Annotated in this window: 53 protein-coding genes, 2 tRNA genes, 1 rRNA gene and 1 other annotated feature (1 of these 57 running past the window's edge); of the genes, 51 read left to right on the top strand and 5 right to left on the bottom strand. The window is 52.2% G+C overall.

Features of this window, described 5'->3' with window-relative positions; genetic code table 11:
- Positions 1-52: the 3' end of an XTP/dITP diphosphatase gene (locus ACH6EH_RS13660; RefSeq protein ID WP_397332715.1), read on the top strand. Its footprint begins 581 nt before the window's first position; the window shows 52 of its 633 coding nt (coding positions 582-633); its start codon lies off the left edge, out of view; it ends in the stop codon at positions 50-52.
- Between the two features lie 75 nt (positions 53-127).
- Here the strand turns inward: ACH6EH_RS13660 and asnB are convergent, their stop codons facing one another.
- A complete protein-coding gene (gene asnB, locus ACH6EH_RS13655) occupies positions 128-1,972 on the bottom strand; it encodes an asparagine synthase (glutamine-hydrolyzing) (RefSeq protein WP_397332791.1) in 1,845 nt (614 codons plus the stop codon).
- 157 nt (positions 1,973-2,129) lie between these two features.
- Here asnB and ACH6EH_RS13650 point away from each other — a divergent pair, with 157 nt between their 5' ends.
- Both ACH6EH_RS13650 and ACH6EH_RS13645 read left to right on the top strand, forming a co-directional pair.
- Positions 2,130-2,459 (top strand): hypothetical protein, encoded by a 330-nt coding sequence (locus ACH6EH_RS13650; protein ID WP_138225040.1) that lies wholly within the window; start codon positions 2,130-2,132, stop codon positions 2,457-2,459.
- 65 nt (positions 2,460-2,524) lie between these two features.
- Positions 2,525-2,890, top strand: coding sequence for a hypothetical protein (locus tag ACH6EH_RS13645; RefSeq protein ID WP_397332714.1), 366 nt, complete (start codon positions 2,525-2,527; stop codon positions 2,888-2,890).
- Positions 2,891-2,993: 103 nt separating this feature from the next.
- Here ACH6EH_RS13645 and ACH6EH_RS13640 read toward each other — a convergent pair whose 3' ends face one another.
- Positions 2,994-3,281: a magnetosome magnetite crystal formation protein family gene (locus ACH6EH_RS13640; RefSeq protein ID WP_397332713.1), complete on the bottom strand. Its 288-nt coding sequence runs from the start codon at positions 3,279-3,281 to the stop codon at positions 2,994-2,996.
- Positions 3,282-3,456: 175 nt separating this feature from the next.
- Between ACH6EH_RS13640 and ACH6EH_RS13635 the strand changes: the two genes are divergently transcribed.
- Together ACH6EH_RS13635 and ACH6EH_RS13630 are read left to right on the top strand one after the other, a co-directional pair.
- Positions 3,457-3,530 (top strand) — tRNA-Arg (locus ACH6EH_RS13635).
- Positions 3,531-3,591: 61 nt separating this feature from the next.
- Positions 3,592-4,047, top strand: a complete 456-nt coding sequence (locus ACH6EH_RS13630) for a hypothetical protein (RefSeq protein WP_397332712.1) — start codon at positions 3,592-3,594, stop codon at positions 4,045-4,047.
- A 50-nt stretch (positions 4,048-4,097) separates the two neighbouring features.
- Here the strand turns inward: ACH6EH_RS13630 and ACH6EH_RS13625 are convergent, their stop codons facing one another.
- From ACH6EH_RS13625 to ACH6EH_RS13615, 3 genes are all read right to left on the bottom strand, one after another.
- Positions 4,098-5,987, bottom strand: a complete 1,890-nt coding sequence (locus ACH6EH_RS13625) for an arginine--tRNA ligase (protein ID WP_397332711.1) — start codon at positions 5,985-5,987, stop codon at positions 4,098-4,100.
- A 43-nt stretch (positions 5,988-6,030) separates the two neighbouring features.
- Positions 6,031-6,248 (bottom strand) — a binding site (T-box leader).
- 49 nt (positions 6,249-6,297) lie between these two features.
- Entirely contained in the window at positions 6,298-7,068 is a 771-nt protein-coding gene (locus ACH6EH_RS13620; RefSeq protein WP_397332710.1) for a class I SAM-dependent methyltransferase, read from the bottom strand.
- A 930-nt stretch (positions 7,069-7,998) separates the two neighbouring features.
- Positions 7,999-8,072: transfer RNA gene (locus ACH6EH_RS13615), tRNA-Arg, on the bottom strand.
- Between the two features lie 310 nt (positions 8,073-8,382).
- Between ACH6EH_RS13615 and ACH6EH_RS13610 the strand changes: the two genes are divergently transcribed.
- The 46 genes from ACH6EH_RS13610 to ACH6EH_RS13385 all read left to right on the top strand — a co-directional run.
- Positions 8,383-9,210 (top strand): hypothetical protein, encoded by an 828-nt coding sequence (locus ACH6EH_RS13610; RefSeq protein WP_397332789.1) that lies wholly within the window; start codon positions 8,383-8,385, stop codon positions 9,208-9,210.
- A gap of 140 nt (positions 9,211-9,350) precedes the next feature.
- Positions 9,351-10,676 (top strand): trigger factor, encoded by a 1,326-nt coding sequence (tig, locus tag ACH6EH_RS13605; RefSeq protein WP_397332709.1) that lies wholly within the window; start codon positions 9,351-9,353, stop codon positions 10,674-10,676.
- A gap of 282 nt (positions 10,677-10,958) precedes the next feature.
- The gene (clpP, locus tag ACH6EH_RS13600) at positions 10,959-11,549 is read left to right on the top strand and encodes an ATP-dependent Clp endopeptidase proteolytic subunit ClpP (protein WP_397332708.1); all 591 of its coding nucleotides are present in this window, start codon (positions 10,959-10,961) and stop codon (positions 11,547-11,549) included.
- 14 nt (positions 11,550-11,563) lie between these two features.
- On the top strand, positions 11,564-12,823 hold the full coding sequence (clpX, locus tag ACH6EH_RS13595) for an ATP-dependent protease ATP-binding subunit ClpX (RefSeq protein ID WP_138225048.1): 1,260 nt from the start codon (positions 11,564-11,566) through the stop codon (positions 12,821-12,823).
- 120 nt (positions 12,824-12,943) lie between these two features.
- Positions 12,944-14,053, top strand: a complete 1,110-nt coding sequence (ispG, locus tag ACH6EH_RS13590; RefSeq protein ID WP_138225049.1) for a flavodoxin-dependent (E)-4-hydroxy-3-methylbut-2-enyl-diphosphate synthase — start codon at positions 12,944-12,946, stop codon at positions 14,051-14,053.
- Between the two features lie 160 nt (positions 14,054-14,213).
- Positions 14,214-15,941 (top strand): ATP-dependent protease LonB, encoded by a 1,728-nt coding sequence (lonB, locus tag ACH6EH_RS13585; protein WP_397332707.1) that lies wholly within the window; start codon positions 14,214-14,216, stop codon positions 15,939-15,941.
- A gap of 84 nt (positions 15,942-16,025) precedes the next feature.
- Positions 16,026-18,362, top strand: coding sequence for an endopeptidase La (gene lon, locus ACH6EH_RS13580; RefSeq protein WP_138225051.1), 2,337 nt, complete (start codon positions 16,026-16,028; stop codon positions 18,360-18,362).
- Between the two features lie 17 nt (positions 18,363-18,379).
- The gene (yihA, locus tag ACH6EH_RS13575; RefSeq protein WP_138225052.1) at positions 18,380-18,967 is read left to right on the top strand and encodes a ribosome biogenesis GTP-binding protein YihA/YsxC; all 588 of its coding nucleotides are present in this window, start codon (positions 18,380-18,382) and stop codon (positions 18,965-18,967) included.
- Positions 18,968-19,149: 182 nt separating this feature from the next.
- The gene (locus tag ACH6EH_RS13570; RefSeq protein WP_397332706.1) at positions 19,150-19,737 is read left to right on the top strand and encodes a non-ribosomal peptide synthetase module; all 588 of its coding nucleotides are present in this window, start codon (positions 19,150-19,152) and stop codon (positions 19,735-19,737) included.
- Between the two features lie 345 nt (positions 19,738-20,082).
- Positions 20,083-20,481: an adenosylmethionine decarboxylase gene (speD, locus tag ACH6EH_RS13565; RefSeq protein ID WP_138225054.1), complete on the top strand. Its 399-nt coding sequence runs from the start codon at positions 20,083-20,085 to the stop codon at positions 20,479-20,481.
- A 281-nt stretch (positions 20,482-20,762) separates the two neighbouring features.
- Positions 20,763-22,172 carry a glutamyl-tRNA reductase gene (gene hemA / locus ACH6EH_RS13560; protein WP_208203351.1) on the top strand — a complete coding sequence of 470 codons (1,410 nt, stop codon included), beginning with the start codon at positions 20,763-20,765 and terminating at the stop codon, positions 22,170-22,172.
- A 14-nt stretch (positions 22,173-22,186) separates the two neighbouring features.
- Complete coding sequence (gene ccsA / locus ACH6EH_RS13555) at positions 22,187-23,020, top strand: cytochrome c biogenesis protein CcsA (RefSeq protein ID WP_397332705.1); 834 nt, start codon at positions 22,187-22,189, stop codon at positions 23,018-23,020.
- Between the two features lie 27 nt (positions 23,021-23,047).
- Complete coding sequence (locus ACH6EH_RS13550) at positions 23,048-23,677, top strand: precorrin-2 dehydrogenase/sirohydrochlorin ferrochelatase family protein (RefSeq protein WP_397332704.1); 630 nt, start codon at positions 23,048-23,050, stop codon at positions 23,675-23,677.
- A complete protein-coding gene (hemC, locus tag ACH6EH_RS13545; RefSeq protein WP_397332788.1) occupies positions 23,677-24,633 on the top strand; it encodes a hydroxymethylbilane synthase in 957 nt (318 codons plus the stop codon). Before ACH6EH_RS13550 ends, hemC begins: the two co-directional genes overlap by 1 nt.
- Positions 24,634-24,639: 6 nt before the next feature.
- Positions 24,640-26,193, top strand: a complete 1,554-nt coding sequence (gene cobA, locus ACH6EH_RS13540; protein WP_397332703.1) for a uroporphyrinogen-III C-methyltransferase — start codon at positions 24,640-24,642, stop codon at positions 26,191-26,193.
- Between the two features lie 24 nt (positions 26,194-26,217).
- The gene (hemB, locus tag ACH6EH_RS13535; protein ID WP_138225058.1) at positions 26,218-27,219 is read left to right on the top strand and encodes a porphobilinogen synthase; all 1,002 of its coding nucleotides are present in this window, start codon (positions 26,218-26,220) and stop codon (positions 27,217-27,219) included.
- 55 nt (positions 27,220-27,274) lie between these two features.
- On the top strand, positions 27,275-28,570 hold the full coding sequence (hemL, locus tag ACH6EH_RS13530) for a glutamate-1-semialdehyde 2,1-aminomutase (protein ID WP_208203348.1): 1,296 nt from the start codon (positions 27,275-27,277) through the stop codon (positions 28,568-28,570).
- Positions 28,567-29,475, top strand: a complete 909-nt coding sequence (locus ACH6EH_RS13525; protein ID WP_397332702.1) for an RluA family pseudouridine synthase — start codon at positions 28,567-28,569, stop codon at positions 29,473-29,475. Before hemL ends, ACH6EH_RS13525 begins: the two co-directional genes overlap by 4 nt.
- 168 nt (positions 29,476-29,643) lie before the next feature.
- Positions 29,644-30,879: a LysM peptidoglycan-binding domain-containing protein gene (locus ACH6EH_RS13520; RefSeq protein ID WP_397332701.1), complete on the top strand. Its 1,236-nt coding sequence runs from the start codon at positions 29,644-29,646 to the stop codon at positions 30,877-30,879.
- Positions 30,880-31,515: 636 nt separating this feature from the next.
- Positions 31,516-34,182, top strand: a complete 2,667-nt coding sequence (locus tag ACH6EH_RS13515) for a valine--tRNA ligase (protein ID WP_397332700.1) — start codon at positions 31,516-31,518, stop codon at positions 34,180-34,182.
- A gap of 31 nt (positions 34,183-34,213) precedes the next feature.
- Positions 34,214-35,581 carry a bifunctional folylpolyglutamate synthase/dihydrofolate synthase gene (locus ACH6EH_RS13510; protein WP_397332699.1) on the top strand — a complete coding sequence of 456 codons (1,368 nt, stop codon included), beginning with the start codon at positions 34,214-34,216 and terminating at the stop codon, positions 35,579-35,581.
- 6 nt (positions 35,582-35,587) lie between these two features.
- Complete coding sequence (gene murC / locus ACH6EH_RS13505; RefSeq protein WP_138225064.1) at positions 35,588-36,961, top strand: UDP-N-acetylmuramate--L-alanine ligase; 1,374 nt, start codon at positions 35,588-35,590, stop codon at positions 36,959-36,961.
- A gap of 151 nt (positions 36,962-37,112) precedes the next feature.
- The gene (locus tag ACH6EH_RS13500) at positions 37,113-38,075 is read left to right on the top strand and encodes an SPOR domain-containing protein (protein ID WP_397332698.1); all 963 of its coding nucleotides are present in this window, start codon (positions 37,113-37,115) and stop codon (positions 38,073-38,075) included.
- A gap of 138 nt (positions 38,076-38,213) precedes the next feature.
- Positions 38,214-38,456 carry a DUF4321 domain-containing protein gene (locus ACH6EH_RS13495; RefSeq protein WP_138225066.1) on the top strand — a complete coding sequence of 81 codons (243 nt, stop codon included), beginning with the start codon at positions 38,214-38,216 and terminating at the stop codon, positions 38,454-38,456.
- Positions 38,457-38,472: 16 nt separating this feature from the next.
- Positions 38,473-39,081, top strand: coding sequence for a Maf family protein (locus ACH6EH_RS13490; protein WP_397332697.1), 609 nt, complete (start codon positions 38,473-38,475; stop codon positions 39,079-39,081).
- Positions 39,082-39,149: 68 nt separating this feature from the next.
- Positions 39,150-39,839: a RadC family protein gene (gene radC, locus ACH6EH_RS13485; protein WP_138225068.1), complete on the top strand. Its 690-nt coding sequence runs from the start codon at positions 39,150-39,152 to the stop codon at positions 39,837-39,839.
- Positions 39,840-39,878: 39 nt separating this feature from the next.
- Entirely contained in the window at positions 39,879-40,913 is a 1,035-nt protein-coding gene (locus ACH6EH_RS13480) for a rod shape-determining protein (RefSeq protein ID WP_138225069.1), read from the top strand.
- A gap of 105 nt (positions 40,914-41,018) precedes the next feature.
- Positions 41,019-41,846 carry a rod shape-determining protein MreC gene (mreC, locus tag ACH6EH_RS13475; RefSeq protein ID WP_138225070.1) on the top strand — a complete coding sequence of 276 codons (828 nt, stop codon included), beginning with the start codon at positions 41,019-41,021 and terminating at the stop codon, positions 41,844-41,846.
- Positions 41,843-42,370 carry a rod shape-determining protein MreD gene (gene mreD, locus ACH6EH_RS13470; protein ID WP_208203341.1) on the top strand — a complete coding sequence of 176 codons (528 nt, stop codon included), beginning with the start codon at positions 41,843-41,845 and terminating at the stop codon, positions 42,368-42,370. Before mreC ends, mreD begins: the two co-directional genes overlap by 4 nt.
- 84 nt (positions 42,371-42,454) lie before the next feature.
- Positions 42,455-43,117, top strand: a complete 663-nt coding sequence (gene minC / locus ACH6EH_RS13465) for a septum site-determining protein MinC (protein ID WP_138225072.1) — start codon at positions 42,455-42,457, stop codon at positions 43,115-43,117.
- A 3-nt stretch (positions 43,118-43,120) separates the two neighbouring features.
- Positions 43,121-43,915 (top strand): septum site-determining protein MinD, encoded by a 795-nt coding sequence (gene minD, locus ACH6EH_RS13460; RefSeq protein WP_138225073.1) that lies wholly within the window; start codon positions 43,121-43,123, stop codon positions 43,913-43,915.
- Between the two features lie 170 nt (positions 43,916-44,085).
- Complete coding sequence (locus ACH6EH_RS13455) at positions 44,086-44,964, top strand: peptidoglycan DD-metalloendopeptidase family protein (RefSeq protein WP_397332696.1); 879 nt, start codon at positions 44,086-44,088, stop codon at positions 44,962-44,964.
- Positions 44,961-45,815, top strand: coding sequence for a M50 family metallopeptidase (locus tag ACH6EH_RS13450; protein WP_397332695.1), 855 nt, complete (start codon positions 44,961-44,963; stop codon positions 45,813-45,815). The genes ACH6EH_RS13455 and ACH6EH_RS13450 overlap by 4 nt, the downstream gene beginning before the upstream one ends.
- 105 nt (positions 45,816-45,920) lie before the next feature.
- Positions 45,921-47,150 (top strand): Rne/Rng family ribonuclease, encoded by a 1,230-nt coding sequence (locus ACH6EH_RS13445; protein ID WP_397332694.1) that lies wholly within the window; start codon positions 45,921-45,923, stop codon positions 47,148-47,150.
- Positions 47,151-47,316: 166 nt separating this feature from the next.
- On the top strand, positions 47,317-47,628 hold the full coding sequence (rplU, locus tag ACH6EH_RS13440) for a 50S ribosomal protein L21 (protein WP_138225077.1): 312 nt from the start codon (positions 47,317-47,319) through the stop codon (positions 47,626-47,628).
- 13 nt (positions 47,629-47,641) lie between these two features.
- Positions 47,642-47,986 (top strand): ribosomal-processing cysteine protease Prp, encoded by a 345-nt coding sequence (locus ACH6EH_RS13435; protein ID WP_208203337.1) that lies wholly within the window; start codon positions 47,642-47,644, stop codon positions 47,984-47,986.
- 6 nt (positions 47,987-47,992) lie between these two features.
- Positions 47,993-48,304, top strand: coding sequence for a 50S ribosomal protein L27 (rpmA, locus tag ACH6EH_RS13430; RefSeq protein WP_138225079.1), 312 nt, complete (start codon positions 47,993-47,995; stop codon positions 48,302-48,304).
- Positions 48,305-48,473: 169 nt separating this feature from the next.
- Positions 48,474-49,229: a Spo0B domain-containing protein gene (locus ACH6EH_RS13425; protein ID WP_138225080.1), complete on the top strand. Its 756-nt coding sequence runs from the start codon at positions 48,474-48,476 to the stop codon at positions 49,227-49,229.
- An 18-nt stretch (positions 49,230-49,247) separates the two neighbouring features.
- A complete protein-coding gene (obgE, locus tag ACH6EH_RS13420) occupies positions 49,248-50,558 on the top strand; it encodes a GTPase ObgE (RefSeq protein ID WP_138225081.1) in 1,311 nt (436 codons plus the stop codon).
- Between the two features lie 223 nt (positions 50,559-50,781).
- Complete coding sequence (locus tag ACH6EH_RS13415; RefSeq protein ID WP_138225082.1) at positions 50,782-51,219, top strand: ACT domain-containing protein; 438 nt, start codon at positions 50,782-50,784, stop codon at positions 51,217-51,219.
- 62 nt (positions 51,220-51,281) lie between these two features.
- Positions 51,282-52,568: a homoserine dehydrogenase gene (locus tag ACH6EH_RS13410; RefSeq protein WP_208203335.1), complete on the top strand. Its 1,287-nt coding sequence runs from the start codon at positions 51,282-51,284 to the stop codon at positions 52,566-52,568.
- Between the two features lie 73 nt (positions 52,569-52,641).
- Positions 52,642-53,715, top strand: coding sequence for a threonine synthase (thrC, locus tag ACH6EH_RS13405; RefSeq protein ID WP_397332692.1), 1,074 nt, complete (start codon positions 52,642-52,644; stop codon positions 53,713-53,715).
- The gene (gene thrB, locus ACH6EH_RS13400) at positions 53,712-54,680 is read left to right on the top strand and encodes a homoserine kinase (RefSeq protein WP_397332691.1); all 969 of its coding nucleotides are present in this window, start codon (positions 53,712-53,714) and stop codon (positions 54,678-54,680) included. The genes thrC and thrB overlap by 4 nt, the downstream gene beginning before the upstream one ends.
- Complete coding sequence (gene pheA, locus ACH6EH_RS13395; protein WP_397332690.1) at positions 54,677-55,567, top strand: prephenate dehydratase; 891 nt, start codon at positions 54,677-54,679, stop codon at positions 55,565-55,567. Before thrB ends, pheA begins: the two co-directional genes overlap by 4 nt.
- 146 nt (positions 55,568-55,713) lie before the next feature.
- Entirely contained in the window at positions 55,714-57,171 is a 1,458-nt protein-coding gene (locus ACH6EH_RS13390) for a LysM peptidoglycan-binding domain-containing protein (protein WP_397332689.1), read from the top strand.
- 383 nt (positions 57,172-57,554) lie between these two features.
- Positions 57,555-57,671, top strand: a 16S ribosomal RNA gene (locus ACH6EH_RS13385); the annotation flags it as partial.

Below are 57,671 nucleotides of genomic sequence, written 5' to 3'. Positions count from 1 at the left end.
GGGTCACGCCCTGCGGGCGTTGACGGACAGACTTCGGGAATTTCAGTCATAAGCATGAGGGCCCGCGCCCCGGGATCGAGATCCTCCGGGGCGCGGGCTTTTTATGATACCTAGGGCTGCAGACTTCTTATTTAATAGAAATTTTGTAGGCTTTGAGCCAATGATTCACTTGAGTTAAGTAGGCAAACAGCTGAGGGCCGGACATCAGCTGGCCAAACCAGGGGAGATTAGACGAGGCTTCTGACGAAGCGGCGAGCTCCCTTATTTTAGCGGCATCAATGAGCGGAAGAATCGGCGAAGAAGAATCCTCCAGCACATGGAGCATGCGCTGCCTGACAGCGGAGAGATAATTCGGATTATGGGTCTTCGGATAGGGGCTTTTCTTGCGGTACAGGACATCCTGGGGCAGCACGCCTTCCAGCGCCTTGCGGAGAATACCCTTTTCCCGTCCGCCTGCGGTCTTGATGCTCCACGGAATATTAAACACGTAATCGATCAGGCGATGATCCGTGTACGGTACGCGGACCTCCAGCCCCGCCCCCATGCTCATACGGTCCTTCCGGTCCAGCAGAGTAGGCATGAAGCGCGTAATGTTCAGATACGACATGACGCGCATTCTGGCCTGCCCGGCATCCTCGCCTTCCAGCAGCGGCACCTCCGCCACCGCATCGCTGTACCGGTCAGCAAGATATTCAAGCGGTGAGATCCATTCCCGGATTTCCGGAGATAGCAGCTCACTGCGCAGCTGGGGAGCAACAGACCAGGGGAACGTTCCGGATTGAAGAGCCTCCTCGCGGTGGAACCAAGGGTAGCCGCCAAAAATTTCATCTGCGGCCTCGCCAGAAATCGCAACCGTTGCGCCCTTCTTGATTTCCTGGCAGAAGAGCAGCAGAGAAGCATCCACATCCGCCATTCCCGGCAAATCCCGTTTCTCGGTTGACAGCTCCAGTGTATTGACAAGCTCCGGTGTGTCAAATTCAATCCAGTGATGCTTGGATTTGAGCTCTTCCTGCATTCGCTGAATCCAGGGCGCATCGGCACCCGGCTGAAAGGCGTGGGATTTGAAATGCTTGTCGTTATCGACATAATCGACAGAATACGTATGGACCTGCCCTTGTCCTGTGCGGGTATAGTACTGCACCGCCAGGGCGGACAGGGCACTGGAATCCAGACCACCGGAGAGCAGGGAGCACACCGGGACGTCCGAAACAAGCTGACGCTCGACCGTATCCTGAATCAGCTCTCTCAAATAAGCCGCTGTCTGGGCTTCGTCATCCTCGTGAGGCCGGCTTTCAAGCTTCCAGTATGTGTAGGTGCGCAGCCCTTCCCGGTTGAAGATCATGGCGCGTCCGGGACGAAGCTCGGCCAGATCGCGGAATACACCGTGGCCCGGTGTTCGTGCGGGGCCTACGATGAAGACCTCGGCCAAGCCTTCCGGACCTACGACAGGCTCCACTTTAGGATGCTGCAAAATCGCTTTCGGCTCGGAGCCGAACACAAGCGTCCCATCCACATAGCTGTAGAATAGCGGCTTTACCCCGACGCGATCCCGCGCAAGAAATACCTGCTCCTGAACGCTGTCCCAGATCGCAAAGGCAAAGATGCCGTTAAGCCGCTCCAGACAGTCCGGCCCCCATTCCATGTAGGACACCAGCAGCACCTCTGTATCGCATGTGGTCCTGAAGGAGTGACCGCGGCTGGACAGCTCTTTTTTTAATTCGCCTGCATTATATAGTTCTCCGTTATACACAATGGCATAAACCTCTTCTTCCCGATGAATAATCATCGGCTGCGCTCCGTTCTCGGGATCGATGACACTGAGGCGCCGATGTCCAAAGGCACAAGGGCCGGATATCCAGGTTCCCGAGCCGTCAGGTCCGCGATGCGCTAAAGTTTCTGTCATTTTGACCAGCAGTCTGGAATCCTGGGTCAGGTCGCCATTCCATTGTATAAAGCCGGTTATTCCGCACATGTAGTTCATCCTCTCTTTGTATGTGATCTCCGCTGACCTTCTCCATGGGACTAAAATCGCCAAAGTGATAAAGATATATGCCGAAGGGAGGCATAAAATGTCTGTCCTTAAACGAAAACTACAAGAGGAGCAGGCCAGCGAAGGAGTGGGATGACTGTTGAATAAATCCACATACTATGTGTCCGTTCACGGCCGCTCGGTCCTGAATGAACAGGGTGCGAGCGCCTATGAGTGGGAGATTCAAGCGACTTCAGAGGAAGCAGAGCAGCTAAGAATGCAGCTGGAGCTGCTGCAGGAGCAGGAAGAGGAGGACTTTACCGGCTTCGTCTTCCCCTGGCCGGATACGCCGGAAGCAGAGACTAATGCTCGCTTTCAGGGCACTTTGGATGAAGTATACCGGAGTATTCACCGGTTGGGATCAGCACAGACACGAGCCCTGATTGAAGAATACAGGCTCATGCCCCGGAGCGGGAATAGGGATGACTAGGAAGACCGTGATGATAAAACAGCCTTGCCTATGGTGGATCTATAAAGAAGAAGGAGAGATGGATTATGTATCAGATCAAGGATGCCAAGATTCGCAGAATGACAGAGGTCAACGGAGCTCCTTGCGCGGAGATTGAAGTGTACCCTGCGAGCAGCGGAGACGTTACGGTGCTGGCGTACCTGTCTCCATCTGCACCCGTTGGAGGCTACGAGCTGGTCAAGCTCGTCCGCAGCGACGCCTCATTAGAGTATGACTGGTACGACAACAGCTTTCACGAAGCGTTTGTGGATGCGACAGATACGGCTTTTGAAAGCAGCCTGATGGCGACGGCGGAGGAGGAGCGCGACAGCTTCAGGCAGCAACTGCTGTCCACAGGCTCGCTTCAGCAGCAGCTGAATAAGCGGTTTTTTGGCGGTGGCAATAGGATGTAGGCCAGGGAGCGAAGCAGCGGTTATGAACACCAAGTTTATCTTTTCGAAAGTGAGTAAGTGCAGCAAAAAAAAAAGCCGGCTGCGTGAGCAGTCCGGCTTTTCCTCAATCCCTGAGAACCTGGATGCCTTGAATGATGTTGTACACGAAGGTGCCGAAGTAAATGATCGCGAACAAAATGACATATCCTATGACTGCGCCGAAGGACCCGGCACTAAAGGCCATAATCAGCAGCAGAATGCCTGCGGCTACAGGAAACAGATGCGAGAGGAGTGCTCTTTTGGCATGCTCCCTTACAAAGCGGTCCCCGGCGAGAATCCAGACGGCAATCGGTAACAGAAATGGAGCAAAAAAAATGCTGAAATACGATAGCGAAGACAACAGCTGGCGCATGCAAATCCCTCCCATGTGGATGATATGGTGCAGTTTACTCTTATATTACCCTTGTTTCAGGTGCATTGCTATGGAGAGCATGAGGCTAACGCAAAAAAATACTTTGAAAAAGAATAAACTTACGCTATAATAGTCTTCGTCACTGTTTTGATGGATATACCATTACATAGCTCATGTCCCAGTAGCTCAGCTGGATAGAGCAACGGCCTTCTAAGCCGTCGGTCAGGGGTTCGAATCCCTTCTGGGACGTATTAGTAAAGATGAAACCGCCGATTTGGCGGTTTTTTTATAACCCAAAGGGGGTTCCAAGATGTCCGTATCTATTCCAAAAATATCCCAGCATTCCGCCATTCTTCTGGAGCGTGCCCGTCGCTGCGGCCTGTCTGCCGAAGAGCTGCTGCAGGGGGTAAGAGAGCAGTCACTCCAGGTGTTTGCACCGGCTCAGCATGAGCATTACCGCTACGAAGAATGGATCAGCTATGCCGAAGAGCATGGAGAGGATCTGCAAAAAGCCATTCAAGAGGGCTACCGGATCACCTTCAATACTCGCAACGGTCTCAAAATATGGCTGGAGCAGACGTTCGGCCTGAATTCCGAAACCGACTTTACGGTTGGCGAAGGAATGATCGAGGGGCTGACCCTGTCAGAGTCTCAGCTAAAGCTGCTGGAGCAGCGCCTGGCCGTCAACTGGATGATTGCAGACGTTAAGCATGAGGGCACCGCTGTAATCGTCCGGCTCATGCTCCGCGGCCTTCAGTCGTCCTAAGCTTTGGCGAGATGCTCCAGCAGGCGATTAAAGTGGGCAATATCTCAGCGTTACATCCTTTCAGGTGCGGGCAGGCCTAGTACATCCAACGCCTCCTTGAGGGTATCCCTGAATAACAAGGTCAACCAGACCCGAAGCTGATGCAGGGGGCCTTCTGATTTCAAAATAGGGCAAGCCGCATAAAAATGATTGAAGAGCGAAGCTAATTCGTATGCATAGTTACAAATGGTGCTCGGTGATAACTCCTGCGCGGCCTCAGCGAGTGTTTCATTCCACATGCTGATATGTCGCAGTAAGGCATGCTCCTGAACCTCAAGTGCCTCAATGTGCTCGGGCGCCTCTGGCAGCTGATCCTTTAAGCCGGCTTTATTCAGCACACTCAGCGACCGGGCGTATGAATACAGCAGATAGACACCGGTGTTCCCGGAAATCTCTGTTGCCTGCTTCAAGTCAAATACCACCTCAGTTTGCAGAGCAAACCGAAGCAGGTAATAACGGATCGAGGCGATAGCGATGTCACGGCTTGCCAGCCCGTTTTTATCCGAGCGGTTGTCCTCTATAAAAGCTTCCACGCGTTCGATCAGCTCAGCGACTTTGATTCCGATTCCCTGTCGCCCGGACATGGCGTAGGAAGCTTTTCTTTCGGATGTATCCACTCCCAATTCTTCAGCGGCGGCAGGACTTAAAGACACGACACCGTAGCTGACATGGCGGAGCTTTTGCGCTTCTTCTTGAAACCCAAGCACCTCCAACGCTTGTTTTACCATGGCTTGTGGATACTGCTGCCTATAGTCAATGACGTTGATGACGGCATCCGCCCGTCCGAACGTCTTGATCTGACCGGTGTTGTTGGGCGCGGTGGTCCATACCCCTTCAGTAAAGTCTGTATATGAAAAATCGTTCTGCAGCAGCCCGTATTTCCACAAGTGGTAGGCAATGTCTTTTGCCGTATAGGTCAAAATGCCGTTAGAGCGCACGAGCACCTTATCCAAGCTGTGATCCTGCTCTAGGGTCCTCATGCCCCCCGAACTTTCATCATCCGAATGGTTTTGTTTTAACACCCAGCAGCCCGCAAGCTTGCCTTGAGTTTCTTGAACAAAAAGAGGTGTTTGCTGTAGCAGATGAAAGGCGGTGTTCCAGAAACCTTCTTTAACAATGCTGCTCTCCCAAACCAGCAGGTCATATTCAATGCCAAACTGCTGCATCTCTTCCAGATGCTCGCGCACAATACGTTCTGCAGTAATGAGGCCGATCCAGGCTATGTTTTGATCGCCTTTTTCAAGTGCATGAAGGACTTCGGTTCTTTTTTGCAGCAAATCAGGTTTTTCCTTATAAGCCCGGTTCACCGCAGCGTAAACATCCCAGCAGAAATCGCCGAATCGTTTGTGGCTGCCATTTATAGGCTGCTGGAGCAGGCCAACCAGTGTATCCGCCAGCTGATTCCCCAAATCATCGATATAATTGTGGACCTCTACATGATATCCATTTTTCCTGAGCAGCCGAACGAGAGTGTCCCCGATACAGGAGTTTCTCAAGTGACCGATATGTGCTGATTTATTCGGATTAATGGAGGTGTGCTCGATAACCACTTTTTGTCCTGCAGGCTCTGGTTTTTCAGTATTCATCTTGGCCCAGGCCGTCCAATGGATTTTGAAATTGATGAAGCCGGGAGCAACGATGTCTATTTGCGGAAATAGCTCGCTAAATTTCGGGTTTTGCTGGAGTACCTCTGTAATCATTTGAGCGATAGAGAGTGGCGGTTTGCGCAGTGTCTTGGCCAGCTGCATGGCGGCATTGGTTGAATAGTCCCCATGCTTTATGTTGGCAGGCTGCTGAATCTGGATCCGCAGGCTTGCTTCATCTGACGCCGGTTGTCCCGATAAGGATAAGATTTCCTGAACTGCGGTTAGAACGGATGATTTAATAAACTGGCACAGCATTATGCTTTCCTCCTAGGATAAAATAAAAAAATCCTCGTCTCTTATAAGAGACGAGGATTTGGCTCGCGGTACCACTCTTGTTGCTGATGTAAACACACTCAGCCACTTTATACGTTAACGGTGTAAGCCGGGACTCCTACTATAAATTTCGGAGATCCATCTCCCGGGCCCGTTTCGTGAACGAATCTGTACCGGCTCCCACTCTTCCGGCTCGCTTGGACATAGATATACGTTCATTACTCTCCCGATCATTGAATTGCATTGATATGTACATAATGTTTTTCATATTATAACCAATATTATGTGAAAATCAACTACATTTTATAGCAGCGATACGAAGGCGCGTATAGTCAGCGCTGTACCATTCCCCGTTCCATAAGGCGGGTTTTACTCGCTCACTTATTTTATGGTAGGCATCCTTCTTGTCCTGCGGGTTCATTCCCGAGAAAAGCATTTGTCCAAAGTGAGAGAGCCAATGATGTACTCCCTTTTTCCCATCTGGAAGAGGAGTGGGGCGCTCATAATGCAGCGCCTGTGTAACCCGAAAGCCTGCTTCCTCCAGTAATAAAGTGTACTGGCCAAGGGTTGGAAAATACCATGGATTTCGACCGGCGGCTTCGATCCCGTAATCTGTTTTTAACGTGTCCAATGCAGCCTTCAGGATCATCTCAATATTGCCCTGCCCGCCAAATTCAGCAATGAGTCGTCCTCCAGGCTTCAAGCAGCGGTGGATCGACAATGCGGCGCTTTTTGCGTCTTTCATCCAGTGCAGTGCAGCATTAGAGAATATCGCATCATACGAAATATCGGAGGTAAAATTTTCTCCGTTGCCTTGTATAAAGTGAAGTTCGGGGTATTTGACGGATGCAGCCCGGACCATATCGTGCGAGAAATCCATTCCCGTTACTTCAGCACCGGAGCGTGAAATGCTGTAAGCCAGATCGCCGGTTCCACAGCCCCAATCCAAAATCGATTCACCTTCCTGCGGAGATAGCCAGTCGATCAGACCCTTACCGAATCCGGATACAAAACTCATAGAGCGGTCATATTCTTCTGGACTCCATCTCTGAGAATCTGCCATGGATAATTCCTCCCAACAAAAGACTTGTTATGTTGCACTTATTATTACTCTTAGAGTGTTATAAATAGAAATACTAAATAGCTATCCATCTTATAGGTTAAATCTATAAAAGCCTGGAAAAGCATGGGAACCCAAAATCCTCTTATCCCTTTCGGATGCAAAAAAATCGCACAGCGGCTTCGACCATCCACAGCTCTGAGACCATACGAAACTTTTCAGTTTGACCATCAATCGTGTCATTAGATCCAGCAAACTACGCGTGGGGTGAAGTAGTGAGATGTGTATGAAAAACCGAATACGATGGGTGTCGAGAGCGGCGCAAGAGCCGAATGAATGCGAAAAACCGAACATAATGGTGCAGTAAATAGCGTAAAAGGCGAATGAATGCGAAAAACCGAACACGATGGTGCAGTAAATGGCGTAAGAGCCGAATGAATGCGAAAAACCGAACAGAATGGTGCAGTAAATGGCGCAAGAGCCGAATGAATGCGAAAAACCGAACACGATGGTGCAGTAAATGGTGTAAGAGGCGAATGTGTGCGAAAAACCGAACACGATGGTGCAGTAAATGGTGTAAGAGGCAAATGTGTGCGAAAAACCGAACAGAATGGTGCAGTAAATGGCGCAAGAGCCGAATGAATGCGAAAAACCGAACAGAATGGTGCAGTAAATGGCGCAAGAGCCGAATGAATGCGAAAAACCGAACACAATGGTGCAGTAAATGGCGCAAGAGGCGAATGAATGCGAAAAACCGAACACAATGGTGCAGTAAATGGTGTAAGAGGCGAATGTGTGCGAAAAACCGAACACAACAGCATGTTGCAGACGGACTGCGAAGAATATGCTTCCGAAGCGTCAGCTTCGACGAACCAACGGGGTTCTTATCCCTCTGAAACGTAAAAAACCGCCCGAGGGCGGTTTCTCTATGTACGTCCCAGAAGGGATTCGAACCCCTGACCGACGGCTTAGAAGGCCGTTGCTCTATCCAGCTGAGCTACTGGGACACGTATTTTTTCAAGCAAAAATTATAATATCATAAACAGAAAGTGAGTTCAACCTTTATTTCAGCTTTGTGGTAATTGTAACTGGAAATAGGCATGCGGATCACCGTTATAATTTGAGATCATCACATCGGGATGCTCACCTCGCAGGCCTTATTTTTTTAGCGATCAGGGTTATGCTATAATCAACAAATATGAAATCGGTGCGAAAGGAGGTGTCCTTATAAAGGACTCCAACTCCACAGACCAAGACGCAAGAAATGTTATTCTGTTCCCCAAAACCCTGGATTACTACCAGATTCAGCTGACCGTGATGCTTGAGAACGAGCGGTACGGGGAAGCCAAGGAGCTGCTCGCCTTTCTTCTTCGCTGCGAGGGGCAGGATCAACGCCACTATGAAGAGTGGCAGGCCTTGCTGGAGTGGCTGGAGGCGGCTTTTCCATCCTCAGATGCAGGCAGCGGTGATGACCCTGAAGAAGATGGAGATGAAGCCGAGATGACCAGGCGCATGGTCCAGGACAAAATGGCGCAGGATGCAGGATACGCAGATAAGCTCCTGGATACAGTGATGAATGGTCCGCTGACGGAACAGACCGTGCTGGCGCTGGAGCAGCTGGCTTATCTGGACCGGCCGGAAGTGGATGATGCCCTGGCGGCGTGGATGAAGGAACGGCCGCTGCATCCGCTGCTGCAGTTCAGAGTGCTGCAGACCATGAGACGAAGAGGCGCGACCGGAACGGTGTCTCTGATCCGTGGCAGCGAGACCGTGAGCGTGGAAGTAGAGCATATTCCATTGGGCCCCGGTGAATATCCGGAGGTCATCCAGCAGGTGCTGGAGCGGGTTGCGGAGAAGACAGAAGTGCATGAGCCGACGCTGTATTATTTTGCGCAGGAGCTGTGGTCGCAGTTTATTATGGCGGTGTACGGGACCAAGGATTATTATTCCATGCTGGATAATGAGGAATCGACCCTTGACATCTGGGCGGCCGCCCTTCAAGATACGGTATCGGAGAGCCTGAAGGGCGTTCGGGACGAAGAGAGCATCCGCTCCGCGTATGGAGTGACAGACACGATGCGCTTCCGCTACGAGCAGGCATGCCGGGCGATCCGCCAGTTTGTATCCGCAGGAATGGAGAATTAGGGCAGAGGAAACGCTTCCTCTTACCGTCTGCAAGGGTTTACCCTTGAAAAAGGAATTAATGTTGTTTATACTATAGTGGTTATTCGGGACGTGAGATTTGATCTGCGCCGACCACGTGAATTTTGGAGGGGAAAGCATAAATGAAAGCAACTTGGGAAAAAATAGAGAAGAATCTCGGCGTTCTGGACGTTGAGGTAGAAGCGGACCGCGTCGCGGCTGCGCTTGACAAGGCTTTTAATAAAGTGTCAAAGAAAGCGAACGTACCTGGTTTCCGTAAAGGTAAAGTGCCACGGCCGATTTTTGAAGCACGTTACGGTGTGGAAAGCCTGTATCAGGATGCCATCGATATCCTTCTTCCTGAAGTGTACGGCGAAGCTGTAGAGCAAGCAGACATCTTCCCTGTAGACCGTCCTGAAATTGATATTGAGCAATTCTCCAAGGGTCAGTCCTTCAAATTCAAGGCGAGAGTAATTGTGAAGCCTGAAGTGAAGCTGGGCGACTACAAAGGGATCGAGGTTGCCGCTGTACCTGTAGAGGTTACAGAGGACGAGCTGAACGAAGAGCTGAAGCGTATGCAGGAGCGTCATGCGGAGCTGGCTGTTCTTGAAGAAGGACAAGCAGAGTCCGGCGACATCGCGGTTATTGATTTCGACGGATCGGTTGACGGTGTTCCTTTCGAAGGCGGACAAGCTGAGCGTTATTCCTTGGAGCTAGGAAGCAACAGCTTTATCCCTGGCTTCGAAGAGCAGGTCATTGGCATGGCGACTGGCGATTTCAAGGACGTAGAGGTGACCTTCCCAGAAGAGTATCATGCTGAAGAGCTTGCAGGTAAAGTCGCTGTCTTCAAGGTGAAGGTACATGAAATCAAGCGTAAGCAGCTGCCAGAGCTGGACGACGAATTCGCTAAAGACGTCAGCGAGTTTGACACGCTGGAAGAATACCAGGCTGACCTGAAATCCCAGCTGATGAAGCGTAAAGAGCAAGATGCTCAAGGCGTTCGTGAGAACGAAGCTGTGGAGAAGGCGTCTGCCAATGCAGAAATCGAAATTCCAGAAGCGATGATTCAGTCCGAAGTACAGAACATGATGCGTGACTTCGACAACCGTCTGCGTCAGCAGGGTATGAACCTGGATATGTTCCTGAGCTTCTCCGGACAATCCAAGTCCGATCTGGAAGGTCAAATGAAGGACGATGCTGAGAAGCGCGTTCGTAACAACCTGGTTCTGGAGCAAATCGCGAAGGAAGAGAACCTGGAAGTGAGCGAAGAAGAAATCAACGAGGAGCTTGGCAACATGGCTGAAACCTACAAGCGTCCGGTTGAAGAAATCCGCAGCATCCTTTCCGCGAACGGTTCCCTGGACAACCTGCGTGAAGAGCTGGTTCTCCGCAAGACGATTGATTTCCTGATCGAGAACAGCGTTGAGGGTCCTCCAGCACCGAAAGAAGAAGAGTCCACAGAAGAATAAGAACTGCTTATCGCAGTTAAGGATACGATGAGGCACGTGCTTTGTATAAAGACGTGCCTTATTTCTACCCTCTAACATCCAAAAACATACTAAATATGACATCAATTGGTCATCTATTGACAGCAGCAGCTCCATACATATTGCAAGTTTTCGATCAGGATATTTTGAGCGGCATGTTCATACAATGTATACATGGTTAAAAAATGACATGAGACGTTGAACATGTTAGAATATCTTTTGTAACGCTGAAGTATAATTTTTCAAGGAAATGAGGTTGGTCGCATGAGTCTTGTGCCTATGGTTGTGGAACAAACCAGTCGGGGAGAGCGTTCGTATGACATATACTCCCGGCTGCTAAAGGATCGTATCATCTTCCTCAGCAATGCGATCGATGATGATGTAGCGAATCTGGTGATGGCTCAGCTGCTCTTTCTGGCTGCCGAGGATCCGGAGAAAGACATTCATCTGTACATCAATTCACCCGGTGGTTCTGTGACAGCCGGTATGGGTATATATGATACAATGCAATTTATCAAGCCTGACGTGTCTACGATTTGTGTAGGTATGGCAGCAAGCATGGGCTCACTTCTGTTAACGGCGGGAGCGCCGGGCAAACGCTATGCGCTTCAGAACAGTGAGGTCATGATTCACCAGCCGCTGGGCGGCATTCAAGGCCAGGCCTCCGATATTCAAATCCACGCTGACTGGATCATCAAGACGAGACAGAAGCTGAACCAGATCTATGTGGAGCGGACAGGACAGACCCTTGAAAAAATTGAACGCGATACAGACCGTGACTTTTTCATGAGTGCGGAAGAAGCCAAATCCTACGGGATTATTGATGATGTATTGTCTTCGCCGATTAAATCTTAAGAGGTGGTAATAAGATGTTTAAATTCAATGATGACAAAGGGCAGCTGAAATGCTCCTTCTGCGGGAAGTCGCAGGAGCAGGTGCGCAAGCTGGTAGCTGGGCCCGGCGTTTATATATGTGACGAGTGTATCGACCTGTGCTCCGAAATCGTAGAGGAAGAGCTGGGGCATGAAGAAGAAGTAGATCTGAAGGATATTCCGAAGCCGCGGGAAATCCGTGGAATTCTGGATCAATATGTAATCGGACAGGAAGCAGCCAAGAAATCTCTTGCTGTCGCTGTATATAACCATTACAAGCGCATCAACACCCAGAGTAAGATTGAGGACGTAGAATTGCAGAAGAGTAACATTCTTTTGCTGGGACCTACAGGCTCTGGTAAGACCCTGCTTGCTCAAACGATGGCGAAGATTCTGAATGTACCTTTTGCTATTGCGGATGCTACCTCGCTAACTGAAGCGGGTTATGTAGGGGAAGATGTAGAGAACATCCTCCTGAAGCTGATTCAGGCTGCGGACTTTGATGTAGAGAAGGCGGAGCGCGGCATCATCTATATTGATGAGATTGATAAAGTGGCCCGTAAATCCGAGAATCCTTCTATTACCCGGGACGTTTCCGGGGAAGGTGTACAGCAGGCGCTACTGAAGATTCTGGAGGGTACGGTCGCATCGGTTCCGCCTCAAGGTGGCCGCAAGCATCCTCATCAGGAATTTATTCAGATTGATACTACGAACATTCTGTTTATTTGCGGCGGTGCCTTTGATGGCCTGGAGCAGTACATCAAGCGCCGGATCGGCAAGAAGGTCATTGGCTTTAATGCCACTACGACGGAAGGTCAGAAGGAGCTCAAGGCTGGCGAGTACCTGACGATGGCATTGCCGGAGGATCTTCTGAAATTTGGCCTGATTCCGGAGTTTGTCGGTCGTCTTCCAGTAATCTCTACCCTAGAGCCTTTGGATGAGCAGACCCTGGTTCGTATCCTGTCAGAGCCGAAGAATGCGTTGACGAAGCAGTACCAGAAGCTTCTGGAGCTGGATAACGTCAATCTGAAGTTCGAGCAGGAAGCGCTGGAGGCCATTGCCCGTGAAGCGATCAAGCGTAATACCGGAGCCCGCGGCCTGCGTTCCATTATCGAAGGCATTATGCTGGAGGTTATGTACGAGGTGCCGTCCCGTGACGATATTGCAGACTGTGTCATTACAGAGCAGGTCGTGAAGGACAAGGTTGTGCCGGAGCTGCAAAGCAGCAGTGACAAGAAGCAGGAAGAGAGCGCCTAATCCGGGCGCCCCTCACTTGACAATCAATTAAACGACAATTCTCCACTTCCACTCTTGGCAACGATTTACTACGCCGAGTTGAGGAGTGGAGCTTTGCCGTTCTATGGGAGAGATTGATCCATGTTTTTGAGACAGGACACCAGGCCCGTAAAAGTGGGGAATCTCACAATTGGCGGGAGTAACGAAGTCGTTATCCAAAGCATGTGCACGACCAAAACTGCGGACGTCGAAGCAACCGTTGCCGAAATTCTTCGTCTGGAGGAAGCGGGCTGTCAGGTAGTCCGGGTCACCGTTAACAATGAGGAAGCGGCGGAAGCGATCAAGGAGATCAAGAAGCGCATTCATATTCCGTTAGTGGCAGACATTCATTTTAATTACAAGCTCGCGCTTCTGGCAATTGAGAACGGGATTGATAAGGTTCGAATTAACCCGGGCAATATCGGTAAGCGCTCCAAGGTGGAAGAGGTAGTCAAAGCCTGCAAAGCCAAGGGTATTCCTATTCGAATCGGTGTTAATGCTGGCTCTCTGGAGAACCATTTGCTGGAGAAGTACGGTTATCCGACTCCGGAAGCAATGGTGGAGAGCGCCCTGTACCATATCGGTATTTTGGAGGAGCTGGATTTCCACGACATTATTGTTTCTTTAAAGGCTTCAGACGTTCCGATGGCTATTGCGGCTTACACCAAGGCTGCGGAGGTCATTCCTTATCCTCTTCACCTGGGAATTACCGAAGCAGGGACGCTGTTCTCCGGCACCGTGAAGAGTGCGGCCGGGCTGGGGGCGCTGCTGGCTATGGGCATCGGGAACACGGTGCGCATCTCGCTCAGCGCAGATCCTGTAGAAGAAATCAAGGTAGGGCGAGAGCTGCTCAAGACCTTCGGTCTCATTTCTGATGCGCCAACACTGATCTCTTGTCCAACCTGCGGAAGGCTGGATATTGATCTGTTCTCGATCGCCGCAGAGGTGGAGGAGTATATTTCCAAGCTGAAGGTTCCGATTAAGGTGTCTGTCTTGGGCTGTGCCGTAAACGGCCCAGGCGAAGCAAGGGAAGCCGATATCGGTATTGCCGGAGCACGGGGCGAAGGCCTGCTGTTCCGCTATGGAGAAATGATTCGCAAAGTACCGGAAGAGACGATGGTTGAGGAACTGAAGAAGGAAATTGACCATATCGTTACCGTATATGAACAAACCGGAGAAATTCCGGGACGCAAGCATAAATTGGGTGTGTAAGCAGCCATCATAGATAGCCGCCTGAATCGGGAGTCGCCGGTTCAGGCGGCTTTTATGCTTTCACAGATTTGATGAGTTGGTTTACTTTTACTTTCAAATATTCAGGCAATACTACCATATAAAAAGCTGTTGTTTTGAAAGTACAAAGGAGGAAGTGCTCATGAATCTGAATATCATCATTATGATGATTCAATTGTTTTTTGCTGTGATCATCGGAGTCTATTTCTGGAATCTTTTGCGAGGCCAAAAAAACAGTAAAACGGCAGTAGACCGGGAATCGCGCAAGGAGCTAGATAAGCTCCGCAAGCTGCGTTCCATTTCGCTGACCAAGCCGTTGGCAGAGAAGACGCGTCCGCAAAGTATGGACGATATTGTGGGCCAGAAGGACGGGCTGCGCGCCTTAAAGGCTGCTTTGTGCAGCGGCAATCCTCAGCATGTCATTGTATATGGTCCGCCGGGAGTGGGTAAAACGGCGGCAGCACGGGTAATTTTGGAGGAAGCCAAAAAAAATCCACAGTCACCCTTTAAATTTGACGCCAAGTTTACAGAGATTGATGCTACCACAGCCCGATTCGATGAAAGGGGTATTGCCGACCCGCTGATCGGCTCGGTGCATGACCCGATTTACCAGGGCGCCGGGGCAATGGGAGTAGCAGGCATTCCGCAGCCCAAGCCGGGTGCGGTGACGAAGGCGCACGGCGGTATTTTATTTGTGGATGAAATTGGCGAATTGCACCCGATCCAGATGAATAAGCTGTTAAAAGTACTCGAGGATCGTAAAGTGCTGCTGGAGAGCGCATACTACAACTCGGAGGATGTCAACACACCGGCGTACATCCACGATATTTTTCAGAACGGACTTCCAGCGGACTTCCGTCTTGTCGGGGCGACGACCCGCTCCCCGGAGGAGATTGCGCCGGCGCTGCGCTCCCGCTGTATGGAAATATTTTTCCGTCCGCTGCTGCCGGAGGAGATCGGCCGGATCGGCGAGGATGCCATTCAGAAGATTGGACTGCAGCCATCGCCGGAAGCGGTGGAAGTGGTTAAGCGGTACTGCACGAACGGCCGGGAAGCTGTGAATATGATTCAGATGGCAGGCGGCATTGCGATGTCCGAAAAAAGGGATGCGCTTCGCGCTGCCGACGTCGAGTGGGTGGCCAGCAGCAGCCAGCTGCAGCCGCGCCCGGATCGCAAGGTGCCAGAGCGTCCGCAGATCGGGCTGGTCAACGGGCTTGCGGTGTACGGTCCCAATATGGGAGCGCTGCTGGAGATTGAGGTGTCTGCTGTACGTGCCGAAAAAGGCGCCGGAACATATAATATTACAGGCGTCGTGGATGAAGAGGAGCTCGGAGGAGGCTCACGGAAGCTGCGCCGCAAGAGCATGGCGAAGGGCTCCATCGAGAACGTGCTGACCGTTCTGGGCTATATGGGCTTTCAGCCTAAAGCGTATGAGCTGCATATTAATTTTCCGGGCGGCACGCCGATTGACGGCCCCTCGGCAGGCATTGCAATGGCTACAGCCATCGTATCTGCGATCAAAGGGATTCCGGTAGACAACAAAACCGCCATGACCGGAGAAATCAGTATTCATGGCAGCGTCAAGCCGATTGGCGGCGTCATTGCCAAAGTGGAGGCGGCTTTTCAGGCTGGTGCCACTACGGTCATTATTCCGAAGGACAACTGGCAGAGCCTGTTTGAGGATTTGGACGGACTGCGGGTTATTCCGGTGGAGACGGTGGATGAAGTGTTTGCACACATTTTTGGCGCAGAGGCGGCGCGGGAGCTGCTCCATCAGCCGGCAGTGGAGGTCTTTCCTCCGTCCGCTGCATCCCTGCTTCAGGCGTCGGTACAGCGTCCAAACCAGGTGACAGACGCAGGAGGCTGTTAGGCGACGCGCCGTTGGTTTTTTATATGAACATTTGATAAAATAAGATTCGTGTCAACATTGAGAGCCATTGGAGGTGTGAAAGCGATGGGACCCCATAAGTCGAAAGATCGTCGTTTTCCTTTGCTGCCTTTACGAGGACTGCTGGTTTATCCAAGCATGGTGCTTCATTTGGATGTAGGGCGGGAGAAATCGGTAAAGGCCCTGGAGAAGGCGATGGTGGAAGATAATCTGATTCTCCTCTGTTCTCAATCCGAAGTGAACATTGAAGAGCCTACGCAGGAAGACATATTCAGAATCGGCACGATCGCCAACGTAAGGCAGATGCTGAAGCTTCCGAACGGGACCATACGAGTTCTGGTTGAAGGTATGGAGCGCGCGGAAATTATAGAATATACGGACAACGAGGAGTTCTATGAGGTTCTGGCACGGGAGCTGCCGGAGGAAGAGAATGATGATTTCGAGGTTTCCGCTCTCATGCGGACGGTGCTGAGCCAGTTTGAGAATTATATCAATCTTTCCAAAAAGGTGACGCCGGAGACGCTCGCCGCGGTATCGGACATTGATGAGCCCGGACGTCTGGCCGATGTCATTACGAGCCACTTGTCTTTGAAGATCAAGGATAAGCAGGAGATCCTGGAGACGATTGATGTACGTAAGCGGCTGGAGAAGCTGCTGGATATTCTCAATAATGAGCGGGAAGTGCTGGAGCTCGAGCGGAAGATTAACCAGCGCGTTAAGAAGCAGATGGAGAAGACGCAGAAGGAGTACTACCTTCGGGAGCAGATGAAAGCGATCCAGAAGGAGCTCGGAGACAAGGAAGGCCGCACCGGTGAGGTTGAGGAGCTGCGCAGCCAGCTGCAGGACCTGGAGCTGCCGGAGGCTGTCCGCGAGAAGGTGGAGAAGGAAATCGACCGTCTGGAAAAAATGCCTGCCAGCTCCGCAGAAGGTGGAGTAATCCGCAACTATGTGGACTGGCTGCTGGCATTGCCGTGGACGTCCGAAACCGAGGATGATCTTGACATCAAGAAGGCGGAGCAGGTGCTGGATGAGGATCACTACGGACTGGAGAAGCCGAAGGAGCGGGTGCTAGAGTATTTGGCCGTGCAGAAGCTCGTCAAAAAGCTGAAGGGTCCCATTCTTTGTCTGGTCGGACCTCCCGGCGTAGGTAAAACGTCCCTCGCGCGCTCCATCGCCCGTTCACTGGAGCGGAAGTTTGTTCGTATTTCCCTGGGCGGCGTACGGGACGAGGCCGAAATTCGCGGTCACCGCCGGACTTATGTAGGAGCCATGCCGGGACGTATTGTTCAAGGCATGAAGACGGCAGGCTCCAGAAATCCGGTGTTCCTGCTGGATGAGATTGATAAGATGGCCAGCGATTTCCGGGGAGATCCGGCTTCAGCTTTGCTGGAGGTGCTGGATCCGGAGCAGAACAACACTTTTAGTGACCATTTTGTTGAGCTTCCTTTCGATCTGTCCCAGGTGATGTTTGTCACGACAGCCAATGCCCTGCATACGATTCCGCGTCCGCTGCTGGACCGGATGGAGGTACTGTATATCCCGGGCTATACTGAGCTTGAGAAGCAGCAAATCGCCACGCGCTACCTGCTGCCGAAGCAGAAGCGGGATCATGGCCTGGAGCCGGACCAGCTGCACCTGGAGGAAGACGCGTTGCTGAAGGTGATCCGGGAGTATACCCGGGAATCGGGCGTGCGTAACCTGGAGCAGCAGATCGCAGCGCTGTGCCGCAAAACAGCCAAGAAGATCGTGACAAGTGAGCCAGGTGTCATTACAATAACAGCAGAAGACATCAAGGAATACCTCGGTGTACCGAAATTCCGCTATGGCATGGCTGAGCTAGAGGATCAGATCGGCAGCGTAACGGGGCTGGCCTGGACCGAGGTCGGCGGAGACACTCTAACCATTGAGGTTACAGTCGTACCGGGCTCCGGTAAACTGACCCTGACCGGCAAGCTGGGAGACGTTATGAAGGAATCTGCTCAAGCGGCCTTCAGCTATACGCGCTCGAAGGCCGGAGAGCTCGGGATTCAAGATGACTTTCATGAGAAGCTAGACGTCCATATTCATATTCCGGAGGGAGCGATCCCGAAGGATGGACCTTCAGCCGGCATTACAATAGCGACTGCACTCATCTCCGCTTTAACGAAGCGCCACGTCAACCGCGCTGTGGCGATGACGGGAGAAATCACCCTGCGCGGACGGGTATTGCCGATCGGAGGGCTGAAGGAGAAATCCCTGGCAGCTCACCGTGCAGGCTACAAGAAGATTCTGCTCCCTAAAGACAATGAACGCGATCTGCGTGAAATACCGGACAGTGTAAAGAATGATGTGGAGTTTGTTCCGGTATCTCACATGGATCAAGTGCTGCAGCACGCGCTTGTTGAACAGGCGGGACTGCACTAGAGAGGAATTTACTGCATATGAAAGTTAATCAAGCCGAATTTGTAATCAGCGCTGTCCGACCTGAACAGTATCCTGATGACGCCTTGCCAGAGATTGCTCTGGCAGGGCGTTCCAATGTGGGGAAGTCTTCCTTGATCAATACCTTGATCACGAGAAAGAACCTGGCCCGGACAAGCTCAACGCCAGGCAAAACCCAGCATCTGAACTACTACCGGATTGAAAATGGCCTTTATTTCGTCGACGTTCCGGGCTATGGCTACGCCAAAGTGTCCAAGACCCAGCGTGCCGCCTGGGGAGCCATGATTGAGCGTTACATGCTGGAGCGCGATGTGCTCAAGCTGGTGCTGCTGGTCGTGGATCTTCGCCATCCGCCTTCCAAGGATGATGTCAGTATGTATGATTGGCTGCAGCATTATGACCGCCCGATCTGTGTGGTAGCGACCAAGGCGGATAAAATTCCGCGCAGCCGGTGGCAGAAGCATATCAAGGTTGTGAAAGAAACGCTGGGCTTTCGAAAGGATCATCAGCTGGTCATGTTTTCATCGGAGACGGGGATGGGTAAAGATGAATTATGGAGTATTATTCAGTCCCATATTCACGAATAGGGCAGGGATACGGTGAATTTTCAGTAGGATTTGAAGGAAGTCGCTGAAATCCCTGCGTAAAACGAACCTAAAAGCGTTTTTTTATGAAATATGATGAATAATCTCCGTTCAATCACAAGAAAATCTTTGGCGTCTGCTGTATAATGGACCTAAGGATTGTTAAAAGAATTGAGGAGATTTTTATGGCTCATAAGATAGCCACAGAATATGTTAACGCCACCATGCAAATGACGGATGTTCAAATGGATCAATTCCTCCAAGGAAAGAGAGGTTCCACCCTGCAAATGCGGGTCGGGGTCTTAGAAGGCGGAGGGCATGCAATCATGCTCGAAGATGAAAGCGGGGAAGAAGTTCATTTGCCTTTTGAGCGCAGAAATGGCATGTATGTCTGTGAGTTATCGTGCCGACTGGTAAACCCTAAACTGACCAATGAGGTCCGCAAGCTGTTTGCGGCATTCAAGGGCAGCGGACGGGTTAACCGGATTTACCGAGGATTTACGATGAGCTATGACTACCATGAAGGCACGGTACAACGGATCGCCCAATTGGCAGACGGAGAATGCAGCCTGGTGTATGAGCACAAGGATACAGCCGGAGAGCTGGAGCGTCTGTTTCAGAGTCACGCAGCAGAAATCGAGATCAAGGTCATCCAGGACCGGGTGAATGCCCTGTTGGATGAGCGGCTGAAGTCTACATCCATAACACATACCCAGAACATTGATGAGCAGCTACGCCTTTATAATCATCGCTTATTCATATTAGAAGCCTAACACTTACCATGCCTTGCGGCTTACCGCAGGGCATTTTCTTTGACCATGTAAAGACATTTCTGACTTTCTGACGCGTTTTGTTAATTTTAATGGACGGTGTAGCAAGGAACCATGAATATTCATATGCTGGTCTGTAAAATATTTATCTCTTCTTTTTTCAAGAAATGTGTTGCAATTCGCCGTCATAGATGTTATTTTTAATCTCGTTGAAAAGAATATAGGAACCAGGATTCACTCAGGACATGTAATGTTGCGAGAGATTATTCCCTCGGGAAGTGAATGACGTAGGTCCTAGCGGATGAAATTTTTCAAACATTTTATTCCTAGGAAGGGGGAAACCGGAAGATGGAATACTCTACTTTCGGAAGACACGTTGCTGTTGATACTTGGGGAGTTGACTTCGAACTACTGAACAATGCGGAATACCTGCAGTCTCAGATGGTGGAAGCTGCTGAAGCCTGCGGAGCAACGGTACTGTCCGTACAGTCCAAGCAATTTGAACCACAAGGTGCAACGGTGCTTGTGCTGTTGTCGGAAAGCCATCTCTCTATTCATACTTACCCTGAGAGAGGTTTTGCTGCGATTGACTGTTATACCTGCGGAGAAACAGTGGATCCGCAATTGGCCATTGATTACCTGGTATCCGCACTGAAACCTGAGAAATGCTACGCCAAGAAGCTTGTACGCGGACTGGGCGAGATGAAGGTCGAAACTCCTGATATGAAGCAGGCTGAACTGGTGTAAATCACCATCCAAATGTGTATAGAAATAACCATGGAATATTCCATGGTTATTTATTTTATGGAATCTGCAGCAGATCTGACCATTTCCCTGCCCTTGCATATCTTGGCTTGAAACATACCACAATAGTACAGGAAGATCAGTGCATTTAGGCAGCAGATGAAGAAGATGGCGATTTCATAAACATTTCATAAAAGCAACAAGCCTATTCGACATACTATGATATAATTATTTATGGCTATAAAAGATCTGGAATACATCATTTATTAGGCAGGTGAACATCCATGCACATCGTCGTTGTTGGGTTGAATTACCGCACGGCGCCTGTTGCGGTCAGAGAACGTTTTGCCTTCGCGGAGCAGGATCTCCCTGAGGCGCTTGCACAGCTGAAATCGACCAAGAGCGTACTGGAGGGCGTCGTTGTCGCCACCTGCAACCGGACAGAAATCTATGTGGTGGTTGACCGTCTTCATATGTGCGGATATTTTATTCGCAGCTTTATGGAGAAGTGGTTTGGCATCCCGCGTGAGGAATTTACAAAACACTTATATATATACGAAGAAGAACAGGCGATCTCACACCTGTTTAAAGTAACCTCCGGCCTGGACTCCATGGTGATCGGAGAAACTCAGATTCTCGGTCAGGTCCGCAATGCCTTCCTGAAAGCTCAAGAGGAGAAGGCGACAGGCACTTGGTTCAATATGCTGTTCAAGCAGGCGATCACGCTTGCCAAGAAAGCCCACGCAGAAACCTCCATCGGAGAGAGTGCTGTTTCGGTCAGCTATGCAGCGGTGGAGCTGGGCAAGCGGATTTTCGGCACGTTTCACCATAAGAAGGTCATGATTCTTGGCGCCGGCAAAATGAGTGAGCTGACGGTAAAGCATCTTTATGCCAATGGTGCTGCCGAGGTGATTGTAGCAAACCGGACTTTGGCTCGCGCTGAAGAGCTGGCTGATCGCTTCAAGGGCACTCCTTGCACGATGACGGAGGCCATGAGCCGTCTGGGTGAAGTAGATATTATCATCAGCTCTACTGGAGCCAATGATTATGTGCTGGGTCCATCGCTCGTCAAGCAGAGCATGATGAAGCGGAAGGCCAAACCCTTGTTTATGATTGACATTGCGGTACCGCGTGACATTGATCCTTCTGTCGGAGACGTAGAGAACGTATTTCTGTACGACATTGACGATCTGGAAGGAATCGTGGAGAGCAACCTCGAAATGCGGCGTTCGGAAGCCGTGAAGATCGAGCGGATGATTGAGGAAGAGATGGCCAATTTCTATCAATGGCTGAAGACGCTTGGTGTAAGACCTGCGATCCGCGCTCTTCAAGACAAGTCTACCGGCATCTATGAAGAGACGCTGGAAAGCTTGTTTAACAAGCTTCCCGAGCTGGACGACCGTCAGCGTAAGGTCATCCGGCGCCTGACGAAGAGCATCGTGAATCAGATGATGCATGATCCCATCAACCGGATCAAGGAGATGACAGGCGGTAAGCAAGCTCCGGAGGCACTGGAGTATTTCACCCAGATTTTTGCCCTGGAGGATCTGGTTCACGAGCAGGAGCAGGGGGCAAAGCGGAAGACTCCGGTTCAGGCACAGGTGAAGGAAAATGACACTGTTGTCCGTAAGGACGATCCGCTGGTGAAGGAGCGCAAGAGTATTCAGGCTCCTTTTGCTCCAGCTGTTCTGTAAGGCGGTGAAGACATATGCCGCTCAATTATATGTATGATATTGGCATTTATATCTATGCCCTGAGCCTACTGTTTTACATTTCGGATTGCGTCCATCGCAATCGGACAGCAAAGCGGACCGGCGCGGGGCTTCTTGCCGTTGCTTTTGCCGTGCAGCTGCTGGTGACGGGCGTGAGGCTGGTCGGGGATTCAGCGCTGCCAGTGCTGACAACCTTCGACTTTTTGCTATTCTGTTCGTTGAGTCTGACATTGACCTCGCTGGTCATAACGTTTATGAAAAGGGCAGACCTGGCTCCTGTCATACTCGGCATAGCGGGCTTTTGTGTCACCGTGTTTAACCGCATGATCATTACGACAGGCTTCAAGCCGATGGAAATGTGGGGCATGTGGAGCTCGGTGAAGGGCTTGCTGGTGCTGCATATTACACTGGCAAGCGTCAGCTTTACCGCCCTTATGGTGGGGGCTGCCTTTGCGGGGATGTATCTCTTTTTGCACAGCAGGCTCAAAACGAAGAAATGGAACAGCCTCATTCGCAGGCTCCCGAGTCTGGAAATGCTTGACCGCTATTCCTATGCGGCTATTCTGTTCGGGATTTTACTGCTCGTGCTGTCTCTAACGATTGCGGTTATCTCGTTGATTCAGGAAGGGCAGCTGTCGTTGCTCTGGGATTTGAAAGTGATAACGACCTTTATTGTGCTCTGCGTATATCTGAATTATTTTGTAAGACGGACGATTCAGCGCAGATCGGGGCTGGAAACAGCGAGATGGGCCTTGATCGGCCTTGTCTTTATCGTTATTAACTTTCTGCTGAATGCCTGGTCGGGATTTCATGGATGGTCGGGGGTGTAATGGGGTTTGGTCCGATACGTTCCGGTAATGCTGAATTGTGAAGGAAAGTCCTGCGTCATTGCAGGTGGAGGAGCGGTTGCGGAACGAAAGGCGAGCAGCCTTCTGCAGGCCGGTGCCTCCGTACATATTATTAGTCCTGATGTGACGCCCCGTCTGGCAGCAATGGCTGATGAAGGCAGCGTGAGGTGGAGTGAGCGGGCTTATCAGCCTGGAGATCTGGAGGGCGCATTTCTGGTATATGCGGCTACAGAGCATGAAGAGGTCAACCACCTGATTGCGGAGGAAGCAAGAAGCCTCGGAACGCTGGTAAACATAGCCCATCATGGAGAGGCTGGTGATTTCATCAGCCCGGCGGTGCTCCGGCGGGGGCGGCTGACGCTTGCCGTAACTACAGCAGGGGCGGGCCCACTCGCTTCTGTTCAGCTATGCCGGCATTTAGAGAGTGAGCTCGGCAGCTCCTTTGATCTTTATCTGGAGTTTCTATATGAGCTGCGTCAGGGAATCAAGAAGCAGGTGAAGACCCCTTCAGAGCGGCATCGCCTGATGCGGGCTATACATGAACAGGATCTATGGCTTGACATTGAGCGTGGAGATTTTATTCCCTGGACTCCGGCGCAAATACAAGACTGGATTACAGACAATCAGGAGGCGGAATGATGAGAACCATCGTAGTGGGAAGCAGACAGAGTGCTCTGGCACTTACGCAAACGGGACAGGTGATCGACGATTTGACCCGGCTGTGTAAGGAGCATGGGCTTGAATATACATTTGAGGTGCAGAAAATCGTGACCAAAGGCGACCGCATCCTGGATGTGACGCTGTCCAAGGTTGGAGGGAAGGGTCTGTTCGTTAAGGAAATCGAGCAGGCGTTGATCGATGGCAGCATTGATATGGCAGTGCACAGCATGAAGGACATGCCGTCCGTGCTTCCGGAGGGCTTGACCACAGGAGCGGTACCGAAACGCAAGGACCCTCGGGACTGCCTGATTTCTCATATTGCGGGCAGCCTAGATGAGCTTCCTGAAGGCGCGAAGGTAGGGACAAGCAGCCTGAGAAGATCGAGCCAGCTGAAGGCGTATCGCCCGGATCTGCAGATTGAATGGATCAGGGGGAATATTGATTCACGCCTGCGAAAGCTTCAGAACGGAGAATTCCAAGCGATTATTCTGGCGGCAGCCGGTCTGCAACGCATGGGCTGGGAGGATGTAATTACATCATATATTCCCACTGATATTTGCCTGCCTGCGGTAGGCCAAGGCGCGCTCGGCATTGAATGCCGGACAGAGGATGAAGACCTGCTGGCCTTGCTGAAGCTCTACAATGATGACGATACAGCGCAAACGGTCGCAGCGGAGCGCAGATATTTGTATGAGCTGAACGGCGGATGCCAGGTGCCGATCGGCGCGCATGCGGTCTGGATGGACGCCCCGGAGGGACATGCGCAGGAGGAACAAAGAATCATTCAATTGACTGGAATGGTCGGCTCGCCGGACGGGGAGCGCATCTTGAAAGAAAGCTCTATGGGAGTGGAGCCGGATAGCTTAGGCATCCAGGTTGCAGATCTGTTGAAATCTGGCGGTGCCGAGGAGATATTGTCACAAGTTAGGGGATGAAGAAGCATGACGGGGAAGGTTTATCTGGTCGGAGCTGGACCGGGCGATGCGCGTTTGATTACGGTGAAAGGGAAGGACTGTCTGGAACAGGCCGATGTCGTTGTCTATGACCGGTTAGCTTCTCCGCGATTGTTACGGTGGCTGCAGCCGGGGGTACAAAAGATTTATGTCGGCAAGCTTCCGGATCGCCATACCATGAAGCAGGTGGAAATCAACCAGCTGCTGGTGGATTTGGCCCTGGAGGGGAAGACGGTGGTAAGGCTCAAGGGAGGGGATCCCACGATCTTCGGACGCGTTGGGGAAGAAGCCGAGCTGTTATATAAGCACGGAATCCCTTTCGAGATTGTACCCGGCATTACTTCTTCGATCAGTGTTCCTGCGTATGCCGGGATTCCTGTAACCCATCGGGATCTGGCCTCATCTTTATCGATTATTACCGGCCATGAAAGCCCGGACAAGCTGGACCGAATGATTCAATGGGACAAGGTGACTCATGCAACCGGAACGCTCATCTTTATGATGGGCGTTGCCAAGATCGGTTACATCAGTCGTCAGCTGATGCTTCATGGCAAGCCGCCGGAAACGCCCGTAGCCTTGATCCGCTGGGGAACGAGGGCAGAGCAGGATACCCTGGTCGGAACGCTTCAGGATATCGAAGAGAAGGTGAACGCACTGCGGTTTGAGCCTCCTGCTGTTATTGTGGTAGGAGAAGTTGTACACCAGCGCTCCCGCTTAAAATGGTCAGAGCAGCTTCCGTTGTTCGGCAAGCGCATTCTGGTAACCCGTTCCCGGAAGCAGGAAAGTCTGCTTGTGAAGCGGATTGAAGAGCTGGGTGGAGAGCCGTATGAATTTCCGGTCATTGAGACGGTCATGCCTTCACCCGGCAAGCTGCAGGAAATCAGTCGCGCTCTGGAGCAGCTTCAGACGTATGCTTGGGTGTTTTTCACAAGCGTGAATGGAGTAGAGTATTTCTTCCGCCATCTTAATGCTTCCGGGCAAGATATCAGGTCTCTCGCGGGAGCACGGATTGCCGCAGTCGGCCCGGCAACGGGAGCCGCGCTTCGCGAGCGGGGTATTGCTGCAGAGGTGCTGGAAAGCCGCTTCCAGGCTGAGGGACTGATTGACGCCTTTGCCGGGGAATTGCAGCCTGGACAGGCGGTGCTGCTCCCCCGGGGTGATCTGGCCCGAGACTGGCTTCCCAACCAATTGCGAGACATGGGGCTCCAGGTGACGGATCTTCCGATCTATGAGACAGTGATGCCCGAGGAGGAAGATGAGGAGCTGCTGCGGCTGCTGCAGGAAGGCGGCATTCATGCGGTGACCTTCACCAGCTCATCCACGGTGACTCATCTGCTGGCGATGCTGGAGCGCATGGGTGTCCAAAGCCCGGTTCAGCTGTTGGAGGGCGCAGCTGCCGCCTGTATTGGACCGATTACGGCCGATACGGCTCAGCAAGCGGGACTGAAAGTATCCGTTCTCGCTAAGGAAGCGACCATCGAGAGCCTGGTAGAGGCACTCTGTGAGTGGAACAAAGATGAACCGAGACGATTTCGGGATTAACATATAGCTATGGAGGGATTGGACATGAGTTTTCCGATAGTAAGGCATCGCCGTCTGCGCCGGACTGCTGCGATTCGCAGTATGGTCCGCGAGAACGTACTTCATGTGGAGGATTTGATCCAGCCGATATTCGTTGCACACGGCAGCGGAATCAAGAATGAAATATCTTCCATGCCGGGTGTGTATCACTTTTCACTGGACACCTTGAAGCCAGAGGTGGATGAAATTGCGGCGCTGGGAATCCCGGCAGTGTTGCTGTTCGGCATTCCGGAGAGTAAGGACGAGGTGGGCAGCTCAGGCTTTGACGAGCAGGGCATTGTCCAGGAGGCGACTCGTCTGATCAAGTCGTGGTATCCGGATCTGATGGTCATTGCCGACACCTGTCTATGTGAGTTTACGGATCACGGTCACTGCGGCATGGTGCACACCTATGAACGTGAGGGACAGCTGTGCGGAGATGTCATGAATGATGAATCGCTGGAGCTGCTTGCGCGAACGGCCGTCTCCCAGGCGAAGGCAGGGGCGGACATTATAGCTCCATCCAATATGATGGACGGCTTTGTTCAGGCCATCCGATCGGCGCTGGATGAAGAGGGCTTTGAGCATATTCCAATCATGTCGTATTCGGTCAAGTATGCCTCTGCATTTTACGGCCCGTTCCGGGAGGCGGCGGATTCAGCTCCGCAGTTTGGCGATCGGAAGACGTATCAGATGGATCCGGCTAATAGCCGTGAAGCACTGCGGGAAGCAGAGACCGATGTGCTTGAAGGTGCAGATATGCTGATGGTGAAGCCGGGCCTCGCCTATCTGGACATCGTTCGCCAGCTTCGGGATCAGTTCGACCTGCCGCTGGTGGTGTACAATGTGAGCGGAGAATATTCCATGGTCAAGGCAGCCTCGATGCAGGGCTGGATTGATGAGAAGGCGATCGTTATGGAAAAACTGACCGGCATGAAGCGCGCGGGTGCGGATATGATCATTACGTATTTTTCCAAGCAGGCAGCAGGCTGGCTCCGTCAGCGTTAAGAGGCTTGGCATGAATGGCACAAATCGTCTTCCAGACAGTTAGGAGTGAATTGAAATGAATCAACACCAACGCAAGGAAGAAGCATCGCGTAATGCTTTTGAGGAAGCGAAGCAATACATCCCGGGTGGTGTGAACAGTCCGGTCCGGGCTTTTAAATCGGTAGGCTTGACGCCCATCTATATGGATCGCGGCGAAGGCAGCCGAGTGTATGACATTGATGGCAACTCTTTTATTGATTATGTAGGCTCATGGGGTCCGCTCATTATGGGGCACGCGCATCCTGCCGTTGTCGATGTCCTGCGGGATACGGCAGTAAAAGGCACGAGCTTTGGTGCGCCGACGCTTCTGGAAACCGAGATGGCGAAGCTCGTCTGTGAGCGGGTACCGTCGATTGAGGTAGTTCGAATGGTCAATTCCGGGACGGAAGCGACCATGAGCGCAATTCGCTTGGCGAGAGGCTATACCGGACGTACCAAAATTATCAAATTCGAAGGCTCCTACCATGGTCATGCCGACAGTCTTCTGATCAAGGCCGGCTCAGGCATTGCAACCCTAGGGCTGCCGGACAGTCCGGGCGTTCCGGAATCGGTAGCTACGAACACGATCGCCGTGCCTTACAACGATCTGGAGTCTATCGAGCTGGCGTTTGAGCGGTTCGGAGAAGAAATTGCCGCTATTATTGTGGAGCCGGTGGCGGGCAACATGGGTGTCGTTCCGCCGGCGGAAGGCTTTCTGGAAGGCTTGAGAAGGGTGACCTCCCAGTACGGCAGCCTGCTCATATTCGATGAAGTGATGACCGGCTTCCGGGTAGACCTTCACTGTGCGCAGGGTCGTTACGGAGTCACACCGGACCTGACCTGCCTTGGCAAGGTCATTGGCGGTGGACTGCCTGTAGGCGCGTACGGCGGCCGCAGAGAGATTATGGAGCAGATCGCACCGGCGGGGCCGATCTATCAGGCCGGGACGTTGAGCGGCAATCCGCTGGCTATGGCAGCCGGGTATACGACACTGTCGCTGCTTACCCCTGAAGTATATGCCCAGCTTGAAGAGCGGGGAGCACGTCTTCAAGCCGGCTTCGAGCGCAATAGCCGGGAGCTTGGCATTCCATTGACGATTAACCGGGTAGGTTCGATGGTATGTCCGTTCTTTACGGAGAAGGAGGTCGTAAATTTCGACACCGCGAAGACAAGCGACTTGTCGAGATTCACATCATACTTTGCCGGTATGGTGCATGAGGGCATCAGTGTACCTCCTTCCCAGTTTGAAGGCATGTTCATTTCGGCTGCGCACAGCGTGGAGGATATTGACGCTACTATTGAAGCCAACTACCGCGCGCTGCAAAGCCTGTGAGCCTCTACCAAGGCGCCTGGCTGCGCCGGGGCGAATGGCTGGAGCTGACACCCGGCAAGGTGCTAACGGCTGCAAGTGACCGTGAATCGGCAACGGAGGCTTGGCTCAAGGAGCAGCTCGGGATGCCTGAGAAGCTGATACGCCGCCTGAGAAGTGAGGGTGCGCTTCAGTGGCGCGGAGACCGTCTCCGTCTGCAGCTGTTTCCTGCCGTTGCGGCCGGGATTGAGCCGCGGTGCGCAGAGCTCGACATTTTGTATGAGGATGATTTCTGCCTGGTGGTCAACAAGCCGGCCGGGATGGCAGTCCATCCGGACTCCTCGAGCTCGGAGCTGACCTTGAATCACGCGGTAGCCTGGTATTTTCATACCCATGGCACCAAGGCCGCTGTCCGTCATGTCCATCGACTGGATAAGGATACCACGGGGCCGGTGCTGTACGGCAAGAATGAATTTGCTCTCCTGAAGCTGGATGAGGCGATGCGGAACAAAGAAATCGTACGCAGATATGCTGCACTGGTGCAGGGAGTCGTGTCTCACAAGCTGAAGGTTATTGATCTGCCTATCGGCAAAGACCGGCATCATCCCAAGCGGCGCAGAGTATCACTGACCGGACAGCATGCCGTGACGCGAATCCTCTCGGTAGAGCCGTATCGGCAAGCAAGCCTCCTGTTCTTGAGTCTGGAGACGGGGCGGACCCACCAGCTTCGGGTGCATCTAAGCCATATGGGACATCCTATTTTGGGCGATCCGCTGTATGGTGCCTCGTTTGGCAGCTTCCAGCGTCAGGCGCTTCATGGAGCGGAGCTTTCCTTCAGGCATCCGTTAACCGGAGAAGAGCTGCTTCTGGAGGCACCCTGGCCGCAGGATTTAATGGAGCTGAAGGAGCTTGTTCAGCAGGAGAGATGAATGATGATTTGAGACCGCTGCGGCGGTCTTTTTTTATGTTCTGGCTTCCATCTCGCTCAAAACAGGCATGCCCGCCCGTTCACGGCATATAGATTAAGGGAGTGACCATAACGGGCTCATGCCGCGGAATTGCCGCGGATAGTATACGCCAAAAAGGAGGACATTCCCGTGTTCGACCAGTCCTACGGATTGCGGTTTGATATTTACGAGCGCATCATTTTAGCGGAAGATCTGCCGGGAATTGAAGAGCTGGAGGAGGCTGAACTGATTCCTCATATCCAGGTGATTCACCAGGGAGAGCAAGCTGCCCTGCGGGGTCATCTGCTGTTAGCCGGACTGTACAAGGGGGACACCCCGGAGCAGGAAACCGAGCCGCTGGAGCATTGGATTCCCGTTGAGATCACGGTTCCGATGAATCGGGTTTCCTCGCTGGAGGACATTGCCGTCGAGATTGAGAATTTTGATGTTGATGTGCTGTCCAAGCGAGGGTTAAACATTACCGGCGTGTTGTCCTTAAAAGGAATCCAAGGCGGGGTGCAGGGCTACGGCAGCGACCAAGCCTGGCAGGATGAAGAAATTTCGGTCGTACATGCTCCTGCAGATCCGCATCAGCAGGAGGAAGAAGCACGCCGCGAAGCCTTACAGGAGGTGTATACGGCCAATTCTTTTGAGGCAGTGAACGAGCCTGCAGCAGCGGAGCCTGAGCTTGAGGCTGTCCCGAGAGGGGCGGCAGAGACCACAAACGAATCAAAGGCGGACTCCAGTCCTCTGACGGCAGAGAGCACTCAGGCTGACGCTGCAGCGCCGGTGCCTAGTGTATGGAGCTTTGAGCGTCAGCAATCCGGCTGGCCGGAGGAGCTTCAGGACGAAGAAAGGCAGGATGAGAAAGAAACCGCCGAGCCGGAGCAGGCTGCGGAGACTGTAGAACATACTCCAGATATCTTGGAAACCGAGGCTGAACAGCCGGAAACGATCGCGCTGGAGGGAGGCATTCCGGAAAGCGCAGAGCTGCAGGAGGAAGAAGTGCCCGCGAAGCCGGAGCTTAAGGTGGCCTTCAGCAGCAAAAACAGTACGGTTAGCAGTGCTGGCAGTGCAGGTTTCTCCTCATTGCTGCATCCCGGCCGTCTGACTTCGGAAGGAGAATCGGCTTCCATTCCTGCGGAAGAGCCTGCAGCGAATGAGCCTGAGCGGCAAGCAGGAGAGGACGTGCAATGGAAGTCCTTGTTCCTGGGAGCACGGCAGGAAGAAACGCCGTTTCGAAAGGTTCGTTTATGCATTGTGCAGAGGGAAGAGACGCTGGAGGGCATTGCAGAGCGCTACCAGCTGAGTCCGCGCGAGCTGCTGCTATATAACCGCTTATCGGAGCAGAGTGTTGAAGAGGGGCAAATTTTGTACATCCCGTAGCTGGCCTGAACCGTTGATGGAATGCTTATGCGGCAGTTGCTTATTAGAAGCTGTTTCCCTGGGGATTTTTATGCCTGGTGGGGAACAGCTTTTTGCTGTGTTAGGACGGTTTAATTCGGTGCTGCTTCGTCATAAAGCGGCCCTGCCGTTTTCTCACAGCGGCGGTACCTGCAAAGATTGACGGTCATGCCTTAAAAAGGTTATAGTATCTATATCCAAATTCAAAAAGCAATAACCCCATACCATCATCAACGAGGAGCGGGAAGAGTAGGATGTGTGGCCTAAAGAGAGCGGAGTTGCAGCGCTGAGAGATTCCGCAGGAACCAGCATTCCCAAAGTCGCCCGTGAGTTGCTTGCTTGAGCTGTGACACACACCGATGTGAGGACCCAGTTAGAGCAGGCCGGCTGCAGCCGTTATCTGTGCAGAGTGTCGCAGTGTGATCAGGATTGCCGTGAGCGTAGAAGTGCTCCTGGTGGATTGCGAAACAAAGGTGGTACCGCGAGAGAACCAAAGTCTTTCGTCCTTTGAGGACGAGGGGCTTTTTTTGTTGTTCCGGACTGCGCGGCCCTCCCGCAGCGGTACGGCTAAAACCCTATAGTATGGAAATGCTGACTAAGTAACGGAGGTAAATGAATATGGAATCCAAAGAAACGACAGGCTCGGCTCAGATGCCGACCACCTATGATCCCAAAGCTGCAGAACAGAAATGGTACAGCTACTGGAAGGACGGAGGCTTTTTTAACGCCGGGAAGCGACCGGAAGCAGAGCCTTTTACGATCGTCATTCCGCCGCCGAATGTGACCGGTATGCTGCACATCGGTCATACCCTGGATTTTACCCTTCAGGACATCATTATCCGGGTCAAGCGCATGCAGGGCTATGATGCCTTATGGCTACCGGGCTCGGACCATGCCGGCATTGCTACACAGACCAAGGTCGAGCAGAAGCTGCGCGAGCAGGGCGTGACCCGTTATGATCTGGGGCGCGAGAAGTTTCTGGAGAAGGTGTGGGAGTGGAAAGAGCAATACGCGAATACCATCCGCGAGCAGTGGGCGAAGATGGGGCTTTCCCTGGATTATTCCCGCGAGCGCTTCACCCTGGATGAGGGACTGTCCCGTGCAGTACGGGAAGTGTTCGTGAACTTGTACAGTAAGGGTCTCATTTATCGCGGTAAGCGAATTATTAACTGGGACCCGGCAGCGCGGACAGCCCTGTCTGATATTGAGGTGGAATATAAAGAGGTACAGGGCCATCTGTATCATCTGAAATATCCGTTAAAGGATGGCAGCGGGTTTATTACGGTCGCGACGACCCGTCCGGAAACGATGTTGGGAGATACAGCGGTAGCTGTGCATCCGGAAGATGAGCGTTATCAGGATATGATCGGCAAAATGCTGGTGCTTCCGGTTGTAGGCCGGGAAATCCCGGTCATCGCAGACGAGTATGTAGAGAAGGACTTCGGTAGCGGTGCGGTGAAGATCACCCCTTCCCATGACCCGAACGATTTTGAGATGGGCCTGCGCCACGATCTTCCGCAGATCACGGTGATGGATGAGTCCGGCACCATGAATGGCTTCGCCGGCAAATATGAAGGGCTTGACCGCAGCGAATGCCGCAAGCAGATTGTCAGCGATCTGCAGAAAGCGGGCGTCCTGATCCGCATCGAGGATCATGTCCATCAGGTCGGGCACAGTGAGCGCAGCGGCGCGGTCGTTGAGCCGTATTTGTCGACACAGTGGTTTGTCAAAATGAAGCCGCTCGCCGATGCCGCCATCGAGGCGCAAAAATCCGGAGACGGTGTAAACTTCGTGCCGGAGCGCTTTGAGAAAACCTATCTTCACTGGATCGAGAATGTGCGGGACTGGTGCATTTCCCGACAGCTGTGGTGGGGACACCGGATTCCAGCCTGGTACTGTGAGCAGTGCGGCGAAGTGCATGTATCGCATGACGAGCTGGACGTGTGCAGCGCGTGCGGAAGTCATCAGCTGAAGCAGGATGAGGACGTTCTGGACACTTGGTTCAGCTCCGCGCTCTGGCCGTTCTCGACACTGGGCTGGCCTGAGGACAGTGAGGACTTCAAGCGTTACTACCCAACGAATGTTCTCGTGACCGGCTATGACATTATTTATTTCTGGGTAGCCCGGATGATCTTCACTGCGCTGGAGTTTACCGGCGAGAAGCCGTTTAAGGATGTGCTGATGCACGGACTGGTGAGGGATGCGGACGGCAAGAAAATGTCCAAGTCGCTCGGCAACGGCGTGGATCCGCTGGAAGTCATCGAGAAGTATGGCACAGATGCCATGCGCTATATGATCTCTACAGGAATTACGCCGGGACAGGATCTGCGCTTCCGCTGGGAGAAGGTAGAGCAGGCGCGGAACTTCGCCAACAAGATCTGGAACGCCTCCCGCTTTGCCTTGATGAATCTGGAGGGCGTACAATACAGCGATATCGACATCAGCGGGGATCTGGGTACAGCCGACCGCTGGATTCTGCATCGCCTGAACGAAACTTCACGCGACATTACGCGTCTAATAGACAGCTACGAGTTCGGCGAAACAGGCCGATTGCTCTATAACTTCATCTGGGATGATCTGTGTGACTGGTATATTGAGTTTGCGAAGCTGACATTGTACGGCGAGGATGAGGCTGCCAAAAAGAACACCCAGTCCGTGCTCGTTTATGTCCTGGATCGCACGATGCGTTTGATTCACCCGTTCATGCCGTTTATTTCCGAGGAAATCTGGCAGCATCTTCCTCATGATGGGGATACCGTTATGCTGGCAGAATGGCCGACATATGATGCCGCTCTGGAGAACCCGGAGGCTGTCGCTGAAATGGATATGCTTATGGACGTGATCCGTGCAGTCCGGAACATCCGCGCCGAGGTGAACGTACCGATGAGCAAGAAAATCGAGCTGCTCCTTCAAGCTTCGGACGCCAAAGGCTTAAGCATTGTTCAGCGCAACGAAGTGTACATCCGCCGCTTCTGCAACACTTCCCAATACGAAGCGGGTCTGAGCCTGTCCACGCCGGATAAAGCGATGACTGCAATTGTAACAGGGGCGGAGCTGTACCTTCCGCTTGCCGGCCTGATCGATATTGATCAGGAGATTGCCCGCCTGGAGAAGGAGCTGCAGCATCTCAATAGCGAGGTATCCCGGGTAGACAAGAAGCTGAGCAATGAGGGATTTGTGGCCAAAGCGCCGGCGAAGGTGATCGAGGAAGAGAAGGCCAAGCAGGCTGATTACAGCGACAAGCGGGATAAAGTGATTGCCCGTATCACGGAGCTGAGAGGCTGATATGGGACAAACCGGATCCGTAGGTGAAGATATGATGAATAAGGTCCCGGCAGCCCCCTTTGAGACGTATACAGAAGCGGTGAACTGGATTAACGGCTTGATCCCATTCGGGATCAGGCCCGGTCTGGAGCGGATTGAGCTGCTGCTTGAGCGCCTGGGTCATCCTGAGCGCCGGCTGAAGTTTGTTCATGTGGCGGGCACGAACGGTAAAGGCTCCACCTGTGCGTTCTTGACACGTGTGCTGCTGCAAGGCGGATATTCCGTCGGGACCTTTACCTCGCCCTATATTACGAAGTTCACGAATCGCTTTCAGATTGACGGTGAGGATATTGAGGAAGAGGTATTGCTGAAGCTTGCAAACCAGCTGTATCCGCTTGTACAGGAGATTGCAGACAGTGAAATGGGCTCTCCGACCATGTTTGAGGTGTCCACAGCGCTGGCGATCCTGTTCTATTCCCGGGAACGGGTACCGGATGTGGTCGTGTGGGAGACAGGGCTTGGCGGCAGAATGGATGTGACGAACGTCGTTCACCCTGTCGTATCGGTGATTACGAACATAGGAATGGATCATACCGATATTCTTGGGGAGACCATTCAGGAGATTGCTGCGGAAAAAGCCGGTATTATCAAGCCGGGGGTACCTGTGGTCACGGCGGTGTCCCAGCCGGAGGCTCTGGAGGTTATCCGCCAAACGGCAGCCTCCAAGCGCGCAACACTGTATGCAGCAGGAGAGCAGTTCAGCTACGAGCGGTTGTCCGGGGACGAAAACAGCCAGAAGCTTCGCTTCTCGGGGCCTTTCCGGGAGCTGGAGCTGGAGATTGGCATGCAGGGCGAGCATCAATGCCAGAATGCGGCCTGTGCCATGATGGCGATAGACATTCTCCGCCATTACATGGCGTTTGTGATTGAGCCTGATGACTTGCAGAAGGGCTTTACAAGCACTCGCTGGGCTGGACGCCTTGAACAGGTGAGTCAAATGCCACGACTGATTCTCGACGGAGCTCATAATCCGGAAGGAGCCGAATCGCTCGCGAAGAGCCTTCCTGGAACCTACCGCTACCGAAAGCTGAACCTGATGATGGGAATGCTCTCAAATAAGCATCATGAAGACTATTTGAAGCATATACTTCCTATAGTGGATACATTGATCATCACTGAACCGGATTTCCGGAGAAAAATGGACGCCAACGCCTTGGCAGACGTTGCTGAACGGATCAGGGAGTCATACGCTAACCCATCCCTTCAAATCATCATAGAACCAGACTGGAGAAAAGCGCTTGAAGTATTGAAGTCACGGACGGAAGCGGAGGATCTCGGGGTCGTGTCAGGCACGTTGTACCTGATTGCCGACGTGCGTTCAGACCTCCTTGGCCTTTCCGATGCTGAAAAAGGTTGGTGAAAATTGTTGAATACTTCGGAACATGTTCATTTTATAGGAATTGGCGGTTATGGCATGAGTGCCATTGCAAGAGTGATGCTGGAGATGGGATACAAGGTTACGGGCTCGGATGTAGCCTCCCAGGAGCTGACTGAAAAGCTGGCAGCCAAAGGCGCCCAAATATATATCGGCCATACGGCCGAGCAGATTCAAGGAGCGGACCTGGTCGTTTATTCGACTGCGCTTTCTCGCGATAATGTGGAGCGGGTAGCGGCAGAGGAACAGAACATTCCCGTGCTGCACCGTGCCCAAATGCTGGCGAGACTGCTGAATGAGCGCAAGGGCATTGCGGTGGCAGGGGCGCACGGCAAGACGACGACCTCATCCATGATCTCAACGGTGCTGGAGGATTGCGGCGTAGACCCGACCTTTATTATTGGCGGCGAGATTATGAATGTCGGTACGAATGCGAAGGCCGGACAGGGGGAGTATGTCGTAGCTGAAGCAGATGAAAGCGACGGCTCGTTCCTGCAGTACTACCCGTGGCTCGGGGTAGTGCTTAACATTGAGGCTGATCATCTTGAGAATTATGACGGGGATTTTAACCAGCTCAAGGCGGCTTATGTGCAATTTTTGAGCCAGATCCGTGAGGACGGAACAGCCGTTGTGTGTGCGGATGACGAGAATATCAGAGCTATTTTGCCGGAGCTGAAATACCAGGCTACCACATATGGAATTCACCATGATGCTGAATACTCTGCGCGGGATCTTGTGCTCGGAGACCGGCAGGTTAGCTTTACGATGCTGCACGGTGAAGAGGTCATGGGTACCATCCGGCTCTCGGTTCCCGGCAAGCATAATGTATACAACGCCATGGCTACCGTCATTACCTGCATGAAGGCAGGCGTCCCGTTCGAAGAGATTGCCCAGTCTATCATCAAATTTAACGGAGCCAAAAGGCGCTTCCAGGTGCTCGGTGAAATCAATGATATTCTGGTTATTGACGATTATGCGCATCATCCGACCGAGATTGAAGCGACCATCAGCGCCGCAAAGGCAACCGGAAAAAGAATTGTAGCCGTATTTCAGCCGCAGCGCTACTCGCGGACCTTCTTCCTGCTGGACGCGTTTAGCCGCGCTTTCGGCGATGCCGATGAGGTCATTATTACCGACATTTACGCACCGGCCGGCGAGAAGCAAATCGAAGGCATTACCTCAGCGAAGCTCGCGGAGCTGATCGTACAGAACAGCAATGCTGGAGCAAGATACCTTTCGACCAAGGATGAGGTGCTGGAGGATTTGAAGGGACGCGTGGCTCCCGGAGATCTGGTACTTACGATGGGTGCAGGTGACATTTGGAAGGTTGGAGCTGCTCTGGCAGAAGTGCTGAAGAGTAAATAAGGTGGATATCAGGGTCATGTTATGAAGGAGGCTTTCCTTCAGGGCATGGCCCTTTTTTTCATTTACATCTGGCACGGCAGCGGGACATAACGAGATGGACATCCTCATAAATATGGGTAGTACGAGAGGTGACAACCAAGGAGGGAAGTCCATGAGCAAATCCCGAATGACGATTCGTCTGGATCAAGAGCCGCCGCGGGGGACGATAGAAGAGCGAAGTGTGCGGCTATCCGGAGTTTCGAAGACAGAGGATCACAATATTGAAGTGGATCTTGGCAGCTATTATCGCCCGCGCGCGCCGAAAGCTTCACTCTGGAAGCTGATCGGCTCCATCACAGCCGCTGTGCTGACCGGTCTGATGTTCGGCTTTGCGGTCTTGAATTCATTTGGCGGGGAGCCTCGTGCATCTGAACATACTACGCCTGTCGATTCCGCACCTGTACTGGAAGCGGCCCAGTCACAGCAGCATGATGCAGCGGGAGTGCAGCCTGGAAGCGAGACGGTCCTTGTTCCTGATAAAACCTACTATTTGCTTCAATACGGCATGTTCAGCTCGGAGGAAGGGGCCAAGCAAGCAGAGAAGGAGCTGCTGCAGTCAGGGCTGGCCGCCTACGGGGACATGGATGGGGCTTACCGTGTCTATGCCGGAATATCTCCCGACCGGGAAGGAGCGAAGCTGCTCAGCAGTCAGCTGAAGCATAGCGGAATCGAGCTCTATGTAAAAGAGGTGGTGTCTGCGGGACCACAGACGACGGTTCTGGCTGTCTCTGGATTGCCATGGAGCCTGTTCATAGAAACGGGCGGAGGACTGGCTTCAGAGCTCAGCGCGTTTTCTGCCCTTATGCTGGGGCGGGAGACCGGGACTGCTGCCGATGCAGAAACGATGAACCGTATAACCGGGCTGCATTTACAATGGACGGAGGCGCTGGAGCTGCTTCGGGGCATGAGTCCCGAGGCGGAGTCTCAGCTAAAGGGGATGGCGCAGCAGATGAACAGCGCGGTTACGGCACTCGCAGAATATAACAAAAACCAGGCCAAGGGGCATTTGTGGGAAATCCAATCAGGCATGATGAACTATATCATGGGTCAAAAAAAGCTCATTTCACTGCTATAGCCCTTATTTCCCGGGTCAGAAATGCCTCACAGCAGGGGCAACTATTTCCAGTTGTCCCTGCTGTTTTTGTATTTGTATTGCTAACTGTTACACCGTATAATAATGTAGGTGTCAAAAAATGGCGAGGGACGATGAGAGATGAAGAAAAACGCAGGAGTGCTGATTTTGTTCATACTGCTGGGGTGGCTGACAGGAACCTGGCTTGCCAAAGCGCTGATGTCCGTCAAGGCCCTTTCTTTTTTAACAACCTCGACCTATATCGGCTGGAGGCCGGAGGCACAATTGGATATTATCAATTATAATATAAACATTGAAATCAAGCTTAGCCTGCTCGGACTGATCGGTATTATTACAGCGGTCTGGCTGTATCGCAGGCTCTAGACAAGGAGAACAGCCCGTGACGGACAACAGATCTCGGCGGCAGATTGTGCTTGCCTCAACCTCTCCTCGAAGACAGGAGCTGATTCAAATGCTTGGTCTTCCGGTTGAAGTTATGCCTAGCGGCGCTGACGAAGACACGCCTGCAGGATGGAAGCCTGAGCAGGTTGTGGAGAGTCTGGCTCTCCGCAAGGCTGAGGCTGTGTTAGAGCGCTGTAGACTTGCTGCACCGGCAGCTGTTATTGTCGGGAGTGATACGGTAGTCGTGCTGGATGGGGAGATTCTGGGCAAGCCCCGGAACCCGGAGGAGGCTGTTTCAATGCTCTCCCGGCTTCAGGGAAGAAGACATGCCGTATATACTGGCATTGCCTGCGTGGATCTATCCACAGGGACAAGCCTGCTCCGGCATCGCGTCACAACTGTAGCGATGAAGCCGCTTCTGGAGACTCAGATTGAGAGCTATGTAAGAACCGGCGAGCCGATGGACAAGGCAGGGGCATATGGCATTCAAGGATTGGGTGCTGTTCTGGTGGAGAGCATCGAGGGCGATTACTTCAATGTCGTGGGCCTCTCGATCTCTCTGCTGTCCGATATGCTGCTGGAGCTGGGGATTTCCGTGCTCGACTGATGCTTGCAGAGCAGCAGCCAGGGCGGCAGGAACATGACGCGTTGAACTTATAGAAAGTAGGGGAAGGCATGGAGTCGCACGCATTTATGCTGCGCGATATCCCCCATGATGAACGACCTAGAGAGCGCATGATGGCTTATGGGGCAAGCGCTTTGAGTCATGCTGAGCTGCTCGCGATACTGCTGCGGACCGGAACCCGCCAGGAATCGGCGGTGCACGTAGCCCAGCGGATATTGCAACAGGCAGGCAGCATTCGGGAGCTGTCAGATTTAAGCATTACCGAATTGACGCAGATTAAAGGGATCGGGCCAGCCAAGGCGGTTCAGCTAAAGGCCGGGATTGAGCTGGGACGAAGAATGTCCGGTTTTAAGCGAGGCGAGCCGGTCATTATCCGGAGTCCGCGCGATGCTGCAGATCTGCTTAGCGAGGAGCTGCGCTCTCTGCATAAAGAACACTTTGTTTGTCTTTTTTTAAATACCAAGAATCATGTGATTGCTCAGGAGACGCTGTCCATAGGCAGCTTGAACGCAGCGGTCGTGCATCCCAGGGAGGTCTTCCGGGCTGCCATCAAGAGCAGCTGCGCTTCGCTCGTCTGTGCGCACAATCATCCCAGCGGGGATCCTACACCAAGCCCGGAGGATATTGCGCTTACAACACGCCTGGTCGAGGCGGGGAGCATTATCGGGATTGACGTACTGGATCACATCATTATTGGAGATGGAAGCTTTGTCAGTTTGAAGGAACGCGGTTTGATGTAATATAATAGTCCAGATTGAGGAAGAAAGGGAGTTTACAGCATGTTTGGTGGATTCACGAAGGATTTAGGAATTGATTTGGGGACAGCGAATACACTCGTTTATGTCCGTGGTAAAGGTATTGTCGTTCGGGAGCCCTCGGTGGTTGCCCTGCGTACAGATACGAAGAGCATTGAGGCGGTCGGTGAATCTGCCAAGAAAATGATTGGACGCACCCCCGGCAACATCCGGGCAATCCGGCCAATGAAGGACGGCGTCATCGCCGATTTTGACACTACGGCGACGATGATTAAATATTTTATCCGTCAGGCGCAGAAGCAGCGCTCGTTCTTTCAGCGTCATCCGAATGTCATGGTGTGTGTGCCTTCCGGTATTACAGCGGTAGAACAGCGCGCTGTAGAGGACGCAACGAAGCAAGCCGGTGCACGTGAAGCCTACACGATTGAGGAGCCGTTCGCAGCGGCAATCGGAGCGGATCTACCGGTATGGGAGCCGACGGGCAGCATGGTAGTAGATATCGGCGGAGGAACGACAGAGGTAGCTGTTATTTCGTTGGGCGGAATCGTAACGAGCCGCTCGGTTCGCGTTGCCGGCGATGAAATGGATGAATCCATCATCTCTTATATCAAACGCCAGTATAATTTAATGATCGGAGAGCGGACGGCAGAACAGCTGAAGATGGAAGTAGGCTCCGCCATGCCGCTGGAATCCGTAGAAACCATGGAAATTCGCGGCCGAGATCTCGTGACCGGACTGCCGAAGACAATCTCGATTACGTCCGATGAGATCAGTGAAGCGCTGGCAGATACGATCAATGCCATCGTTGAAGCTGTAAAGGTTACGCTGGAGAAATGTCCGCCGGAGCTCGCAGCAGATATTATGGACCGCGGCATTGTGCTCACCGGTGGCGGTGCGCTGCTCCGTAACCTCGATAAGCTGCTTGCAGAAGAAACCGGAATGCCGGTCATTGTGGCCGAGAATCCGCTGGATTGCGTAGCTATTGGCACAGGCAAAGCGCTTGACAATATTCATCTGTTCAAATCCCGCAGCAGCTCAGCCAGCCGTTCCAAGCGGTAGTCTGGAGAGCAGACCCTGATTGAACAAAGGATTCGGGAATATAACAGTAACGTTAGAAGGTGTTAGAAACTGTTTAAGCTGCTAGGCAACAAACGACTGTTTATTATGCTGATCGGACTTGTCACGTTTATAGCACTCATGGGCTTTACACTGGGACCTCGTGTGGGACTGACCTGGCCCGAAAAGTTCATGAGAGACACCGTTGGATTTGTGCAAGGCGTATTTTATAAGCCCGCTTCTTATATAGCGGGCTTCTTTGAAGATGTTAGGAATATGAAAGAAGTCTACAGCGAGAATGAGCGCCTGAAGATGGCCGTGGCCCAGTATGCCCGTGAAAGTGCGGAGTATCACCGGATTAAAGCCGAGAATGAAGACTACATGAACATGCTCAAGTTCACAGAGGCTCAGAAGAACAAATACGATTATGATTACCGGCCGGCCAATGTGCTCAGCGTGAATCAGGATCCCAATAATCATACGCTCGTCATTGACCTGGGAGAAAAGGATGGAGTAAGGCAGAACATGACGGTCATCTCGGTAGAAGGGATGGTCGGTGTGATCAGCCAGGTCGGCAACTTCACCTCGACCGTGAAGCTGCTTACCACCCTGGACCCGCAGGATGCCAAGCGGCAGCAGATCGCGGCCACGGTCTCGAATAAGGACACCTTTGGCATCATTGAGAGCTATGACAAGAAAACCAGGATGCTGAAAATGACGCGCATTCCGGAAGACGATCCGGTTGCTCCTCAGGATCTCATTGTATCCTCTGGTAACGGAGGCGTTATTCCTCGCGGCATGATTATCGGTAAAGTGGTAGAGGTAGAGACCGGGGAATTTGGCCTGACCCGAACCGCCACCATTGAACCCGCGGCAAACTTCCAGGATTGGAAGACACTCCTGGTTGTATTTACGCCGGAGGAGCCTCAGGAATGAAGCGTTATCAAGTGCTGATCCTGCTGCTGTTTCTGCTGTTTATATTTCAGGGAACCATTGGATTTTGGCTGACACCGCCTGCACTGCAGGGAATCATTTCTCCAAATCTCGTGTTTGTTGCTATTTTATTCGCGACAATTTATCATCACCGCCATACCGGGCTTGTGCTGGGACTTATTTTCGGAATTGTACATGACATTATCTATTACGGCGAAATGATCGGTACCTACTCCTTTGGGATGGGGGTCTCGGCATATATCATCGGAATGATATTTAACAAGCCGCGATCTCCTCTGCCGGTCATGCTGACCGCTGTCATCCTGGGGAGCCTGCTGCTGGACAGTATGCTGTTCGGCATCTACAAGCTGTTCCGGATTAATCCGGATTCGTACAATTGGGCTTTGCTGCATCAAATGCTGCCCGATCTTCTGATTCATTTCGCGTTTGCCCTGCTCATTTATGTGCCTGTCCGCAAACAGCTCGATCTGGTTGCGAAGGCGCCACGGCGAAGCAAGGCTTCTTGAATCTAATTTCGACATTTTGGTGAGAGGCCGGCAGGAACTACAGGCTGTGACCGCGAAATGTATGTAGATGGGAGGGACAGGCTTATGGCTGTAAAATCCAATCACGTTACGATTAAGGGCATCAAAGATGGCCTGGTTTTCCTGCTTGATGATCAATGTGATTTTGAAGAGCTGCTCAGCGAGCTTCGTTACAAGCTGGAGCATAGCCATCAGAATATACTGACCGGGCCGATTATTCACGTGGATGTGAAGCTGGGCTCCCGGAGAATTAATGATGATGAGAAGCAGAGTATTCTAGATATTTTGAAGCAGAAGGGGAATCTGCTGATCCGTTCCGTGGAATCTCCTCCGGTCAGCCCGGAGAGTGAGCCTGAGAAGGGACCGTCAGTGAAAGCAGGCATGGTGCGTTCCGGACAGGTGCTGCATCATCGCGGGGACCTGCTCTTCCTGGGCGATGTGAATCCCGGCGGTACCATCGTGGCCACCGGAGATATTTACATTGTAGGGGCGCTGAGGGGAACGGCGCACGCTGGTTCTGAAGGGAATCAGGACGCGATTATTGCTGCATCCTACCTGGCTCCAACGCAGCTTCGAATCTCGGAGAAGATTAGCAGGCCGCCGGACGAATGGGAAACCCGGGAGACGGTGATGGAGTTTGCCTATCTGCAGGATGATGTCATGAAGATTGACAAGATTAGCAACATTGCTCGTTTGGGCCGGGATTTTAATGTGTTTAAAGGAGTGTAGAACATGGGAGAGGCAATTGTCGTCACATCAGGCAAAGGCGGAGTCGGCAAAACGACGACCTCGGCCAACATCGGAACGGCCCTGGCACTGCTGGGCAAGAAGGTATGCCTGGTAGATACCGATATCGGCCTGCGAAATCTGGATGTCGTTATGGGTCTGGAGAACCGGATCATTTATGATCTTTGCGACGTTGCGGAAGGACGATGCCGCCTTAATCAAGCGCTAATCAAGGATAAGCGCTTTGACGAGCTGTATATGCTGCCTGCCGCCCAGACTAAGGACAAGAACGCTGTTTCACCGGAACAGGTGAGGGATATTGTTCTGGAACTGAAGAAGGAATACGAATACGTTATTATCGACTGTCCGGCAGGTATTGAGCAGGGCTTCAAGAACGCGATTGCAGGTGCGGATAAAGCAATTGTAGTGACGACTCCTGAGCATGCGGCAGTCCGTGACGCCGATCGGATTATCGGGCTCCTGGAGAATTCGGAAGTGGAGTCACCGAAGCTGGTCGTAAATCGGATTCGGCCGAATATGGTCAAGTCGGGAGACATGCTGGAAATTGAGGACGTTCTTCAGGTGCTGAACATTGACCTGATCGGAATTGTACCGGATGACGAAATGGTCATTAAAGCAGCGAACATCGGCGAGCCGACGGTAATGAACCCGGACTCCCAAGCGGCAATTGCTTACCGCAATATCGCCCGGCGGATTCTGGGAGATACCGTGCCTTTAATGCAAATCCATCAGAAAAAAGGCATGTTTACCCGCTTCAAGAAATTTTTTGGCATGGGCTAGCAGGAAAGACTGACATGATTAGGCCCCGCAGCAACCCGGCACCTCTGAGACGCTTTGGCTCAGAAGGTGCTTTTTTTCGTTGTGTGGATGTTCGCTCTCGTAAGGCTTGTTCTAAACCGCTTTTTATGGCACATAGGATAAGGTAAAACAAGCTCTGGGGGAGAATTCTTATGGACATCCGCACATCGGTCAGAAATAGAAGAGAAGCTCGAATTCGGGAGCTACTGGAGGAAAAGGCAAATCCGGCATCAGCAATGAGGCAGGAATCTGAAGCTTTGCTGCAGGCTGCGGAGTTCAATAAGAAGCACTTCACAGGCTCTTTAGCTTCACCGCTGCAAGACCCTGTGTCGGAGCGTGACCCGGAAAAGCTCTGGAAGCAGGGCTATAGAGGCTGGGAGGAGCCGGTGCCGACTCCGCCCGCTTCAGGTCCGCCGCGGCTGATGACAGGCCTGCTTCGGAGAATTGTTATCAGTGCGCTTTTGTTCGGAGCGGTTTGGGGCGTTTTTTCTACCGATCAGCCTTGGGCAGCCCGTGTGCAATGGTTTGTGGTGGACGGGCTAAGTCGAGAGATGGATTTTGCAGCAGCCCAGGCCTGGTATGAAGAGCATTTTGGCGGTGCGCCATCCTTTATTCCGATTTTTGGACAGGATCCACAGGAATCTACGAAGGTGAACGGAGAAATGCTCGTACCGCCCCTAAGCGGGACAGTACTGCAGCCGTTTGTTGTAGATATGAAGGGGATCAAAATCGTTCCTCAGAGCGAGCAGCAATCCTCTCGGGAGGTACGCAGTATTGAGGCCGGCAGAGTTATGAAGGTGCGTCCGCTCCCGGATGGACTGTATACGCTTGAGGTGCAGCACAGAAACGGCCGCTACGCGCAGTACAGCGGATTAAGTCATGTCACACTGAGGGCCGAGGACTGGGTGCAGGGCGGGGATGTCCTGGGAGTGGTTCCGTTATCGGTTTCTTCCGGTGAAGAGCCTGTGCTTTACTTTATGCTGAAAGAAGGGAGCATGTTTGTCGATCCGGCGGATGTGATTCCGTTTTGATTACCATTCGGGGCACAGTCCTGTCTTTGCACCCGCTATTTGTCATGATTATGCTGGCTTCGGTGATCACTGGTGGCTTTCTGGAGCTGCTGACGCTCTTCATTATTGTATTCATCCATGAATTAGGCCATGCTGCTGCAGCTGCTGCTATGGGCTTTAAGGTTAGGTCCATCCAGCTGCTGCCGTTTGGAGGCGTGGCAGTCATTGAAGAGCAGGGAAGGATGAATGCATACAAGGAGATCGTCATTGCGCTTGCAGGGCCGCTGCAGAATGTAATTATGATTGGCATGGCAAAGCTGCTGCTGTACATTGGCTGGGGAGACGCCAGCTTTCTGGAATACCTGATCCAGGCTAATCTGATGATTGCCCTGTTCAATTTGCTGCCGATTCTGCCGCTGGATGGTGGAAAATTGCTGCAGGCGCTGATCAGTCTGTTCGCTCCTTATCACGCTACACTGATCTGGACCTCGCGGGCGGGATGCTTCTGCAGCCTCGTCATGCTCGCGATCGGCGTCCAGCCATTGTTCACCGGAGAGACGCTGCAGCTGAATATCATGATGATCGGCTTGTTTCTGGCATATTCCAATTTCGAGGATTGTCGGAATGTGCCTTACCGTTTCGTACGTTTTCTAGTCCAGCGAAGCAGCTATGCAGGAGAGCAGAGTGGAGAAGCTCAAGCTATTGTAGCAGATGCTTCGAAACCTTTAGATGAGATTGTGCGTTTATTTAGGAGAGAAAAGGTTCATCTGATTTATGTCATGAATCGGGGCGGGGGCGTCATGGCTGTTCTTCCTGAACAGCAGGTGATCTCTTCCTACTTTGCAGTCAAAGAACCCCCGGTGCGTGACTAGCATATCTATCATTTCAGCAGAGCAGCAATGTGCTCCAAATCGGCCCAGCGTGAGCTGTTGAAATGGTATAATCAACAGACAGTATCCGCTTAAAGAGGTGAGGCCATGAAGCAGCTTATCGTTCAGAGCGAAGCAGACATTGTTCAGCTCGCTCTTCTGGACAACCGTATCCTTCTGGAATATGCCTCCGAACGGGGTGAGCATCCCGGTGCGGCCGGCAATTTTTATAAAGGCAGGGTCGTTAATGTCATTCCAGGCATGCAGGCCGCCTTTGTTGACATCGGACTGAGGAAGAATGCCTTTCTGTACGTGGATGATGTGCTCTCTCCCCATCTGGAGAAGCAGCCCGACACCAAGCCGTCTATTGAAGCATTGCTAAGTGCAGGTCAGGAGTTGATTGTACAAGTCGTGAAGGAGCCGATGGGCGGAAAAGGCGCTCGGGTGACGACTCATTATTCTCTCCCCGGGCGGTTTATGGTCTATATGCCTAAGGCCGGATATGTCGCTGTATCCAAGAAAATTTCCCGGGAGAATGAACGATCACGTCTGAAGCAGCTGGGAGAAGGCCTGATAGGTAAGGAAGAGGGCCTAATTATCAGGACTGTGTCAGAGGGGGAACAAGAAGCAGCAGTGCGCAGCGATCTGGAGTGGCTGCGATTTCTTTGGTCGCGTATTCTGGAGCAGGCGATCAAGCAAAGGTCACCGGCACTGCTGCACCGGGAGCGGGGCATGGTCCACCGATTTATTCGCGATGTATTTAGCCCGGAGCAGGATGAATTGATTGTAGCAAGGCCGACTGAAGCAAACGAAATCCGTGCTTATTTGCAGGAGCTGCTTCCTGGGAGCAAGCCCTGCATCAAGGTTTACGAAGGGGACCGAACTCTTTTTGAGGCATATGGCGTAGAGGAGCAGCTAAAGCAGGCTTTTTCGAGACAGATCCAGCTTGCAGACGGCGGTACGATTGTCATTGATGAGACGGAGGCCCTGACGGTGATTGATGTCAATACGGCCAGTTATACGGGGGGCAGCAGTCTGGAGGAAACGGTCACGCGCACCAATGTCAGTGCTGCCAGGGAGATTGCACGCCTGCTCCGCTTGAGGGATATGGGCGGCATCATTATTGTTGACTTTATTGATATGGAGGAAGAGCATAGCCGGGAGCTGGTGCTGTCTGCCATGGAGGAGATTATTAGCAAGGACCGCACCAAATGCGTTGTGCTGGGCTGGACGCGGCTGGGACTGCTCGAAATTACACGGAAGATGGAACGGGATCCTGCGGCTAACCCCTATCGCAGAATCTGCAAAGCCTGCTCCGGCAAAGGAATTACGAGTTGATGGATTGACGACACTTTCATTCTGTGTTATCATCTCTTGGTATGTGTTCAGCGAACAATTTGCTGCACATGCTGTAACCGCTCCGGTCAGGTTGACAAGGACGGTCGAGACTGCTCGGCTGGACACCTGAATCAGGCGAGTCTGAGACATGAGGAGGTGCAAGCAAATGTACGCTATTATCGAAACAGGTGGTAAGCAATACAAAGTCCAAGAGGGCGATGTGTTGTTCATCGAGAAGCTGAATGCAGGTGACGGCGAAAGCGTGACTTTCGACCGTGTACTGGCCGTATCCAATGGTGAAGGCCTGGTAGCAGGAACACCGGTAGTATCCGGAGCTTCTGTAACTGCAAAGGTAGAGAAGCACGGTAAAGGCCGCAAGGTCGTTGTATACAAATACAAGCCGAAGAAGAACTACCACAAGAAGCAAGGTCATCGTCAGCCTTTCACGAAAGTAACAATCGAGAAGATTCAGGCGTAAGAGGGTGCGGTAATTGATTACTGTACAGATCTCCCGCCGGGACGACGGAAGAATTCATGGCTTTGAAGTCAAGGGTCATGCAGGTTATGCAGATCCGGGACAGGATATCGTTTGCGCTGGGGTTTCCGCTGTCACTGTTGGCACGGTCAACTCGATCGAGGCGTTAACCGGCACAGTCATGGAGGCCGAGATGAAAGGTGGATTTCTGAGTGCGGTGCTGCCGCATGAAGGACATCATGCCTCCTCGGAACAAGTTCAGCTGCTCCTGGAATCGATGGTGCTGATGCTGCAGAGTATTGCAGATTCATACGATGAGTATATTCAAATACAGGTTAAGATTATTAAAAGAAGGAGGTAGGCTAACATGTTGAAATTGGATCTTCAGTTATTCGCATCCAAAAAAGGTGTAGGCTCCACGAAGAACGGTCGTGACAGTATTTCCAAGCGTCTCGGCACGAAGCGTGCAGACGGTCAAACCGTTACGGGCGGAAGCATTCTGGTTCGCCAACGCGGAACCAAGATTCACCCAGGCACGAACGTGGGCATTGGTAAAGACGACACTCTGTTTGCGAAAGTCGATGGCGTTGTGAAATTTGAACGTTGGGGTCGTGATCGCAAGAAAGTGAGCGTCTACCCGGTTGAGGTCGCTCCTGTAGCGGCAGCAGTTGAGGCTTAATTGTCCTCAATCCGGCATACAGATGAAGAGGTCTCCGGCAGTATGCCGGGGGCTTCTTTTTTTAGGGATCAAGGCAGAACTATTTATGGATCACGGATGAATCCCGAATAACGTCTATGGTATACTTGGTTTTGGTGAAACTAACCAGTATAGGGAACGGGGAGAGTTCATGAAGTCCTGGAAATGGATTGCGGCTGGGGCCGGGGGATCAATACTGCTTCCTGTCATCTGGCTGCTGTGGATGCCTGGCCTTCTGGCAGCTCTTGGGACAGTAATCTGGTCTGTTGCCGCAACGCTGTTCGCGGTAAGGATGGTGCTGCGGGAGCAGGAGAGATCTATGGCTGAGCAGCAAAGAATGTCCGAGGAGCAGTTGAAGGAGCGGGCGGTGCAGGCACTGAATCATCACCGTCATGATTGGATGAACGAGCTGCAAATTATGTACGGCTATATCCAGTTGGGCAAGCATGATAAATCGGTGCAATGTGTGGAAAGAATAAAAGAACGGATGCTTCAGGAAAGCAAAGTGTCGAAGCTGGGCATTCCTTCACTCGTGTTTTACTTTCAGGCGTATCGAACCTTTAATGTGCCGCTGCAGCTTGAGATCGAAGTCGTGGACCAGCTGCACTTGAATGAGAAGCTGTCCCCGCTGCGGCAGGAGGCTTTGACGGAAGTCATTATTGCTGCTGTAGACATCTATGAGAAGGCGGGAGAAGGCGGTTCGCCAGAGGAAGAAAGACAGCTGATTATTACCTTCTGGGATCAGGAGGATCACTGCATAGCCGAGCTTGAAGGAGAAGGAGCTTTTGGAGACCGCCGTGCTTTGGAGCAGCAATTGAAGCGCGTGACGGAGCATACAGAATTACGGGTAGAGCAGGTCGATACGGATCATATGACCTACCGTCTGTATATCCCGTATGTGACTTGAGGAAGGTGAAGATAACCGATGTTCGTAGATAAAGCGAAAGTGTTTGTAAAAGGCGGAGACGGCGGAGACGGCTTGATTTCGTTCCGGCGGGAGAAATACGTTCCTAACGGCGGACCTGCCGGCGGGGATGGCGGAAGAGGCGGAGACGTTATTTTTCGGGTAGATGAAGGCTTGAGAACCTTGATGGATTTCCGTTACCAGCGCCATTTTAAAGCCAAGCGTGGCGAGAAGGGCAGAAATAAAAGTCAGCACGGTGCCGGCGCCGAGGATATGATTGTTCGGATTCCTCCGGGAACAGTGCTTATTGATGATGATTCCGGCGAGATCATTGCCGATTTGACACGTAACGGCCAGCAGGTTGTCGTCGCTCGCGGCGGACGGGGCGGACGGGGAAATATCCGTTTTGCAACACCGAATAATCCTGCTCCGGAGCTTGCAGAGAACGGAGAAGAGGGGCAGGAGCGGTACATTACGATGGAGCTCAAGGTGATGGCAGATGTCGGTCTTGTCGGCTTTCCAAGTGTCGGCAAATCAACGCTGCTCTCCGTAGTATCTGCTGCCCAGCCGAAGATCGGGGCGTATCATTTCACAACGATAACTCCGAACCTGGGGATGGTGGAAGTAGGAGATGACCGCAGCTTTGTTATGGCAGACCTGCCGGGTCTGATTGAAGGTGCTCATGAGGGAATCGGACTGGGACACGAATTCCTGCGTCATGTTGAGCGTACGCGTGTCATTATTCACGTGGTGGACATGTCGGGCTCTGAGGGTCGGGACCCGTTTGAAGACTGGGTAAAAATTAACGAAGAACTCAGGCTGTACAATCCGGTTTTGGCCGAGCGCCCTCAGATCGTAGCAGCTAATAAAATGGACATGCCGGAGTCGGAGGAGAATCTAAGCGTGTTTCGTGAGAAGACTGCAGCAGTCCGTCCGGATCTTGAGATTCTGCCGATCTCATCCTTGACGCGCCAAGGCATTAAAGAGCTTCTGTACAAAGCCGCTGCTGTACTGGATGAAATTCCGGAGGAGGTTGCAGTAGAAGAAGTGCCGGAGGTAGCAGAGCGCAAGGTGTACCGATTCGAGCAGCAGGAGGACAATTCCTTTACAATTACCCGGGACAATGAGGCGTACGTGGTGCACAGTGAGCGCATTGAGCGCATGCTCAAGCGGATGCAGATGAATTCCCATGATGCGATTCTGAAGCTTGCGCGGACGATGAGACATATGGGCATTGACGATGAGCTTCGCCGCCGGGGGGCTGTGGACGGAACGATTGTACGTATTGCGGATTTTGAGTTTGAGTTTGTTGAGGGAAGCAGCTACTACTAGTGCCCTGCAACAGAGCCACTATGAAGAACGCCAGATTTCATGTTATGAAATCGGCGTTTTTTTTATTGCTGTAAAGCCTCAATTCATAGCCGTTTTAAGGTATAGTGGGGAAAGGCAGCAACACGCATTACAAAAAATAGACGTGAATGTATTGCCCTCCTGTTCAATATCCCTTATAATGTCCACTATACGAATACAGTAGTCTTTGGGGAGAGGACGTTTTGTGAAAGAACGTTATTATTTGGTCCGAGAGGATATTTTACCGGAAGCTGTCGTCAAGACGATGCAGGTAAAGAGACTGCTGGCGGCCGGAGAGGCCAAGACCGTGCACGATGCTGTGGAGCAGGTGGGATTAAGCCGGAGCGCTTTTTACAAATACAAAGACGGTATTCATCCCATTAACCAGCTGGAGCGGGACGAAATTGTAACCATCTCCATTGATATGGAACATCGCTCGGGCATGCTGTCAGGAGTTCTGGGACTGGTCGCTGGGGAAGGCGGGAACGTGCTGACCATTCATCAGAGCATCCCGCTGCAGGGCATTGCCAACGTCGTTATTTCCGTAGAGGTTTCAAGGCTGAATGAGGAGCTGGACGATTTATTGGTCGGCATTCGGCGCATCCAGGGAGTCCGGCGGGTCCAGATGATTGGACAGGGATAACAGGGATGGATTCACATAGGGAAAGAAGAGATTGATGCTAGAATACAGGAGGGAATGTGTAGATGAAGCCGGTTAAGGTAGGTTTGTTGGGATTAGGGACTGTAGGAACAGGTGTGGTTCGGATCGTAGAAGGACATCAGGAGGATTTGAGCAGTCAGGTGGGCTCACCGATTACGATCGGCAAGATTGCTGTTAAGAATACAGAGAAAGAACGCAGTATTTCGGTTGACAGCAGCAAGATGACATCTGACCCATGGGAAGTTATCCGTGACCCGGAGATCGACGTCATTGTAGAGGTGATGGGCGGGATTGAGCAGACGAAGGAGTATATCCTGGAGGCGCTGGAGCAGGGCAAGCATATTGTAACAGCCAATAAGGATTTGATGGCTTTGCATGGGGCGGAAATTTTGGCTAAAGCTCAAGAGAAGCAGTGCGATGTGTTTTATGAAGCGAGTGTGGCCGGCGGCATTCCGATTATACGGACGCTGATCGAGGGCTTCTCCTCGGACCGGATTACGAAGATCATGGGCATTGTGAACGGAACAACGAACTATATTTTGACCAAAATGAGCCAGGAAGGAGCATCCTACGAGGATGTTTTGGCTGAAGCTCAGGAGCTCGGATATGCAGAAGCAGATCCCACCTCGGATGTAGAAGGTCTGGATGCGGCACGCAAAATGGCCATTATGGGAACGCTCGGCTTCCGTACGAACGTGGAGCTGCAGGATGTAAGTGTGAAGGGGATCTCCCAGGTAACGAAAGAGGATATCCAGTACGCTAAACGTCTCGGCTATGAAATGAAGCTGCTAGGCATCGCGGATCGGGAGCAGGAGCAGGTCAGCATTAGTGTGCAGCCAACAATGGTCCGCACCAGTCACCCGATGGCCGCCGTAAACGGTGTGTTCAACGCGGTCTATGTGTATGGAGAAGCTGTGGGCGAGACAATGTTTTACGGACCAGGGGCAGGTGAGATGCCTACAGCTACGTCAGTGGTTGCCGATCTGGTAGCTGTGGTTAAGAATCTTAAGCTCGGAGTCAACGGGCTTCAGGCGATCGCTCCTTATAAGGCGAAGGTGCTGAAGACCGATGATCAGATTATGTTTAAGAATTTCATTTTGCTTCACGTAGATGACAAGGCGGGGGTATTGGCACAGATTACACAGGTGTTTGCAGAATACGGGGTGAGCCTGGAGTCGGTTGTTCAGCAGCCGAATGATCAGACACCTCAGGCAGAAATCATTATCGTAACCCACAATGCCAGCAAAGCGAGTATGGATAAGGTGCTGGATCATTTTGAAGGCTTGGAAGTTATCCGCGAGATTAAAAGCGTGTATCGGGTCGAAGGCTAATCAGGCCGGGTGTCCGTTGGAGTCATGCTAGTTAAATATCACTTATTTGAATGAATACGAGGAGAGTATTGCTATGCCATACGAAGGCTTAATCCAAACTTATAAAAATTATCTGCCTGTAAATGAGAACACACCATTGTTGACGCTGAAGGAAGGGAATACCCCTCTGATCCGTGCGGAGAATCTATCCAAGGATCTGGATCTTGATTTGTATTTCAAGTTTGAAGGCTTGAACCCAACCGGTTCCTTTAAGGACCGCGGTATGGTCATGGCTGTAGCGAAAGCGATGGAAGAAGGAAGCAAGACGATTATGTGCGCGTCCACCGGGAACACCTCCGCCGCGGCAGCAGCGTATGCTGCACGTGGGGGGCTGAACTGTATTGTGTTGATTCCAAACAACAATATTGCTCTCGGCAAGCTGGCACAAGCGATCATCTATGGAGCCAAAGTCATCGCGATTGACGGCAACTTTGACCGTGCGCTTGAAATCGTCCGTGAAATTACAGCGAAGCATCCGATTACGCTGGTGAACTCTGTGAATCCGTATCGTATCGAAGGACAGAAGACTGCAGCCTTTGAGGTGGTGGATCAGCTGGGCAAAGCTCCGGATGTATTGGCAATTCCTGTTGGTAATGCCGGGAACATCTCCGCATACTGGAAGGGCTTCAAGGAATATAAGGAAGCGGGTAAGTCCTCGACCTTGCCTCGTATGCTCGGCTTTGAGGCTGAGGGTGCAATGGCGATCGTAAAAGGTGAGCCGATTGCTAATCCTGAAACCGTTGCGACGGCGATTCGTATCGGTAATCCAGCCAGCTGGAAGACGGCGGTAATGGCTGCTGAAGAATCTCAAGGCCAGATCAACTATGTAACCGATGATGAGATTCTGGAGGCCTATCGTACGATTGCTTCCCGGGAAGGGGTATTCGCTGAGCCGGGCTCTGCCGCATCGATCGCTGGTGTTTACAAAATGAAGCGCGAAGGATATTTCAAGGGCGGAGAATCGGTAGTCTGTGTGCTGACAGGCCACGGCTTGAAGGATCCGAACATTGCGATCAAAACGGTCAACGCCGAGCCGCTCGTAGTCTCGGACAACGAAGCTGCCGTTATGGATGCGATCGCTACCCTTGAAGGGGCTGCGCAGGTATGATCTTGAACGACGGCGTACGGATCAGGGTTCCTGCCAGTACGGCAAACCTGGGACCCGGCTTTGACACCTTGGGCATGGCGCTATCGCTGTACGCCTGGATTGAAATGAGACCACATGATCGGACCGTATTCGAGCTGCACGGTGACGAAATGAAGGGCCTTCCGCAAAATAAGGATAATCTGCTGTACAAGGTAGCGCAGCTGGTATTTCAGGAGGCCGGGATTTCAATTCCGGAGCTCCACATCGGAATGTATTCAGACATCCCGCTGACGCGTGGCTTGGGAAGCAGTGCTTCAGCCATCGTTGGTGCGCTGGCGGCAGCCAATGCTGTTGCAGGCTCGCCGCTGCCGGATCATAAGCTATTTGACATGGCTACAGACTTGGAGCGTCATCCTGACAATGTAGGAGCTTCCATGTTCGGGGGAATTATTGCGTCTGCCTGGGACGGCCAGCATGCGGACTACGTGCGGATTGAGCCTCCCGAAGAGCTGGAGACGCTAGTGGTCATACCAGACTTTCAGCTGGCCACGACCAAGGCTCGGGACGTATTGCCGCAGCATGTGTCATTAACAGATGCCGTTTTTAATATTAGCCGGTCTTCACTTCTCACCGCAGCGCTCTCCTCGGGGCAGCTGGACCTGATTTCTGCCGCGATGCAGGACCGCCTGCATCAGCCTTACCGGGCGAGTCTCGTGCCTGGAATGGACCGCATCCTGAAGGAAGCTACAGGGCGAGGGGCTTTGGGCATTGCCTTAAGCGGAGCTGGGCCGACGATGATTGCATTCGTGCGCCGCGGTGATGAGGGAACCGAGATGCTGAAGAGCTATCTTTTGGAGACGATGAAGGAGCAGGGAATCGAGGCGTCAGCCCAGCTGCTGAAGCCCGATAAAGAGGGTGTTACTGTTCTGGGCATGAACCGGGGCACTACCCTGATGGATATCGTTAAAGGGGAAGTTACAATATGAACCGAATCGCACTTCTACCCTCAGGATCTGTATCGCATGAAGCACTGTTGTATCTGTTGAACGGCGAGCCGGCAGAATTGGTTCACCATAAGCTGATTTCTGATGTGTTCATGTCTACCGTAGAAGGCAGAACCGATTACAGCGTCATTCCGATTGAGAACACGATTGAGGGCTCGGTCAGTCTTCATATGGATTGGCTTGTGAATGAAGTTGAGATCCCGATGCAGGCGGAGTGGGTGTACCCTTCGAAACAGAATCTGATCGGCAGCCGAGCTGAGTTTGAGCGGGCAGACGGGAGCATTGATTTTCAACAGATTACGAAAATTTACTCTCATCCTGTAGCGACTGCTCAATGTCGGCAGTTTCTCTCACGCAATGTACCTGGTGCGGAGCTGGAGCCGGTAGGCAGCACTTCTGAAGGAGTACACATTGTGAAGCAGAACCCGGGGAAAGGTTGGGCGGCCATCGGTACCTCGCTGGGTGCTGAGACGCATGGGCTGGATATCCTGTCCCCGTCAATTACGGATCACGACAATAACTACACCCGATTTGTGCTGGTTGGAAGCCATTCGATATCCATTCCGCGTACATCGGTGTATGTCAAGACAAGTGTTCTGGTTACGCTCCCGGAGGATGTGCCAGGAGCCCTGCATCAGGTGCTTTCCGCTTTTGCATGGCGCCGGCTGAACCTGTCCCGAATTGAGTCTCGTCCAACCAAAAAAAAGCTGGGCAACTACTACTTCTACATTGATGTTATGGAATCGGCTGAATCTGTGCTGCTGACAGCAGCTATTGGAGAGATCGAAGCGCTGGGCTGTCAGGTTCGAGTGCTCGGCTCCTATCCCGGCTTTGCTTATAATAAACAGCAATCCCCGGCAGCAACATAGCTTGAAAAGATCCCGTCGCTACTGCGACAGGGATTTTTTTTGCTTTTAGGGAGGTCAATCGCCCATTGCCTGCATAGGATGTATTATTCAATGCGGGCGATAACCTAACGGTGGCCTAAAAGAGGAGTATAGGAGGTTTGTACAGCGTGAAAATCCACATCGTCAAACAGGGCGACACCTTATATGAGTTGTCACAAAAGTATGGGGTTTCATTGGCCAAGATTATGGATGCCAATCCGCAGCTGGTGGACCCTGATCAACTGGACATCGGTGCCAAAATCAAAATTCCGGCAGAACCCGTTACCGTGCCGGACGGCTCAAGCACGTCTATCCATAAGCATACGGTGAAGCAGGGAGATTCACTGTGGAAGCTGTCCAAAGCATGGGGAGTTCCCCTTAAGAACATGATTGAGGCTAATCCGCAGCTGAAGAATCCCAAAGCTCTTTTGGTCGGAGAAATCGTTAATATACCGGCACCTTCACCGGCAGGAGCTGTCGAGAAGAAGGAAATGGAAGCAGCACCGGACCTCCTTGGCAAAACCGCACCTGGGAGCAAAACCTACACAGGTCCCAAAGAAGAGATGACGGCGCCTTCACTCCCCTTGGTTCCTGACATGCCAGAAGTCCCTGATATGCCGGAAGAACTGGAGATCGAAGTGGAGATTGCACCTGAAATTGTGGTAAAGCCAGAGATTACCGTAAGCCCAGAGGTTGTAGAGAAGACTGTGATCATTGAGAAAGAATGCCTGCCTGACATGCATCCGTCCATGCCAGCCTGCCCTGAAACGTATACGGAAGCCAGTGAGGCTATGCCTCATTTTCCTATGCCTTGTGCTCCAGGAGACTTCTCCCAGTCTATGGTAAATCCGATGTACGGAGGGATGCCGGCACCATGGGCGCCCACAGCATCCTATAGCATGCTGCCTGAAATGCCTTGTGGCTGCAATGAGGGATCGCCATTGTCTCCATATCCGATGTGGTTTGATGGGGGCATGGGTCATCCAGCGGCCTATCCTATGCCTTATGGCTCTCCAATGAGCATGAATGCAGGGGGGCATGAGATGATGTATGCTGGAGTGTCTGAATATCCAACAGCATCAGGCAGTGTATATCCACAGTCTCATGAAGCGGCCCAGCACAAAATGCAGTCTTCACCGATGGCTATAGCACCAGATTATTACGGCGGGGTACCCTACGGACAAATGATGTGGGGAGGTCAGGCGATTGCGGACGCTGGTTCCATGTATCATCAACCGATGCACGGTCAACAGCAAGGAATGGTCATGGGAATGCCATCTCAGCCGTGCCAGCCATGGTCAACATATGGAGCCGATATGAGTCCCCTCCCGCTACACGGCCCGCAAAAAGACTGCGGCTGCCATGGACTTCGTGAAGAGGATGCACCTAGCCAGAGCACGATCCAAGAAGCGGCTTCCGAGATGAGCGAAGGCAACTCAGTGACTGTAGTGAGACCGAAAGCTGCAAAGCCGGCAGCGAAGGTTTCCAAGCAGAGTGGTCGCAGCAAAACAACAAGTACAACAAGTACACCCGGCAAAAACGGCAGCGGCAAGCGTGATCGGAAAAATCCGTGGATTAATCGATAGTAAACAGCGGCAAAAGCGGGTGGGGTAACCCTCCTGCTTTTGTTTTTATATTTGGAAAAAATTATGAGTTGCTATAAAGAAGAAATACATGATATATTATGATTCCAGTCGCAAAAACGCAGCTGGCAGGTAAGAGCTAAGTATCTCAATTTAAGAAGCAGTTAGAATGATCGAGACAACTTCTGAAATTAATGCTTGCAATGACCTGGGAGACATGATATACTATAAAAGTTGCTGAGACGAGAGGTTGTTGAAGCGACGGAAACAGAATTGATCTTTGAAAACTGAACAACGAGTGAGTTAAACCGATCTTGCCTTCGGGTGAGATCAACAATGAGATGATGTAATCTCGTCAGTTTTGAAATGAGCAATTGAACTCAACTTTCATGGAGAGTTTGATCCTGGCTCAGGACGAACGCTGGCGGCGTGCCTAATACATGCAAGTCGAGCGGACTTGATGAGGAGCTTGCTCCTCTGATCGTTAGCGGCGGACGGGTGAG

Source organism: Paenibacillus sp. JSM ZJ436 (assembly GCF_044383795.1).
Lineage (GTDB): Bacteria > Bacillota > Bacilli > Paenibacillales > Paenibacillaceae > Paenibacillus_AQ > Paenibacillus_AQ algicola.
This window is presented reverse-complemented; position numbering and strand designations above follow the sequence as displayed.

Coding starts and splice junctions, on each gene's coding strand:
- hemL (WP_208203348.1), top strand. CDS start 27,275: ATGAATCAACACCAACGCAAGGAAGAAGCATCGCGTAATGCTTTTGAG.
- ACH6EH_RS13425 (WP_138225080.1), top strand. CDS start 48,474: ATGAAGTCCTGGAAATGGATTGCGGCTGGGGCCGGGGGATCAATACTG.
- hemA (WP_208203351.1), top strand. CDS start 20,763: ATGCACATCGTCGTTGTTGGGTTGAATTACCGCACGGCGCCTGTTGCG.
- radC (WP_138225068.1), top strand. CDS start 39,150: ATGGAGTCGCACGCATTTATGCTGCGCGATATCCCCCATGATGAACGA.
- lon (WP_138225051.1), top strand. CDS start 16,026: ATGGGACCCCATAAGTCGAAAGATCGTCGTTTTCCTTTGCTGCCTTTA.
- ACH6EH_RS13550 (WP_397332704.1), top strand. CDS start 23,048: ATGCTGAATTGTGAAGGAAAGTCCTGCGTCATTGCAGGTGGAGGAGCG.
- thrB (WP_397332691.1), top strand. CDS start 53,712: ATGATCTTGAACGACGGCGTACGGATCAGGGTTCCTGCCAGTACGGCA.
- hemB (WP_138225058.1), top strand. CDS start 26,218: ATGAGTTTTCCGATAGTAAGGCATCGCCGTCTGCGCCGGACTGCTGCG.
- hemC (WP_397332788.1), top strand. CDS start 23,677: ATGAGAACCATCGTAGTGGGAAGCAGACAGAGTGCTCTGGCACTTACG.
- mreC (WP_138225070.1), top strand. CDS start 41,019: ATGCTGATCGGACTTGTCACGTTTATAGCACTCATGGGCTTTACACTG.
- ACH6EH_RS13630 (WP_397332712.1), top strand. CDS start 3,592: ATGTCCGTATCTATTCCAAAAATATCCCAGCATTCCGCCATTCTTCTG.
- minD (WP_138225073.1), top strand. CDS start 43,121: ATGGGAGAGGCAATTGTCGTCACATCAGGCAAAGGCGGAGTCGGCAAA.
- ACH6EH_RS13410 (WP_208203335.1), top strand. CDS start 51,282: ATGAAGCCGGTTAAGGTAGGTTTGTTGGGATTAGGGACTGTAGGAACA.
- cobA (WP_397332703.1), top strand. CDS start 24,640: ATGACGGGGAAGGTTTATCTGGTCGGAGCTGGACCGGGCGATGCGCGT.
- obgE (WP_138225081.1), top strand. CDS start 49,248: ATGTTCGTAGATAAAGCGAAAGTGTTTGTAAAAGGCGGAGACGGCGGA.
- asnB (WP_397332791.1), bottom strand. CDS start 1,972: ATGTGCGGAATAACCGGCTTTATACAATGGAATGGCGACCTGACCCAG.
- clpP (WP_397332708.1), top strand. CDS start 10,959: ATGAGTCTTGTGCCTATGGTTGTGGAACAAACCAGTCGGGGAGAGCGT.
- yihA (WP_138225052.1), top strand. CDS start 18,380: ATGAAAGTTAATCAAGCCGAATTTGTAATCAGCGCTGTCCGACCTGAA.
- ispG (WP_138225049.1), top strand. CDS start 12,944: ATGTTTTTGAGACAGGACACCAGGCCCGTAAAAGTGGGGAATCTCACA.
- clpX (WP_138225048.1), top strand. CDS start 11,564: ATGTTTAAATTCAATGATGACAAAGGGCAGCTGAAATGCTCCTTCTGC.
- ccsA (WP_397332705.1), top strand. CDS start 22,187: ATGCCGCTCAATTATATGTATGATATTGGCATTTATATCTATGCCCTG.
- ACH6EH_RS13500 (WP_397332698.1), top strand. CDS start 37,113: ATGAGCAAATCCCGAATGACGATTCGTCTGGATCAAGAGCCGCCGCGG.
- ACH6EH_RS13510 (WP_397332699.1), top strand. CDS start 34,214: ATGATGAATAAGGTCCCGGCAGCCCCCTTTGAGACGTATACAGAAGCG.
- pheA (WP_397332690.1), top strand. CDS start 54,677: ATGAACCGAATCGCACTTCTACCCTCAGGATCTGTATCGCATGAAGCA.
- ACH6EH_RS13445 (WP_397332694.1), top strand. CDS start 45,921: ATGAAGCAGCTTATCGTTCAGAGCGAAGCAGACATTGTTCAGCTCGCT.
- mreD (WP_208203341.1), top strand. CDS start 41,843: ATGAAGCGTTATCAAGTGCTGATCCTGCTGCTGTTTCTGCTGTTTATA.
- ACH6EH_RS13570 (WP_397332706.1), top strand. CDS start 19,150: ATGGCTCATAAGATAGCCACAGAATATGTTAACGCCACCATGCAAATG.
- tig (WP_397332709.1), top strand. CDS start 9,351: ATGAAAGCAACTTGGGAAAAAATAGAGAAGAATCTCGGCGTTCTGGAC.
- speD (WP_138225054.1), top strand. CDS start 20,083: ATGGAATACTCTACTTTCGGAAGACACGTTGCTGTTGATACTTGGGGA.
- ACH6EH_RS13625 (WP_397332711.1), bottom strand. CDS start 5,987: ATGCTGTGCCAGTTTATTAAATCATCCGTTCTAACCGCAGTTCAGGAA.
- ACH6EH_RS13640 (WP_397332713.1), bottom strand. CDS start 3,281: ATGCGCCAGCTGTTGTCTTCGCTATCGTATTTCAGCATTTTTTTTGCT.
- rplU (WP_138225077.1), top strand. CDS start 47,317: ATGTACGCTATTATCGAAACAGGTGGTAAGCAATACAAAGTCCAAGAG.
- lonB (WP_397332707.1), top strand. CDS start 14,214: ATGAATCTGAATATCATCATTATGATGATTCAATTGTTTTTTGCTGTG.
- ACH6EH_RS13645 (WP_397332714.1), top strand. CDS start 2,525: ATGTATCAGATCAAGGATGCCAAGATTCGCAGAATGACAGAGGTCAAC.
- ACH6EH_RS13515 (WP_397332700.1), top strand. CDS start 31,516: ATGGAATCCAAAGAAACGACAGGCTCGGCTCAGATGCCGACCACCTAT.
- ACH6EH_RS13620 (WP_397332710.1), bottom strand. CDS start 7,068: ATGGCAGATTCTCAGAGATGGAGTCCAGAAGAATATGACCGCTCTATG.
- minC (WP_138225072.1), top strand. CDS start 42,455: ATGGCTGTAAAATCCAATCACGTTACGATTAAGGGCATCAAAGATGGC.
- ACH6EH_RS13455 (WP_397332696.1), top strand. CDS start 44,086: ATGGACATCCGCACATCGGTCAGAAATAGAAGAGAAGCTCGAATTCGG.
- rpmA (WP_138225079.1), top strand. CDS start 47,993: ATGTTGAAATTGGATCTTCAGTTATTCGCATCCAAAAAAGGTGTAGGC.
- ACH6EH_RS13480 (WP_138225069.1), top strand. CDS start 39,879: ATGTTTGGTGGATTCACGAAGGATTTAGGAATTGATTTGGGGACAGCG.
- thrC (WP_397332692.1), top strand. CDS start 52,642: ATGCCATACGAAGGCTTAATCCAAACTTATAAAAATTATCTGCCTGTA.
- ACH6EH_RS13495 (WP_138225066.1), top strand. CDS start 38,214: ATGAAGAAAAACGCAGGAGTGCTGATTTTGTTCATACTGCTGGGGTGG.
- ACH6EH_RS13610 (WP_397332789.1), top strand. CDS start 8,383: ATGCTTGAGAACGAGCGGTACGGGGAAGCCAAGGAGCTGCTCGCCTTT.